Genomic DNA, 57,671 nt, shown 5'->3' on the forward strand with positions numbered 1-57,671 from the left:
TAGTGAAACGATGCATCGCCGATGGTAGTGTGGGGTTTCCCCATGTGAGAGTAGGTCATCGTCAAGATTAAATTCCGAAACCCCAATTGCGAAAGCAGTTGGGGTTTTGTTTTGGGCGGTTGAAAAGGTTTTGGCAGATCGCCATCGGTTGATGCCGACAAATTTGCACAGTTATTTCTGAACCAGAACACTAGAATAGACACCTGATCCTTTTAGACTTAGAGCCCTATATGTCCGACCCGGTTGATACCACCCAGGTGTCCGACCTACCGTTGGAGGACCTGGTTGCCTGCCATGAGTGCGACTTGCTGATGCGCAGGCCAGAGCTTGCCCACGGTGAAAAGGCCCTGTGCCCACGCTGTGGTTATGAGATGTACGCCCACCGCTACAATGTCGTCGAACGCAGCCTGGCCTTGGTGATCGCCGCGTTATTGTTGTACGTCCCGGCGAACTTTCTACCCATCATGCAGCTCAATCTACTCGGGCAGTCTTCTGAAGACACGGTCTGGAGCGGTGTAGTCGCCCTGTTCAATACCGGCATGCAAGGTGTCGCAGCGGTGGTGTTCCTGTGCAGCATGGGCATCCCGTTGCTCAAGCTGCTGTGCCAGCTGGCGGTGCTGCTCAGTATTCGCTGGAACATAGGCCGCAGCTACGGCCTGTTGCTATACCGCATTTATCACCATCTGCGCGATTGGGGGATGCTTGAGGTCTACCTGATGGGCGTGCTGGTGGCGATCGTCAAGTTGGCCGACATGGCCGCCCTCAGCGTAGGCCTGGGACTGGCCTGTTTTGTCAGCCTGCTAATGGTCCAGGTGCTGCTGGAGGTGGTCATGTCACCCCATCAGATCTGGCAAGCCTTGTCCGGGGAGGACGAACATGCGGGCGATTGATGCTGGCATTCTGATTTGTACCGAATGCCACGAACTGAACAGGCAGGCCCCGGACACCGACGAGCAAACCTGCACCCGTTGCGGTGCACTGGTCCACGCCCGCCGTCCGAACAGCCTGATGCGCACCTGGGCTTTGTTGATCACTGCGGCGATTTTGTATATCCCAGCTAACCTGTTGCCTATCATGACGGTCAACTCCCTGGGGCAGGGCGCTCCCAGCACCATCATGGCCGGCGTGATTGAACTGGTGCAGCACGGCATGTTCCCGATTGCCGCCGTGGTATTTGTCGCCAGTATCCTGGTGCCGACCTTCAAACTGGTGGGCATCGCCCTGTTGCTATTCTCGGTGCAACGTCACCAGCCACTTTCTGCCCGACAACGCATTATCATGTACCGCTTTATCGAGTTCATCGGTCGCTGGTCCATGCTGGATATCTTCGTGATCGCCATTCTAGTGGCGGTCGTAAACTTTGGGCGACTTGCCAGTATCGAGGCCAATCTCGGTGCCGTGGCGTTCGCCAGTGTGGTGATCTTGACGATGCTTGCTGCAGTAACTTTCGATCCCCGACTGATTTGGGATAACACGGAGTCGGACGACGACCATGACTGATTTGCCAAAGGCTAAAACCCGCCCTGCTTCAAACTGGTCGGCCATTTGGGTACTGCCGTTGATCGCCCTGGTGATCGGCGGCTGGCTCGGATGGCGCGCCTACACCCAGACGGGCATCGAGATCCAGGTTCGCTTTGAAAGTGGGGAAGGCATCCAGGTCAACAAGACTGAAGTGGTCTACAAAGGCATGCCGGTGGGCAAGGTCAAGACTCTGGCCCTGGATGACGAGGGCAGTAATCGCGGGGTGATTGCCACCATCGAGATGAACAAGGATGTCGAGCAATACCTCAAGGCCAATACACGCTTCTGGCTGGTCAAGCCAAGCGTCAGCCTGGCCGGGATTACCGGCCTGGAAACCCTGGTCTCGGGCAACTACATCGCGGCCAGCCCCGGCGACGGCGAGCCCACGCGCAAATTCAAGGCACTCTCCGAAGAACCGCCATTATCCGATATCAAGCCCGGCCTGCACCTGACCGTCAAGGCCGAGCGCCTCGGCTCGCTCGACCGTGGCAGCCCGGTGTTCTACAAGCAGATCCAGGTTGGCCAGGTCAAAAGCTACCTGCTGTCCGCCGATCAGAACACGGTCGAAATAAAAGTCTACATCGAGCCGACCTACGCCAACCTGGTGCGCAAACATACGCGTTTCTGGAATGCCAGCGGCATCAGCATCGATGCCAACCTGTCCGGGGTCAAAGTGCGCAGCGAATCCCTGGCCAGCATCGTCTCCGGTGGTATCGCCTTCGCCACGCCGGAAAATCGCAAGGACAGCCCGCCCACCGACCCAAGCCTGCCGTTTCGCCTATACGAAGACTTCGATGCCGCCGCCGCGGGTATCCGCATCAAGGTCAAGCTCAGTGACTTCGAGGGCCTGCAGGCCGGTCGTACGCCCGTGATGTACAAAGGCATCCAGGTCGGCAGCCTCAAGGCCCTCAAGGTGGACTCTGATCTGTCCAGCGCCAGCGCCGACTTGACCCTCGACCCATTGGCCGAAGATTACCTGGTGGAAGGCACGCAGTTCTGGGTGGTCAAGCCGTCCATTTCCCTGGCCGGCATCACCGGCCTGGAAGCCCTGGTCAAGGGCAACTACATTGCCATCCGCCCCGGCGACAAAGGCACCAGCCCCCAGCGTGAGTTTGTCGCCCGGCCCAAGGCGCCACCGCTGGACCTGCGCTCCCCGGGCCTGCACTTGGTCCTGCTCACAGAAAACCTCGGTTCCCTGGAAGTCGGCAGCCCGATCCTCTACAAACAGGTCAAGGTCGGCTCGGTGCAGAGCTACCAGTTCTCGCGCAAGCGCAAACAACTGGTGATTGGCGTGCATATCGAGAAGGAGTACGAAGGTCTGGTCAACGGTTCGACGCGCTTCTGGAATGCCAGTGGCATTACCCTGACCGGTGGGCTCACCGGCGGTATCCAGGTCAAAAGCGAATCTCTGCAAAGCCTGATGGCCGGGGGGATCGCCTTTGAAACCCCAGAGCCAAACGTGCCGCTGCGCAACCGCATCCCGCGTTTCCGCCTGTTTGCTGATCACGAAGCCTCCACCCAGCGCGGCACCGTGGTGACGATCAAGGTCGATCGTGCGGATGGCCTGAGTACCGGCACGCCGATTCGTTTCAAGGGCCTGGAGGTGGGCAAGATCGAAAGTGTCGACCTGAGCGCCGACATGCAATCGGTGATGCTCAGTGCACGCATCACCGAAGTCCCTGAGCGGATCGCCCGGACCGGCAGCCAGTTCTGGGTGGTCAAGCCAGAGCTGGGCTTGATGAAAACCGCTAACCTGGAAACCCTGGTCACCGGCCAGTACATCGAAGTCCTGCCGGCGGTGAAAAGCACCGGTGCGCAAAAGAACTTCGTGGCCCTGGCCCAACCGCCCGAGGCGAATGTGCAGGAGGCCGGCTTGAGCCTGGTACTCAGCGCCGCCCGCCGTGGTTCGTTGAAAGTCGGCGTACCGGTCACCTACCGTGAAGTCACGGTCGGCAAAGTCACCGGTTACGAGTTGGGCAAGACGGCCGACCGCGTGCTGATCCATGTGCTGATCGAGCCCAAGTACGCGCCGCTGGTTCGTGGTGGCAGCCGCTTCTGGAACAGCAGCGGCTTTGGCCTGGACTTTGGCCTGTTCAAGGGCGCGACAGTGCGCACCGAGTCCCTGGAGACCCTGGTCCAGGGCGGCATCGCTTTTGCGACACCGGAGGGCGAGCGTATGGGCAACCCGGCACTGCCCGAGCAGACCTTCCCGTTGTTCGACAAGTTTGAAGACGAATGGCTGATCTGGGCGCCTAAGATCCCACTGGGTAAATAGGCCCCGACCAACACCGCATAACCCCAGCCCACAAAAAAGGCCGCGGTCCATAGGATCGCGGCCTTTTTGTATTTCAACAGCGCAGGTCAGACCTCATCCAACTCCGGTTCATCCGCCTGCACATTGACCGTCGCCTTCACCGCATCATGCCGGCGAATGTACTTCCAGTCCGCCTCATCGATGTAGATCCCGTTCGGCCCGCTGCCGCCTTCCAGGTCGATCGCCACCTGGGCCGAGACCTGCGGCTTCACACTGGCCAGGATCGGCACAAAGCCCAGTTGCAGGCTGGTTTCCAGCAAGGCGGCCTGGTTCTTCTCATCGATGTCCGCCGCCTCGTCGAGGTAGTACGGCAGGCGCACGCGACCGGCCTGGTCGCGGTCCATCAAGTGCAGCAACAAGTACATGTTGGTCAGCGCCTTGATCGTCATGGTGGTGCCGTTGGACGCGGCGCCATCGATGTCGGTGTGAATGATTGGCTGGCCATTGACCTTGGTGATCTCGAACGCCAGTTCAAACAGGTCCTTGAGCCCCAACTGGTTATGGTTGGCGGCGACCAGGCGCGCCAGGTACTCCTTGGCCTCTTCGTTCTTGTTGTCCTGCTCGGCGCTCTGGCTGAGGTCGAACACCGAGAGGGTTTCGCCTTCCTCATACTGGCCGGCACTGTGAATGATCTGGTCGATATGCTTGAGCGCTTCCTTGTTCGGCGCCAACACGATACGAAAGCTCTGCAGGTTGGATACCTGGCGCTTGTTGATCTCGCGGTTGAACAGGGCCAACTGGTGCTCAAGGCTGTCGTAGTCGCTGCGGATATTGCGCAGGGTCCGCGCGATATCCGTCACCGCCGCACGGCGCGCCTTGCCCAGGGTCAGGGCTTCGTCGGTGCGGTGCGCATACGCGTTGATCAATAGGTGCAGGCGGCGCTCCATATCGTCTTCACTGTCGAACTTGGCCACGCCCTTGAGGCGCACCTGGGCGTACAGCGCGTCGATCTGCCCATCAGCGCGCTGCAAGCCCTGCCAGCTGTCCTGATAGTCATTGAGCAGCGGCAGCAGGTTGTCCATGGAATCGTCGACCGGGTCCATGAACGGCGTACCGAACGGCAAGTCGGCCGGCAACAGCTGGCGACGGCGCAGGGCGTCATCCAGGGTGCGCTGCTTGGCTTCCATATCGCCGATCTGCCGGCCGACCAGCTGCAGCTTGGCCGACAGTTGCTGCACGCGTTCGGTAAACGCATCGCTGGAGCGCTTCAACTCGTCCTGGGCCGCTTCCATCTGCGCCAGGTTTTCCAGCTTCTCGCCTTCCTCGGCACTCAGGGTCTGGGCGCGGCGGTAATCTTCCAGGGCTTTCTGTGCGTCCAGCACCTGCTGGTACAGCGCTTCGGTCTGGGTCTTGCTCGCCGCGCGGTCCGAGGCCACGGCCTGCTGGGTCTTGAGTTGCTTGAGTTCTTTTTCCAGGCGCTCCTTCTGGTCACGCAATGCCGCGCGGTCCGCCAGGGCCTGCAAGGCCGGCGGCTCGATGTGCGAGATGTCGATGGACAGCCCCGGCACTTCAAAGCGCTCGCCGGTGAAACCATCGAGGATCAGCTCCAGGGATTTGACCCACTGGCCGTCTTCATCCAGGGTGATGCCGTGCTCGCCCAGCGGCAGGCTGAACAGCGAACTGTTGAACAGACGCATCAGACGCTCGACGTCCTGCTGTGAGAATTCTTCCCGCAGTTTGGCGTAACTGTTGTTGTCGGCGTGATCGAGTTGCTGCTTGACCGACTTCAGGCGTTTTTCCAGGTCGCGCAAGCGCTCATCCAGATCCTCGGCGCTGAACTGCCGCGACTGCGCCAGGGCGCCGGCCAGTTCATCGTGGGCATCCTTGGCTGCCAGCAGTTGCTGCTCCAGAACCTTGACGTCATCGACCAGGGCAAAGCGATGCTTGAGCACCGACAGCTCGCCCAGCCAGCGCTGGATGCCGCTGATTTCCCGCTCCAGGCGCATCAGCTCCTGGGTGCCGCCGCGCTGATCGTTCTGCAGCGCGTCCTGCTCGTTGCGGTAGTGTTCGGCCTGGATGGTCAGCTCTTCCTTGCGCGCACTGGCGTAGTCCGACCAGGTGCCCAGCAGCGAATCGAGCAAGGGCGACAGGCGATGCAGCTTGCCGCGCAGGATTTCCCGCTGTTTCACGCCATTGGACAGCGCTTCCACCAGGGGGCCGGCGGCTACCAGGGAGTTGTAGTCCTGCTCCATGCGTCGTACATCGCGGAACGCTTCTTCACACGCCGCAATGTAATCCACACTGCCCGAGCGCAGGCTGTGCTCGAACGCATCGAGGAACAGCTGCTTGAGCTTGGCCGCAGTGATCTCGCGCATGTGCAGCAGGTTGATAAACAGGGCGCGGAAGGTCTTCAGACTCTGCTCGCTGGTGGAGCGCAGCGGAATCAGGGTCAGGTCCAGCGGGATCGAGGTATGGCCACCGACCAGCAAGCGTCGCAGCTCATCGGGCTTGAGTTCATAGGCTTTGAGGCCCTCGCGCTCAAGGTTGGTGAACAGCTCTTTCTGGCGCAGGCAGGTGTCGTTTTTCTGGTAGTGGGCCAGGTCCAGCTTGCCGGCGTAGGCAAAGAACTGGTGGCCGAAACCACCGCCCGGGCCGCGGCCGACCACGCCAATCACATGGGGGCCGTGGGGCAGCGAGACTTCGACGAGGATGTAGCTGGTGTCGGTGGCAAAGTAGAAACGCCGCGACTGTTCCAGGGTGTACTTGCCGAAACTCATGTCTGACATGCGCGCCAGGATCGGGAACTGCAAGGCGTTGATCGAAGCCGATTTACCGAGGTTGTTCGCGCCATACACCGACAGCGGTTCTTCCAGCGGGAACAGGCCCAGGCTGTAGCCCGCAGTGTTCAAAAGGGCGAAGCGGCGAATGCCGTAGCGTTCCTTGCTCATGCATCGGTCTCCTGTTCTTCGGCAATGGCACGGGCCAGAGCGTCTTCTTCGCTTTCGTCGGCAAAGTCACTAAGGTCCAGCGGGTCATCGGTCTGCAGCAGTTTTTCATCGCTGTCTTCGTCGATGATCACCGGCGCCGGCAACGGCAGCACACTGTGCACGCTGGCCGCCAGGTCGCGATCGGCCTGGACCGACAGGCACACGTCGAGGAAACGGTGCATCGGCGGCAGGAAGCGGTAAATACCGTTGTCTTCACCGGCAAAGCCAAGCTGGGTCATGCGGCGCATGATTTTCTCTTCCAGCTCCTCGACGGTCTGCACTTCGGCCTGGATAAACAGGTCACGGTACTTCTCCAGCAGGGAGGGCAGTTCATCGCGGCCCAGGCTGCCACCGTCGAGCACGGCAATCGGGTCGCGGCCCTGGTCGGCCAGGTGCTCGACGATGATGAAGGTGAACAGCGCCAGGCGCTGCGCGGTCTTGTTGACCTGCGCGGCGGCCACGGCGGTGTCCGGCACGAAGTAGTAGAAGCCACGGGTGTCGCACACCAGTTCAAAGCCCAGGGCCTTGAACAGCGTGCGGTACTGGTCCTGGAAGTTCGACAATTGCGCGTACAGCTCCGGGTCGCGGCGGCTGACGTGGTAGCCCTTGAACAGCTCGCGAAAGATCGGCGCCAGCTGGGACAGTTCGGATAGATCAAGATGCATAAGGGGTGCTCGCAGAATTCTCGGCCACGTCGGTGCTGGCCGGGAGCAGGGCGAATGAGCGCAGGCTGACCTGGTGCTCGTGAGTGTGGTAATCCCGGCGTTCCAGGCGCTCGCGCTTGAAACGCTTCTCCCGCGACAGGCGCGAGAACCAGTACAGCAACTCGTCGGTGGCCCCGTCCGGTTCCTGTTCCAGCAACCAGGTCATCAGGTCGGGCATCGGCAGTGCGTCTGCGCAGCGCTCCAGCATCTCCTTGACCGTACGCGGCGCACGCTGGGCTTGGCCCTTGTGGGATTTGTGGGCCTTGGGGAACCGCGCCGGCTTGGGCTCGAAGTTGGCCAGGGCATACACATAGGCTTCCACCTGGCTGGCACTGCCCAGGAAGGTACTTTGTGGCCGGGTGAACATCGGCATCGCCGCTTGCGGCACCGCGTCCAGGCCCTTGCGGCGGATCGCCGACAGGGCCAGCGCCGCGCCACGGGTCACGGCATTGTGCCGGCGCGCTTCTTCGCGCAGCGGTAGCAGCAGTTCCCGGGCATGGCGCAAGGTCAGTTGGGCGCTGGTCTGCATTTCGAGGATGCGCGCGTGGGTGCGCAGCAACATATCGTCGTCCACCAGGTGGCCCAGGCGCTGCTGCTCGGTGAGCATACGCAACAGCACGTTCTCTACCTTGCGCACGCCTTGCTCGAAGGCACCGTCGGCGTTCACCAGTTGGATCATCGGCTCGACATACTCGTCCCAGGTCGCCAGGACCTCGGCATAACGCTGGCGCAACGGGATCTGCCGGTCGCTGGTCTTGGCGCGGTCGGCCACGGCGGCGAGGGCTTGTTCATCATTGGCGAGTTTTTTCAGCACGTCGCGCACGCGCATGTCCAACAGCCGCAGTTGACGGGCCAGGTCATGGCCGTCGCGGATGTCGAAGGCGTCCTGGATATAACCGGCCAGGCGCTCGAGGTGGCGCAGGTAGGCTTCGATTTCCAGGCACAGGCCTAGCCGGTGCTCCTTGCGAAGATAGGCCAGGAAGTCATGGATCTGTGCATTGAGCTCGAAACGGTTCGGGCTCTTGGCCACAGGCACCAGGATATCCAGGCGAATCCACACGTCCAGCAGGCTGGTGATGTCCTGTGGTGTGCTGTCCAGTTGTTGGGCGGCCAGTTGCGCGCGCAACTCGCCAAGGCTCAGGGTGCCTTGGTCGAAGTGTTCGCACAGTGGCTCAAGCAGGGCCCAGTGTTCGGCGAGGGCGCGCAAGACGCGCTTGGGTTCGATCATCGGAATGGCCGGCTGGTTGGCGAATTAAAAGCAGCGATTGTACTGCATCAGGCGCGGGATTTATCCACAGCCGGTCAGGGCGCGTTCGCGATGGGCGGTCAGCAATGCAGAGAAAATCATCAACGGTGGGCGATCATCGTCGAAGGGCGGTAGAATCTGCGCTCTTTAGTTATCCACAAGTGGCCGAGCCTTGCTTATCGAGTCCCGACGTCGCGCTTACTTGACCGCCATGCAGGTGGTCAACTGGCTGCCGCGCACCGAATTGCCCTTTGCCGCCCCGTCGCGGCCCGAACTGCTGCAAGCGCTGGAGCCGTTCGAGCCGTTCGACGCCTCGGGCGAGGAAGCGGCGGTGCCGGTGGCGCTGGTCAAGCCCGTGGCCGAGGTGCCTGTGCGGCCGTCGGAGCGGGTCAAGATCGAAGTGCCACGCCCGTCGAGCACGCCCAAGCCCGTTGCCGTGGCCGACGATGCCCCGGCCCCGGTGGCCAAGGCCCCGGTCGTGCCGCCACCGCGTTTTGCCCTGCAGTTGTTGCGGGCCGGGCGTTGCCTGTTGCTGGTGGAGTTGCCCACCGGCGAGCGTTTCCAGGCGCGTGACCCGGCCTACCTGCTGCTCAAGGACATGCTGCGCGCCGCCGGCCTGCCCGACAGCCCGCAGATCGTTGGCGAGCCTGTGCGCTGGCCGCTGCTGGTGCGCGGCAATATGGACCAGGGCCCGGACGCCGCGCGTGACTTCGTGCAGGGCTTTGTCGCGGCCCGCCTGGAAGACGAGCCCTGCGTGTGCCTGTGGCTGATCGGCCTGCCGGCCGTGCGGTTTGCCGGCGAAGCCGACGCCCAGGCCTGGTACCGCGAACTGCAGGTCGAAGGCCTGGGCTCGGTCTGGGCCTTGCCGGGCCTGGAACTATTAATGGAAGAGCCACAGCGTAAGGCTGATGTCTGGCAAGCCATGCGCCGGCTGATGGCGCGCTGGAAAACAACCGATGAGTGAGGCTTTATCCTTCCGCCCGATGACCGAGGCTGACCTCGACGCCGTGCTGAAAATCGAATACGCGGCGTTCAGCCACCCCTGGACCCGTGGCATCTTTCTCGACGGGCTGGGCAAGTACCAGATCTGGTTGATGTTCGAGGGCGAGCAGCAGGTGGGCCACGGGGTGGTGCAGATCATCCTCGATGAAGCGCATTTGCTGAATATCACCGTCAAACCGGAAAACCAGGGGCGTGGCCTGGGCCTGGCCCTGCTGGAGCATCTGATGTCCCGGGCCTATGCTGCCAATGCGCGGGAATGTTTCCTGGAAGTGCGCGACAGCAATACCGGGGCATTTCGCCTGTATGAGCGCTACGGCTTCAATGAAATCGGCCGTCGCCGCGATTACTACCCTGCTGTCGGAGGTCGCGAAGATGCAGTGGTCATGGCCTGCACCCTGGTCGACTGAAACGGTATTCCCTGTAGAAAGGGCTTGTGTGGGAACGGGCTGTTAGCCTCTTTGGCGTCGTAATTGCTCATGCTGTCGGGGTTATAGTGTGTCTATCTACCCCCGAGCGTGACCTCGATGGGTGGTCGTCTGTCATACCTGCGCATGATTCCTGAGGCTGATCTGATGAACGAACTACAAGACCTGCTTGATAACAACGAACGCTGGGCGGATGCGATCAAACAGGAAGATCCCGAATTCTTCGCCAAGCTCGCCCGCCAGCAGACCCCGGAATACCTGTGGATCGGCTGTTCGGACGCCCGGGTGCCGGCCAACGAGATCGTCGGCATGTTGCCCGGCGACCTGTTTGTGCACCGCAATGTGGCCAATGTGGTGCTGCACACCGACCTCAACTGCCTGTCGGTGATCCAGTACGCGGTGGATGTGCTCAAGGTCAAGCATATCCTGGTCACCGGCCACTATGGCTGCGGCGGCGTGCGTGCCTCGATGCAGGACCGCCAGTTCGGCCTGATCGACGGTTGGCTGCGTTCGATCCGCGACCTGTACTACGAGAACCGCGAAGTGCTGGCCCAGTTGCCCACCGAAGAAGAACGCGTTGATCGCCTGTGTGAGCTCAATGTCATCCAGCAAGTGGCCAATGTTGGTCACACCAGCATTGTGCAGAACGCCTGGCACCGCGGGCAGAGCCTGTCGATCCATGGTTGCATCTACGGGATCAAGGACGGTCGCTGGAAAAGCCTCAACGCCACCATCACCGGGTTCGAGCAGTTGCCGCCGCAATACCGCCTGCGCCCGATAGAGGCCATTTAACAGCGTTTGCGCTGGCGCCACTGTTCCATAAACTGTTGGCCCTCGGCGTTCAACGGCTCTTTCATACCGGTGATCCAGCCCCGGCAGTTCCCGGCCCCGCAGCGGCACGGGAACTGCCTGAACAGCACATCCTCGGTGGTGGCGTAATCCATGGTCAGCAGTGTGCCGGGGCGGATAGCCTGGATTGACCACAGCTCCAGCTCGCTGATGTCGAGGAACACGTTCGGGTCGCACGAATGCAGGAGCAGACCGCTGAACCAGGGGTCGTACAAGTGGATGCGCGACGACATCTGCAGCGTGTGCAGGCGTCGCTCGCCCAGGGCGTACCCGGAAATCTTGGCGATGCGTATCCGGCTGTCGAAGGCGACTTTGGCTTTAATCCCGGTTCCGCGCCCGTTGCGGGTGCGCACCACCTCGAAGTGTCGGGACGAGGGGTAACCCTTTTTGGCCAGCAGTGCTGCGAAGGGATAAAGGCCGTTATTCGCAGCAGCAGGCACCTCTTCCATGAGCTGGGTTTTCATAGCGCTCCTTGTCGGGCTGCATCGACCTCCTGGTGTCGAGAGAACTGCCAGTCTTGCAGCAAATGGACAGGATCCAAGATTTACGCAAAAAAACGCCGATAGCTACTGTCAAATCTGACAGTCGATATCGGCGTTTTTTGGCGTAAGCCAATGCTGATAAGTGAGCGGGCTACAGTACGGGCGCTGCGACAGAGGCCTCTGGGGCGGGGCTTTTCAGGCGCTTGAGCTGGGCCTTGATCGAGGCGGTGGTGCATTTTTCCTTGGCCTGTTCGGCCGATAGCTCGCGCACCGAGGTGTAGAACAGTTCGCAGGTCTGCTCCTTGCGCGTTACCTGCCAGGTATTCATGCAGCCCTTGAGCAACACATTGGGGTCGCTGGCGGGCTTCTGGCCCATTCCCGCCTGCCAGCAGGCGGCGCTCAAGTCCTGGCCCATGACCTTCAAGCCGGCCTCGTCGGCCTTCTGTTCGTCGCCGTTGTAGCTGGCCGGGTCGGCGGCGTACCAGATGTAACTGGGGTGATTGGCCCCCAGTACCGCGACATTGCGGCCTTCGGCCGGGCTGATCTGCGCCAGGCCCAGTACCCCGAGGGTTTGCCCGTACTGTTGCTGGATCCAACTGCGCACCGGCGCGCCGAAGGCGACCATGGGCAATGAGCCCGTGGGGTGCCGGCTCAGTTCCCGGACAATCCGGGTCTGGTATTCGCTGAAGTAGCCGTAGACCCCTTCCAGGTCCTTGCCGGCCGAGGAGGGCGCGGCAATCGGTGCAATATCGATGATGGTCTGGTATTCCGGGGTCTGGGTTGCCGGTATCCCGTTGGCGGTCAATAGCGTGGCCCAACGGTCGGTGGTGGCCGACTCCAAGTAGTCCTGATAATGGGTCAGGGAGTAATCCGGTGGGAAATGCATCAACTCGATGCTCTTGCGGTTTTCCAGGGCCATGCCCAGCGGCAGGAACAGGTACCAGCTAAATTGCCACTTGCCATCGCGGTTGAGCCGGCTGGCGCCCTCGTAGGCCAGGTCGGCGGTGTCCAGCAACGCGGCCAGGGGCTGGCCATAACCGTCGGGCACGCCGGTAAAGTGGGCGCGGACCCGATCCTGCTGGGTCTTCACACTGACCCGGGCGCGGCTGTAGCCATCGCGCTGCAGGCTCTGAGTCAGATAATGCTCGACGGTTTGCTCCAGGGTCAGCGGCCGAAAGCAGATCACACTGCAATTGTTGGGGTAGGCGAACAGTTGCGTGACCCGTTGCGGGGTGCCCAGGTCGAGCTCGACGTCGGCGTGTACGACCGCGCTCAAAGTGAGTGCGACAAAGGTGAAGGACAGCCTGGTCAGTTTAAACATGTGTGTTTCCTTGTCAGCTAAAGCCCGTCTGCGCGGGATGAATGCCTACCCTCACACAGTAGCGGCTGACTGGGAAAATGCGTCGAGAAATGCGGTTTTTTTGTAGGGGGGCCGCCTCTCATATATCGTGAAATGCAACGCATTGCTTTGCGTTGTCCATGAGGTTGCAATTAGCCATGAGTTAGTTGCAAAACTTGTAAGTTTTAAATGTAGGCTGCGAAGCCAGAGTGCTTGATGACTTTCACAGCCTCTATAAAAAATTAATGTTTTTAGATTTATATAATAGAAATTAGCCTTTAAAATTTACAACAGGCTTGAAAAGATCTTTGTTAGGGTTTGACTCTGCAAAGACTATTCTTCCCGCCGGTTGGCCGAAAGCCGGTCTGAACTGTTTGAATTTTTTTAGCTGGGGATTTTGCTGTTGGCTGGCTTCTTGGGTGTTGCCCGTCTCAGCACTGTTTTGCGAGGCCGGCATAGTAGTTGTAGGCGTGATATTCATGGGGGCTCCAGTTATAGCTCTAAATAATTTAGTGGCGGTCTCTTAGTTAAGTTGAAGATTGTCCGGTGCTACTAAAAGACACCATATAGGTGGTTTTTCAGTCGTGTTGGGTTCCTTCCTTGAAATATTCAGAGGGAAAAAAGGCGCTCAATGTCGACCTGGCTGCACCCGCCACAACAACGGGTGCAACGTCCAAAGATTAAGGCATCACCGGCGGCATGTACTTCAGCGTCGTTCCCAGCGCCCAAAGCAGGAACAGCACCAGGGGCGTGTGCACCAGCAACTGCACAAACGAAAACCCGATCAAGTCCCGCGCCTTGAGCCCCAGCACGCCGAGTAACGGCAGCATGTAAAACGGGTTGATCAGGTTCGGCAGGGCCTCGGCGGCGTTGTAGATCTGCACGGCCCAGCCCAGGTGATATTGCAGGTCATTGGCCACCTGCATCACATAGGGCGCCTCGATGATCCACTTGCCACCGCCCGACGGGATAAAGAACCCCAGTACCGCCGAGTACACACCCATCAGCAGGGCGTAGGTGTCGTGGGAGGCGATGGAGGTGAAGAAGGTCGAGATATGGTGGGCCAGGGTCTGGCCGTCGCCGCCCTTGACCACAGTGATCAGCGCCGCGATGGAGCCGTACAGCGGGAACTGGATCAACACCCCGGTGGTGGTGGGCACCGCGCGCGCCACGGCGTCGAGGAAACTGCGCGGGCGCCAGTGCAGCAGGGCGCCGAGCATCAGGAACAAAAAGTTATAGGTGTTGAGCCCCGAGATCGCACTGATCGCCGGCTTGGTCGAAAACTCGTGGAACAGCCAACCGGCGGCCAACAGCGCGAGCAAGAGGGTCAGCAACGGGCTGTGCTCCAGCCATTCCCCCGGACGGCTGGGCGGTTGCAGCTTGGGCAGGTTGAACGCCGGGTCCACGCCACAGGCCTTGGCGTCACGGGCCGAGTTGGGGCCTGGTGCGGTGACGTAGGCGATGAGCAGCGACACCACGATCAACGCCAGCAACAGCACGCCCGATTGCCACAGAAAGATCGTGTCGGTGAAGGGAATAGTCCCGGTGATTGCCAGGATCGACGGCGGCAAGCTGGCCGGGTTGGCCTGCAATTGCGCGGCCGATGACGACAACCCCAGCGCCCACACGGCGCCCAGGCCCAGATAGGCCGCCGCGCCGGCGGCGCGATAATCCATGCGCAAATCCGTGCGCCGTGCCAGCGCCCGCACCAGCAACCCGCCGAACACCAGGGACAGGCCCCAGTTGAGCAGCGACGCGACCATCGAGATCAGCGCCACCCACGCCACGGCGGAGCGGCCGTTTTTTGGGATGCGCGCCAGGCGATCAATCAACTTCACGGCGGGCGGCGAACTGGCCACCACATAGCCGCCAATCACCACGAAGGCCATCTGCATGGTGAACGGGATCAGGCTCCAGAAGCCATCGCCAAAGGCCTTGGCCGCATCGGTGGGGGCGGCGCCCATACCCAGGGTCGCCACGCTGACAATGATCACGGCCAGGGCGGCAAACACCCAGGAGTCGGGAAACCAGCGCTCGGCAAAGTTCGAGCAACGCAGGGCAAAGCGGGCATAGCGGCTGTCTTCGATAGGATCGGCCACGTGGGAGTACCTCTTGTCGTTATTATGTAAGCGCCAGGGGCTGTGCAAGGTATCGCCGCATCTTGGCCCAAGGTTATTTATTTGGGAAGGTTGTTATTTTCATGGATCAATGAGTAAAACGAATATATCCACGGCATTGCCAGGATCCGGCCCAGCTCATAACCTGCACGCCATTTTGTCTGTCTGCCGAGCTTCTCCATGACTGCCACCGCTTATCCACAGGCGCAGCGTTTTTCCCGCTCCGACTACAAGACCCTGGGCCTGGCCGCCCTGGGCGGTGCCCTGGAAATCTACGATTTCATCATCTTTGTATTTTTTGCCCTGACCCTAAGCCAGCTGTTCTTCCCCCCGCAAATGCCCGAATGGCTGCGCCTGCTGCAAAGTTTCGGGATTTTCGTCACCGGCTACCTGGCGCGGCCACTGGGCGGGATCCTGATGGCGCACTTTGCCGATCACCTGGGGCGCAAGCGCGTGTTCAGCCTGAGCATCCTGATGATGGCCTTGCCCTGCCTGCTGATCGGGATCATGCCGACCTACGCGCAAATCGGCTATTTCGCACCCCTGATCCTGCTGGCGCTGCGCGTCCTGCAGGGCGCCGCGGTGGGTGGTGAAGTGCCCAGCGCCTGGGTCTTTGTCGCCGAGCACGCGCCGGCCAATCATCGCGGTTATGCCCTGGGGTTCCTGCAGGCCGGGCTGACCTTCGGTTACCTGCTGGGGGCCTTGACCGCGACCTTGCTGGCGCAGCTGTTCACCGCTGAACAAATCCTTGATTACGCCTGGCGCTTCCCGTTTCTGTTGGGCGGTGTATTTGGCGTGATTGGCGTGTGGCTGCGCCGTTGGCTGAGCGAAACCCCGGTGTTCCTGGCCATGCAGGCGCGCCGCCAGACTGATGCCGAACTGCCGCTGCGCACGGTGTTGCGCGACCACCGCCAAGCGTTGCTGCCGGCCATGTTGCTGACCTGTGTGCTCACCTCGGCAGTGGTGGTGCTGGTGGTGATCACGCCGACCATGATGCAGAAAACCTTTGGCATGAGCCCCAGCCACACCTTTGCCCTGAGCGCATTGGGCATCGTGTTCCTGAATATCGGTTGCGTACTCGCCGGCCTGTTGGTGGACCGCATCGGCGCCTGGCGCGCGGTGCTGGTCTACAGCCTGCTGTTACCCGTCGGCATCGCCGTGCTCTACGCCAGCCTGATCGCGGGTGGCGTGTGGCTGGGCGTGGCCTATGCTGTGGCGGGGTTGAGTTGCGGGGTGGTGGGCGCGGTGCCGTCGGTGATGGTCAGCCTGTTCCCGGCGCCGGTGCGTGTGTCGGGGATTTCTTTCACCTACAACATTGCCTACGCGCTGTGGGCCAGTACTACGCCGTTGATACTGATCGCGCTGATGCCCACCAGCCCATGGATCTGCGTGATGTATTGCGGGGTGATGGGGGCGGTGGGTGTGGCCAGTGCGTTGCGGTTTGGTCGGCGCCCTGTTTTTTGACGCCGCCGCATTCTCCTACAGGGGATGTGGTCGCCTTCTGCCATACGGCTTAATGGCAGTCACATGACAATTATGTAATTCATACCAAAAGTTTCCCTTTATCGCTCTATGATCAGCGCACATTCCCCCACGAGGACACTCTATGAGCGCAGGACACAGCCACGCCACCGTACGCGCCGGCCACGAGCGTAAATTATGGTTAGCCTTGGGGCTGACCGGCAGTTTCATGATTGCCGAAGTGATCGGCGCCTTTGTCACCGGCAGCCTGGCATTGCTGTCCGACGCCGCCCATATGATGACCGATACCCTGGCGCTGGCCATTTCCCTGGTGGCGATCCAGGTCGCCAAGCGCGCCGCCGACCGTAAACGCACATTTGGCTACGCCCGTTTCGAAATCCTCGCGGCCGCGTTCAATGCGTTGCTGCTGTTCGTGGTGGCGTTCTACATCCTCTATGAGGCTTACCAGCGTTTGCGGGCGCCGGCCGAAATCCAGTCCACCGGCATGCTGGTGATTGCCGTACTGGGCCTGATCGTCAACCTGATTTCCATGCGCCTGCTCAGCGCGGCCAGTGGCGAGAGCCTGAACGTCAAGGGCGCCTACCTGGAGGTCTGGAGCGACATGCTCGGTTCCGTCGGCGTGATCATTGCGGCAGTGGTGATCATGTTTACCGGCTGGGGCTGGGTCGACTCGGTGGTGGCGGCGGCGATTGGGTTTTGGGTGGTGCCCAGAACCTGGACACTGCTCAAGGCCAGCATGAACGTGCTGCTGCAAGGCGTGCCGGATGGCCTCGATATCGACGCGATAGAGCAGGGCATTTGCGCGGTGCCTGGGGTCAAGGAGGTGCATGACTTGCATATCTGGGCTCTGACCAGTGGCAAAAACGTGCTGAGCAGCCATCTGGTGGTGGACCTGGCACTGGGTACTGAACAACAGATCCTCGCCCAGGTGACCGAATTACTGCATGAACAATTCGATATTTCCCACGTCACTATCCAGATCGAGGGCGAGGGTTTTCATCAGGAGCCGATTGCGCACTGACCGCTATTCGCGGTCTTCCAACACGTAGCCCACCCCGCGCAAGGTGTGGATCAACTTGCGCTCGAACGGGTCGTCGATCTTCGCGCGCAGGCGGCGGATCGAGACCTCGACCACATTGGTGTCGCAATCGAAGTTCATGTCCCACACAAACGAGATGATTTGTGTGCGCGACAGCACCACACCGCTCTGGCGCATCAGCAGGTGCAGCAGGGCGAACTCCTTGGTGGTCAGGTCAATCCGCTGGCTGCCGCGAAAGGCCCGGTGGCGGCCCTGGTCCAGTTCCAGGTCGGCCACCCGCAACACATCCGGCACGGCGGTCTCGACGCTGCGCCGCATCAGGGTGCGGACCCTGGCCAGCAGTTCGGGAAACTCGAAAGGCTTGACCAGGTAGTCGTCGGCGCCCAGCTCCAGGCCTTTGATTTTATCGGCCAGGCGCCCCTGGGCGGTCAGCATCATGATGCGGGTGTTACTGGTCTGGCGGATCCTTTGCAGCACATCCCAACCGTCCATGATCGGCAGGTTCACATCCAGCAGCACCAGGTCGTAGGCGTGTTGCCGCGCCAGGTGCACACCGTCGGCGCCGCTGGCCGCGCAATCGACCACATAGCCGCTTTCGCTCAGGCCCTGCTGCAAGTAATCGGCCGTTTTCAGTTCATCTTCGATAACCAGGATTCGCATGTCGAGCGTGCCTCGGTGCCAGGGAAATTATCTGCATGTCGCCGCGAAGGTTAAAGCAAAACCCCGGACCAGAGCCTTTGCTAACGGATTTGTAATGTTCTGGCCACCCCTCTGATAAGTCGCGAAAGTTACATTGCCCCTGCTTGGATCTATCCGCCAACTCATGGGTGTGGAACGCTTGTTATGCCAACGTTTTTAAGAACAATTGTGTGCTCCGTTGTGGGGGTATTGGCGATAGCCCAAATGGCGAGCGCCCAGACCCTGACCCTCGAATCAGCCCTGCAAAGTGCGTTTGCCGGCAACCCGGACCTGGCCGCGGCGCAATGGGAAATCGACATCGCCCAGGGCGGTCGGCAGCAGGCCGGGCTGATTCCCAACCCGGTGGCGTCCTGGGATGCCGAAGACACCCGCCGCCGCACCCGCACCACGACGATCAAGTTGACCCAGACCCTGGAACTGGGCGGCAAGCGCGGGGCGCGGATCGATCTGGCCTCACGGGCACAGGATGCGGCAGCCCAGGAACTGGAGCAGCGCCGCAACCTGCTGCGCGCCGAGGTCATCGATGGCTTTTATGGTGCACTGCGGGCCCAGGAACGCCTGGAACTGGCCCAACGCTCGATGGCATTGGCCGAACGCGGCCTGGTGGTTGCCGATGGCCGGGTCAGGGCGGGTAAGTCGTCGCCGGTCGAAGCCACCCGCGCCCAGGTGCAAGTTTCGGAAATCCGCCTGGAGCGCAGCCGCGCCGAGATCGGAGTGACCGAGGCCTACCGCCGGCTGGCGGCGATCACCGGTAGCGCCAATATCGACTTCCAGCGCGTCGAGGCCGGTGCCGCCAGCATTCCGGCGCTGCCGTCCACCAACCAATTGCTGGCGCGCCTGGGAAATACTGCCGAATTGCGTCTGGCTGAACTGCAAATCCGGCAACGGGAAGCCGGCCTGGGCCTGGAAAAAGCCCAGCGCATTCCCGACCTCGACGTGTCCATCGGCAGCCAGTACGACGCCAGTGTCCGCGAACGGGTGAACCTGGTCGGTGTGTCGATGCCGATCCCGCTGTTCAACCGCAACCAGGGCAATGTCCTGGCCGCCAGCCGCCGCGCCGATCAGGCCCGGGACCTGCGCAACGCCACTGAACTGCGCCTGCGCACCGAAACCCGCCAGGCCCTGGACCTGTGGGCAACGGCCAACAGTGAAGTAAGCGCCTTCAACCAAGTGATCCTGCCTGCCGCCCAAAGTGCGGTGGACAGTGCCACCCGTGGCTTCGAGATGGGCAAGTTCAACTTCCTCGACGTACTCGACGCCCAGCGCACCTTGATCGCCGCCCGCACCCAATACCTCGCCGCACTCGCCCAGGCCACCGACGCCTGGGTGCGCATCGAACGGATTTACGGCGACCTCGCCCGCATTTGATCTATCAGGAGTGACCCATGAACAAAAAACAAGGCATGGCTCTGGCCGTTGCGGTAGCCGTGGCCCTCGGGGTGGTGGCGTTTTGGCCGGCCACCAGCGTCGCGCCCCAGCCCACCGTGGCCGCCGCCGAGGCGCCCAAAGAGGAAGGCGAAGAGGAAGAGGGCGCGCTGGTGCTTAACGACCAACAGATCCAGGCCGCTGGCATTCAACTGGCCCTGGCCCAACCCCGGCAAATCAGCACGTTGCTGTCACTGCCGGGCGAAGTGCGATTCGACGAAGACCGCACCTCCCATATCGTGCCCCGTGCTGCGGGCGTGGTGGAGTCGGTGAAGGTCAACCTGGGGCAGAAAGTGAAGCAGGGCGAGTTGCTGGCGGTGATCGCCAGCCAGCAGATCTCTGACCAGCGCAGCGAGTTGGCGGCCAGCGAACGCCGGGTCGAACTGGCGCGCACTACCTTCCAGCGCGAGCGTCAGTTATGGCAGGACAAAATCTCCGCTGAACAGGATTACCTGCTGGCCCGCCAGACCCTGCAAGAAGCCGAGATTGCCCTGAACAACGCGCGGCAAAAAATGAACGCCCTGAGTGGCAGCGCCGTGTTGGCTGGCGGCAATCGTTATGAGCTGCGTGCGCCGTTTGCCGGGGTGGTGGTGGAAAAACACCTGGGCGTCGGCGAGGTGGTGAGTGAGACCAGCGCCGCGTTCACCCTGTCGGACCTGTCCCAGGTGTGGGTCACCTTCGGCGTGTTCCCCAAGGATTTGAACAAGGTCCAGGTCGGCAAGCCGGTGAAGGTCAGCTCCACGGAAATGGGCACCGACGTGATGGGCACCGTGGCCTATGTCGGCAACTTGCTGGGTGAGCAGACGCGCACGGCCACGGTGCGCGTCACCGTGCCCAACCCTGACGATTCATGGCGCCCCGGCTTGTTCGTGGCGGTCCAGGTCTCGACGGACACCTATGCGGCGGCGGTCACCGTACCGGCGGCGGCGATCCAGACCGTGGAAGACAAGCCGTCGGTCTTTGTGCGCACCGCCGAAGGTTTCATGACCCGCCATGTGGAGCTTGGGGTGAGTGAAAACGGCTTTGTTGAAGTGCGCCAGGGCCTGGAGGCCGGGGCACAGGTGGCGACCGTCGGCAGTTTCGTCCTCAAGTCCGAGCTGGGCAAGGCTTCGGCCGAGCACGCCCATTGATCCTGCGAGTGATTTCCCATGTTTGAGCGTCTAATTCAATTTGCCATCGAGCAGCGCATCATCGTGCTGCTGGCGGTGCTGTTGATGGCCGGTGTCGGCATCGCCAGCTATCAGAAACTGCCCATCGACGCAGTGCCGGACATCACCAACGTCCAGGTGCAGATCAACTCGGCGGCGCCGGGTTTTTCCCCGCTGGAAACCGAGCAGCGCATCACCTTTCCCATCGAAACCGCGATGGCCGGCCTGCCGGGTCTCCAGCAGACCCGCTCGTTATCGCGTTCGGGATTGTCCCAGGTCACGGTGATCTTCAAGGACGGCACCGACCTGTTCTTCGCCCGGCAGCTGGTCAACGAACGCTTGCAGGTCGCCCGCGAGCAATTGCCTGACGGGATCGAGACGATGATGGGGCCGGTTTCCACCGGGCTGGGGGAAATTTTCCTGTGGACCGTGGAGGCCGAAGACGGTGCGCGCAAGGAGGACGGCTCGGCCTATACCCCCACCGACCTGCGGGTGATTCAGGACTGGATCATCAAGCCGCAACTGCGCAACGTGCCCGGCGTGGCCGAGATCAATACCATTGGCGGCTTTGCCAAGGAATACCAGATTGCCCCGGACCCCAAGCGCCTGGCCGCCTATAACCTGACGTTAACCGATCTGGTCACCGCGCTGGAGCGTAACAACGCCAACGTCGGCGCCGGTTATATCGAGCGCAGCGGCGAGCAGTTGCTGATCCGCGCGCCGGGGCAGGTGGCGTCCATCGACGACATCGCCAATATCGTGATCAACACGGTAGATGGCACGCCGATCCGCGTGCGCAATGTGGCCCAGGTCGATATCGGCCGCGAGTTGCGCACGGGCGCGGCCACCGAAAATGGTCGCGAAGTGGTACTCGGCACCGTCTTTATGTTGATCGGCGAAAACAGCCGCACCGTGTCCCAGGCGGTGGCGAAAAAACTCGAAGAGATCAACCGCTCACTGCCCGAAGGCGTGGTGGCGGTGACGGTCTACGACCGCACCAACCTGGTGGAAAAAGCCATTGCCACCGTGAAGAAAAACCTCTTTGAAGGTGCGCTGCTGGTCATCGTGATTCTGTTCCTGTTCCTGGGCAATATCCGCGCCGCGTTGATCACCGCGATGGTGATTCCGCTGGCCATGCTGTTCACCTTTACCGGGATGTTCACCAACAAAGTCAGTGCCAACCTGATGAGCCTGGGCGCGCTGGACTTCGGGATCATCGTCGATGGCGCGGTGGTGATCGTGGAGAACTCCATCCGCCGCCTGGCCCATGCGCAGCACCGCCACGGCCGCCTGCTGACCCGCAGCGAACGCCTGCACGAAGTGTTTGCCGCCGCCAAGGAGGCGCGCCGCGCGCTGATCTTCGGGCAGTTGATCATCATGGTGGTGTACCTGCCGATCTTCGCCCTTACCGGGGTGGCCGGGAAAATGTTCCACCCCATGGCCTTCACCGTGGTGGTGGCGTTGCTGGGCGCGATGATTCTGTCGGTGACCTTTGTGCCGGCGGCCATTGCGCTGTTCGTCACCGGCAAGGTCAAGGAAGAAGAAAACTGGGTGATGCGTACCGCACGCCGGGGCTATGCGCCGGTGCTGGATTGGGTGATGGCTCACCGTTCATTGGCCTTTGGCATGGCGCTGTTGACCATCGTGGTGTCTGGCGCAGTGGCCAGCCGCATGGGCAGTGAATTTATCCCCAGCCTCAGCGAAGGTGACTTTGCCCAGCAAGCCATGCGTGTACCGGGCACCAGCCTGACGCAGTCGGTGCAGATGCAGGAGCAGTTGGAAAAAACCTTGCTGGCCCAGGTGCCGGAAATCCAGCGCGTATTTGCCCGTACCGGTACGGCGGAAATCGCCTCCGACCCGATGCCGCCGAATATTTCCGACAGCTACCTGATGCTCAAGCCCAAGGACCAGTGGCCGGATCCGAAGAAATCCCGCGAACAATTGATCGCCGAGATCCAGCGGGCCAGTGCGATTGTGCCGGGGAGCCAGTACGAGTTGTCGCAGCCGATCCAACTGCGTTTCAACGAGTTGATTTCCGGGGTGCGCAGTGACGTGGCGGTGAAGGTGTTTGGCGATGATATGGCGGTGCTGAACAAAACCGCCGGGGAGATTGCCGAGACCTTGAAGAAGCTCAGCGGCGCCTCTGAAGTGAAGGTGGAACAGACCTCCGGCCTGCCGGTGCTGACCATCAATATCGACCGTGACAAAGCCGCGCGCTTTGGCCTGAATGTCGGCGATGTCCAAGACACCATTGCCGTGGCCGTGGGTGGGCGCCAGGCGGGCACGATGTACGAAGGTGACCGGCGCTTTGACATGGTGGTGCGTTTGTCCGACACGCTGCGTACCGATATCGAGGGGTTGTCGCGGCTATTGGTGCCGATCCCGGCGCTGGCCAACAACACCACGGGGCAACTGGGCTTTATTGCCTTGTCGGAAGTCGCAAGCCTGGACCTGGTGCTTGGGCCGAACCAGATCAGCCGCGAAAACGGCAAGCGCCTGGTGATTGTCAGCGCCAACGTGCGTGGGCGTGATATCGGCTCCTTTGTCGAGGAGGCGCAAACCGCGATCACCGCACAAGTGAAAGTGCCTGCCGGCTACTGGACCACCTGGGGCGGGCAGTTCGAGCAACTCAAGGAAGCGTCCGAGCGCTTGCGGGTGGTGGTGCCGGTGGCGTTGCTGCTGGTATTCGGCCTGCTGTTTATGATGTTCAACAACCTCAAGGACGGGTTGCTGGTGTTCACCGGGATTCCCTTCGCCCTGACCGGTGGGATCATGGCGCTGTGGCTGCGGGATATTCCGCTGTCGATTTCCGCTGGGGTGGGGTTTATTGCGCTGTCGGGGGTGGCCGTGCTCAACGGCCTGGTGATGATCGCGTTTATCCGCAACCTGCGTGAGGAAGGGCGTTCGTTGTCGGTGGCGATCAATGAAGGGGCGCTGACCCGCTTGCGTCCGGTGTTGATGACCGCGCTGGTGGCATCCCTCGGGTTTATCCCCATGGCCCTGGCCACTGGCACCGGTGCCGAAGTGCAACGGCCGCTGGCGACAGTGGTGATTGGCGGGATTATCTCTTCGACGTTGCTGACGCTGCTGGTACTGCCTGCGCTTTACCAGTGGGCCCATCGGCGCGATGAGGAGCCGGTAGCGTAGCTGCTGCCGAACTCCAGCGAGGCTGCGCCGCCGGGCGGCGCCTCGCTAACGTTCGGCAGTGACTACGGGGTTTGTGGGCAGGACGGGAAATACCAAGCGGAACACGGTAATGCCGTCCGGCACGCTACTGACCTCGGCCAGGCCCTGGTGCAGGCTCATGATCGAACGTACGATCGCCAGCCCCAGCCCGGTGCCGCCTTCGGTGCGGGCGCGGCTGTTGTCGGCGCGGTAGAAACGCTCGAACAGGTGGGGCAGGTGTTGCGCTTCAATCCCCGGGCCCGGGTTGTTCACGGTCAGCGAGACGCGCTGGTCGTGGCTCTGGACTTGTAAGGAAATGCCGGAACCCTGGGGGCTGTGGCGGATCGCGTTGGACAGCAGGTTGGAAATGGCCCGTTGAATCATCAGCCGATCCCCCTTGACCCAAGCGTCGCCGGTCAGGTTCAGGCTCAACCCTTTGTCTTCGGCGCTCAAGGCAAACAGCTCCATGACCCGCAGCGCTTCATCCCGCAGGTTCACGGTGGTAAACGACGCCCGCGCCGCGGGGTGGCTGACCTGAGCGAGAAACAGCATGTCGGCGACGATCCGCGTCAGGCGGTCCAGTTCTTCGGTACTGGATTCCAGTGCCAGTTTGTACTCGTGCGGCGCACGGGCGCGGGACAGGGTTACCTGGGCCTTGCCCATCAGGTTGGTCAGGGGAGCGCGCAGTTCGTGGGCCAGGTCATCGGAAAATTGCGACAACTGCTGCACGCCGGCATCCAGCCGGTCCAGCATCACGTTGATGCCCTGGGCCAGTTCGCTGAGTTCCCGAGGCAGGTTATCGACCTTCAGGCGATGGGTCAGGTCCTGGGTGGTGACTTTGCCGGCAACGCGGCTAAATTGCTGCAACGGGGCCAGCCCGCGCTGCACCAGCCACCAGGCGCCCATGCCAATAAGGATCAGCAGCAGCGGCAGGGCGATCACGGTGGAGCGCAGGTAGGCACTGAGCAGCGCCTGATCATCGGAGCGATTCAGGGACAACAACACCTGCACGTTTTCCCCGGTGCGCAGGCGCATCAGGCTCGACGCGCTGAGGATCTGGTTGCCGCGCCCATCGGTCCAGTTGAGAAAACCCAGGGTTTGCTTGGCGGCAAAGTCGAGCAGCAAGGGCTCCTGGGGCTTGGCGCCGACACTCAGCAGCACGGTGTTGGCGGGGGCGGCACTGATGATGGTCAGGTAAAAGTTATCGTGGCCCATCACCAGGTCCAGCAGCGAATGGGGCCGGGCGCTGATGTCGCGGGTGTTGAGGTCCTGCTGCAGGCTGTGCTCGATTTGTTCCATCTTGCTCTCCAGGCCTTTGCGCGCGAGGTTTTCCAGCTCATGGGTGAGGGCCAGGTACGCCAGGGTCGCCAGCAACAGCACCAGGCCTGCGCCCATCAGGCTGACGGTGAGCCCCAGGCGCATGGATAAACTGCCAGACCTCATTGGCGTGCTTCCAGTACATACCCCACGCCACGAATGGTATGGATCAACTTGACCTCGCTCTGGTCATCGACCTTGGCCCGCAGCCGGCTGATCGAGACTTCCACCACATTGGTGTCGCAGTCGAAGTTCATGTCCCAGACCAGGGAAATGATCTGCGTGCGTGTCAACACTTCACCACTCTGGCGCATCAGCACCTGCAACAGCGCGAACTCCTTGGTGGTCAGGTCAATGCGCCGTGTGCCCCGGTACGCACGATGGCGGCGCGGGTCCAGCTCCAGATCCGAAACCCGGAATATCTCCGGCAACGCGATCGGTTCGCTGCGCCGCATCAACGTGCGCACCCTGGCCAGCAGCTCGGGAAACTCGAAAGGTTTGACCAGGTAATCATCGGCGCCCATGTCCAGGCCCTTGATCTTGTCGGCCAGGCGGCCGCGGGCGGTGAGCATCATCACCCGCAAGGTGCTGTCCCGGCGCAGTTGCTCCAGCACTTGCCAGCCGTCCTTGCCCGGCAGGTTGACATCAAGGATCACCAATTCGTAATGGTGTTGCCCGGCCAGGTGCAGGCCATCAATGCCACTGGCGGCACGATCGACGACATAACCACTCTCACTCAAGCCTTGGTGTAAGTAGTCGGCAGTTTTTGGCTCGTCCTCAACCACAAGAATACGCATGCAGATAGACCTCTTACTGATAAGCGGATGGGTAACTGGAGCTACGCGGAATAAGGGCTGTAGTCCGGGATGTAGGAAAATTCTGAGCCTTGAAGCTACTTCAGGGTCAAGGTGCATCCCCGCACAATCGGGTTATCTGGGTACGGGTGCGACGATTGGTCGCGGGGGAGGGGGCGATTCCATCGAGCGGGCAAAAAAAAGCGCCCGTCAGGGGCGCTAAAAATTCATCTCTTTCCAAAGGAGCTCAACAAAAAAAGCTTCAAGAGATGAATGTTGCTCGGGGTGCGCCGCTCAGATGGCTTTTGGAGCCGGAGTGTCCGAGGGGGCTGGGGTTTGCTGGGCCACGGCCTCGGTGCTGTGGATCTGTTGCTGTTGCTGGCGGAATTCAGCCAGCCACTGACGGGAGCGCTCGCCGCCGTCGTCAGCCAGTGCAACGCTGGATGCTCCACTGAGCAGACCGATCAATAAAATGTGCATGGGCTTCATGAACTTTCTCCAGAAAAGACCTGTGCCGTTAGTTGGGGAAATCTCTTCGGCCAGTCAATGCAGGCAGTATATGAAGTGCAACTTAACGAGAACGTGAGGGGTATATTACAGTTCTGACAGGTTGCCAATTGTGAAGAAGTGCTGGTTAACGGCAAGTGAATGTAATCACTTGCCGTTGTGGTTTATCAGAGAATGGCCAACGGATATTCCATGATCAGCCGGAACTCTTCAAGGTCCGACTCAAAGGCACTTGAGCGCACCGTTGCCTGGCGAATCCGCAGGGACAGGTCTTTCAAGGTGCCGCCCTGAAACACATATTTGGCCTCGATATCGCGCTCCCAGCGCCGCTGGTCAGTGAGTGGATCGCCAGCGGCATCACGGCGCATATACACCGCGTTCGCGTTGCTGTAGTCGGCATTGGTGCCTTTGCCGTAACGGGTCATGAACGACAGGCCGGGAATGCCGAAGGGTTGCATGTCCAGGTCATAGCGCAGTGCCCACGAGCGCTCCTTCGGCGAGTTGAAGTCGCTGTACTGGATCGAGTTGTCGAGGAAGATCGAGTCCGACTGGCGCAGGTAGTCGAAGTCATTGTCGCCGTTGTTGCGCTGGTGCGACAGGGCCAGGCGGTGGGCGCCGACCTTCACCCCGAGTTTGGCGCTCCAGATGTTGTTATTGAGCTCACCCAGCAGCTTTTTGCCCTCGTCCTGGGCGTTGTAGTAATTGAAGCCGCCAAACACCGACACCTCTTCGGTCAGCGGATAATTGACGGCCGTACCGAAGTAATACTGGTCCCAGGCGTCCTTCAAGCGGCTGCTGTAGAGGCTGAGGCTTACGTGCGGGTTGAGTTGATAGTCGCCGCCGAAGTAACCGATCCAGGGCGAGTTCACATTACCGGCATAAAATGTCGCGAAGCCCTCACGCATGCCGCTTTCGGTTGGCTGGCTCATGGAGTGCAAGCGTCCGCCTTGCAGGCTCAGGCCTTGCACGCTGGTGTTTTCCACGGTAACGCCACGGAAACTTTCCGGCAGCAGGCGTGAGTCACCGTAGTACACCACCGGGGTTTGCGGGAAGACATCGCCGACCCTGACGACGGTATCCATCAGGCGCATTTTCACTGCGCCGCCGAGTTTGCTGTAGTTGTCTTCGGGGCGATTGTCGCTGTCCACCGGCAACATGCCGAACGAGCCCTTGCCGCCGCTGCGCCCGGTGCCGGAGTCGAGCTTGAGGCCGTACATCGCAAAGGCATCCAGGCCAAACCCCACCGTGCCCTGGGTGAAACCAGACTCGAACTTGCCGATCAGGCCCTGGGCCCACGCCTCTGAGTAGCCATTGCCGGTCGGGCTGGACTGGCCTTTGCGGTCATCGCGGTTGAAGTAAAAATTGCGCGCCAGTACGTTCAACGTACTGCCTTCGATAAAACCTTCAGGCTTATCTTCAGCGGCCGTGCTGGCCAGCGGTGTTGCGCCGATCAGTGCCGCCATGATGGAAAGGGAAAGTGTACGGTTAGTGCGCATGTATCGCTCCTCGGTGTTGGCAGCTATGAGCTTTTTAGTCGCCTGTGGCGTTCTTATTGGAGGGCTGCCCCCGGATGCCGGGCGCCCGCGTCATAGTTGCAAACGCAAGATAACGGAGAGGTGTCGCAAACATTACAATTTTGCCAGTTAGATGGAATATTACGGATACGTAATTTGTACGTGAACCTTCTGACAGGGTGCGTTAGTTACTCTCGCTCTGAACTTCCAGCGATTTGAAATCAGACGAGGAGACTTTATGAAACGTTTAGCACTGGCCTTGGGCGCGGTGGTTTTTTCTCTTTCCCTGGGGGCGATGGCTGAAGCCGGAGGGGATCGCGAGATTGCTCAATTGATGCAACAGAACCAGCAAGCCATGAGCCGCTACGCCGCCAAGCAGGGCAAACCGGCACCGCAAGTGCAGGCCTACCGGTATGGCATGAAACTGGATATCGCCAAGGTGGTCAGCGTCACGCCGCCGATCCGGGCCTGTAAGGTGGTGCCTTCGCGCATGACCTATGAAGATTCCAGTGGCCTGATCAAGACCCTTGAGTACCAGGTTATGGGGCTGTGCCGTAACAACGGGAGCTGAGGCGGGGGCAAAATATAGTTGAGTTGTGGGCTCAAGCACTCTTTAGAAAACGCTAAGGGCGCCGATGGCTACACTAACACTCACTATTCTCTGCCCTCTGGTGTTCCTATGTTCAATACCCGCATGAAGCAGGAGCTGGCCGCTCTCCGTGAAGAACTGTCGAGCATGCAGCAGGTCAGAGAGAGCCTGGAACGGGAGATGCTGGCCTTGAGCCTGGATCCCGAGGGCCGGGTTGAGTGGGTCAACCAGCCCTTCCTGGATGAAATGGTCTACAAATCCAGTGACTTAGTGGGGCATATCATTCATGGTTTTGTACCGGAGCATGTCAAGCGCGACACGTTCCAGCTCCGCTTTAACAATGCCCTGAGCCGTGGCGAGCATTTTGCTGGCACTGTGCGCCTGCTGCGTGGCAACGGCAAGGAGGCGTGGTTGCGCTCCATCGTGCAGCCCGTGCGTGGCGCGGATGGGCGTATCAAGCGGTTTTCGGTGTACTCCAGCGACCTGACCCGCACCATCGAGGCTTCCCGCGAGCATGAAAACCTGATTGCGGCCCTGGTGCGCTCTACGGCGGTGATCGAGTTTGACCTCAATGGCAACGTCCTGGCGGCCAACGACCGCTTCCTGCAAAGCATGGGCTACAGCCTGGCGCAGATCCAGGGCAAGCACCACCGTATCTTCTGCGATCCGCACGAATCCAACAGCCCCGAGTACCAGGACTTCTGGAAACGCTTGAACAGTGGTGAATATGTGGCCGGGCGCTTCAAGCGCATCGACGCCCATGGGCATGAGGTCTGGCTGGAGGCGTCCTATAACCCGGTGATGGACGCCAACGAGCGGCTGTACAAAGTGGTCAAGTTCGCCACGGTGATCACCGATCAGGTCAACCGGGAGCGCGCCGTGGCCGATGCCGCCAATATTGCCTACAGCACCTCATTGCACACCGACAACAGCGCCCAGCGCGGCACCGCCGTGGTGACCCAGGCGGTGGAGGTCATGCGCGAGTTGGCCAGGCACATGGAGCAGGCCGGCGAGGGCATCGAGGCCCTTAATGCCCAGTCCCAGGTGATTGGCAGTATCGTCAAGACCATCAGCGGGATTGCCGAACAGACCAACCTGCTGGCGCTCAACGCCGCCATTGAAGCGGCCCGTGCCGGTGAACAAGGCCGGGGGTTTGCCGTCGTAGCCGATGAAGTGCGGCAGTTGGCGTCGCGTACCAGCAAAGCCACTGAAGAAATCGTTGGCGTGGTGCGCCAGAACCAGGACATGGCCCGCGATGCCGTGGCGCTGATGAGCGACGGCCGGCTGCAGGCCGAGCAGGGTTTGTCCCTGGCGGCAGAGGCGGGCACGGTGATCGTCGAGATCCAGGACGGCGCGCAAAAAGTGGTCAGCGCGGTCGGGCAGTTTGCCAACCAACTGTCGACGTAAGCCTCAGGGGGCATGCACCTCGAACAGCAACAGGTCGAACCACTGCCCATCCAGCAGGAATGCCTTGCGTGAATGCCCATATTGGGTGAACCCGCTGCGCTGCAAGACCCGCAGCGAGCCCGGGTTTTCCGGGCGTACGGTGGCCTCGATGCGCTTGAGGGCGTGTTCGCCAAAGGCTTTCTCCAGCCCCAGTGCCACTGCTTGTCGGGCCAGGCCGCGCCCGGTGAACTGGGCCCCCATGCGATAGCCCAGGGATGCCGAGTGATAGTAGCGGCGGCGCACCTGAGTAAAGTTGATGCGCCCCACCAACACACCGTTTTCACGAATCAGGTACTGATAGGCGCGGTCTGCACTGGCGTCCAGCAGTGCGCTGTCGATGGCGCGCTGTACCCCGGCGACGCTGTAGTACGCCTCGGGCCGGGCATTGACCCAGCGTTCAAAAAAGGCCCGATTGGCCAGCTCGAATGCCAGCAGCTCGTTCACGTCATCCCACTGGGGAGGCGTCAATGTCAGGTTCATCCCTGGAAATCTCCAGTTTTTATTGGCTATCGGCCGAGCATCTTCACCCACCGCGACGGCGGGATGCCGAAGGTGCTGCGAAACTGCCGGGTCATGTGGCTCTGGTCGGTAAAGCCGGCGATCAGCGCCGCGTCCACCAGTGACTGGCCCTGGCCCAGCAGGTTGCGTACCAGGTCCAGGCGGCGCATGGTCAGATAGCGATAGGGGCTGGTGCCGAACAGCAGGCGAAAGTCCCGGGACAAGGCCCAGCGATCCCGCCCACAGTGCGCGGCCATTTCGTCCAGGGTGATGCTGCGCCCCAAGGCGCTGTGGATAAATTCCCGGGCGCGCTCGGCGGCCTGGTAATCGAAGGTCTTGCGGCTGACGCTGATGCCCGACGCATTGTTCAGGGCATGGGCCAGGTCGAACAACGCATCCTGTTCCTGCATTGGGTCCAGCGGGCAATCGAGCTGCTGCACAAAGGCCTGGCAGGCCCGGTGCAGCCACGGGTCGTTGGACAGCCCGTTGTGGATAAAAGGCAAGGGCTTGCCGCCGAGAATCTGCTGGATCAGCGCCGGCTCCACATAAATCATCCGGTACTTGAAACCCTCGTCGCTACCGGCCCAGCCATCGTGCACTTCGTCGGGGTGGATCACCATGGTGGTGCCCGGCAGGCTGTGGGTCTGGCTGCCGCGATAATGAAAACTCTGCACGCCGAGCAGGGTGTGGCCGATGGCGTAGGTATCGTGGCGATGAGGGTCGAAGCCGAACCCGGAAAAATACGCCTCGATCCGCTCCAGGCCACTGGCATGGGGTGCCCGGTGCAGCCAGTCGATGTTTGCAGTGGGTTTGCCCATGGGATGTTTTTCAAAAAAGGTCGGATGGAGTTACGTTAACTGAGTCTGGGGCGGCTGTCTGCCAGGGTCTTGTACGATTGTGCGCGGCTGCAACGGTGGCAAATTGCTGAGCGCTCGTGGTAATAAGCCCTACATTTCCAATGTGAGGCAGGTTATGAGCAAGTTGCGGGTAGGTATTATTTTTGGTGGGCGTTCGGCCGAGCATGAAGTGTCTTTGCAGTCGGCGCGCAACATCGTCGACGCCCTCGACCGCACGCGCTTCGAGCCGGTGCTGATCGGCATCGACAAGGCCGGCCACTGGCACCTCAATGACACCTCCAACTTCCTGCTCAACCAGGAAAACCCGGCGCTGATCGCCCTCAACCAATCCAACCGCGAGCTGGCGGTGGTGCCGGGCAAGGCCAGCCAGCAACTGGTGGAAACTTCGGGCCAGGGCCTGCTGGAACACGTTGATGTGATCTTCCCCATTGTCCACGGCACCCTGGGTGAAGACGGTTGCCTGCAAGGGTTGCTGCGCATGGCCGATCTGCCGTTTGTGGGGGCCGACGTGCTGGGTTCGGCGGTGTGCATGGACAAGGACATCAGCAAGCGCCTGCTGCGCGATGCCGGTATCGCCGTGGCGCCCTTTATCACCCTTAATCGCGGCAACGCGGCACGCACAACCTTCGACCAGGCCCGGCAAAAGCTCGGTTTACCACTGTTCGTCAAGCCGGCCAACCAAGGCTCCTCAGTGGGCGTGAGCAAAGTGGCTGACGCAGCCCAGTACCTGGCCGCCATTGAACTGGCCCTGGGTTTCGATGAAAAAGTGCTGGTGGAATCGGCCGTCAAAGGCCGCGAAATCGAATGTGCGGTGCTGGGCAACGAACGCCCCATTGCCAGCGGTTGTGGCGAGATCGTGGTACGTGACGGCTTCTATTCCTACGACAGCAAGTACATCGACGACCAGGCCGCGCAAGTGCTGGTGCCGGCCGATATCAGCGTCGAGGCCAGCGAACGCATCCGTGCCCTGGCCGTGCAGGCCTTTGAAGTGCTGGGCTGCGCCGGGTTGGCACGGGTCGATGTGTTTCTGTGCGAGGACGGTGAAGTGCTGATCAACGAGGTCAACTCACTGCCCGGTTTCACCCGCATCAGCATGTACCCCAAGTTGTGGCAGGCGGCGGGGATGAGCTACAGCGAACTGGTCAGCCGCCTGATCGAACTGGCGCTGGAGCGCCATACGGCGCGCAAGGGTTTGAAGATCAGCCGCTAACCTTCAACCGCCATCGCCGGCTGGCCGGCGATGAGGCCTGTAAAGGCGATACAACCCTGGGTCAATCCCCCAACGCTTCCCCCTCACGCCGTGGATCCGCGCCGCCACTCCATGTCGCCTTGCCCTGGGCATCGCGCACTCGCACGATGGCCTGGGTGCCACTGGTCATGTCGATCTCGCTCAAGGTATGCCCTCGCGCCTTGAGCGCTGCCTTCAACGGCTCGCTGAACAGCCCTTGCTCCAGCTCGGTCGCGCCATTGCGGCTGCCGAAGTTGGGCAGGCTGATGGCGGCCTGCGGGTCGAGGTTCCAGTCGAGCATGCCCACCAGGGATTTGCTCACGTATTCGATGATCTGCGAGCCGCCGGGAGAGCCGATCGTGGCCAGTAGCTCGCCACTTTGGCGGTCGAAGACCAGGGTCGGCGCCATGGACGAGCGCGGGCGTTTGCCCGGCTCGATGCGGTTGGCCACCGGCTGGCCGTTTTCCTCGGGGATAAAGGAAAAGTCAGTCATCTGGTTGTTCAACAGGAAACCCTGGACCATCACGTGGGAACCGAACGCGGCTTCGATGGTGGTGGTCATCGACACCGCGCCGCCCTGGTCATCCACGGCCACCACTTGCGAGGTGGAAATACGCAGTGGCGAGCGATCCGGCGCGTAGGCCACCTGAACGCCCGCCGGTTGGCCGGGCCTGGCCACACCCATGCTGCGTTCGCCAATCAATGCTGCACGGCTGGCCAGGTAGCCAGGGGCGACCAGGCCCGCGAGCGGCACCGGTACGAAGTCCGTGTCGGCGAGGTATTGCGCACGGTCGGCGTAGGCCAGGCGGTCGGCCTCGGCAATCATATGCACCGCTTCGGGGGCCGGTTCCAGGCCGGCGGCTGTTGTCGTCTTCACGGGCTTGAGCGGCGCCAGGGCCCAGCGTGGGTCACGGGCTTCGAGGGCCTGCAAGGTGCCGAGGATCTGCGCAATGGCCACCCCGCCCGAAGAGGGGGGCGGCATGCCGCACACTTGCCAGCGCTTGTAGTCGGTACACAGCGGCGTGCGCTCCTTGGCGCGGTAGCCCTTGAGGTCGTTCAGCGCAAGGCGGCCCGTGTTGTGATGGCCCTGGACCTTGCGGGCAATCTCCTCGGCGATCGGGCCGTGGTACAGCGCATCGGGCCCTTCTTTGGCGATACGTTTGAACACCGTGGCCAGCGCCGGGTTTTTCAACAGGGTGCCGGTGGCTTTCGGGCTGCCGTCGGCGTTGAGGAAGTACGCCGCCATGTCCGGTGACTGGCTGATGTAGCGGTCGGCGGCGATCAGGCTGTGCAGGCGTGCCGAAATCGCAAAGCCTTGCTCGGACAGCTGGATCGCCGGTGCAAACAATTGCGCCCAGGGCAGGCGGCCGCTGTGTTCGTGGGCCATCTTCAGCGCGCGCAATACACCGGGGGTGGCGACCGAACGACCACCAATCTGCGCCTGGGCAAACGCCATCGGCGTGCCGTCGGCATTGAGCAGCATATCGGCCGTGGCGCCGGCCGGTGCGGTTTCACGGCCGTCATAGGCCCGTACCTGCTTGCCATCCCACAGCATGATAAAGGCGCCACCGCCGATCCCCGAGGACTGCGGCTCCACCAGCGTCAGCACCGCTTGCATGGCGATGGCCGCATCGATCGCCGAGCCGCCCTGGCGCAATATCTCCCTCCCGGCGGCGGCTGCCAGCGGGTTGGCCGCTGCCGCCATATGGCGTTCGGCGTGGCGTACGCTCATGTCCGTGCGATAGCCCGAACCCAGCTCCGGGGCGGGCGGCAAGTCGGGGGTGTTGGTGCTGTGGCAGGCGCCGAGGCCGAGGGTGGCGACGATCAGCGAAAGGCTGGTAAGGCGCTGGAGGCGGGGGATTAAAAGCACGCGCTGAACTCCGTTCATTTTGAGAATGATCTGTTGTCCCTGGGGGTATTGTTTTGCGGGTAGGTCGCACCTGGCAGATAGCTGCGGGGGAGAGGGCGGACACTAACAGCGGGGAGGCCGGAGCGTCAAAATCCCTCTCCCGACCTTGGCCATCGTGACCGATGCCCAACCGTGTGGGCAGAAATAAATCTATGTCAGATGTGTAGGTTTGTTGCGAGGTTTTTCATAAGTCTCTTTCTAAATGATAAGGATTCGTATTACAGTTTGTAGCCTTTAGTGCTCCATCATGGTGCGCATTGGCTCGACAAGGACTGTTTGCAATGAATAACCCCCCCTACCTTTTCAGCTCTCTTTTCCTAGCCGTTGGCATGCTGATCGCCGCCCCGGCGTTGCAGGCAGAAGAGATTGGCGAGGTCGATAAACATGCCGTTACCGAACTCGATACCTCGTTTGTCACCGCCACCGGTGGCGGTACGGACCTGCGTGATGCGCCGGCCAGTGTCAGCGTGATTACCCGCGAAGAAATCGAGCGCCAGCCGGTGTATGACCTCAATACCCTGCTGCGGCGTGTGCCCGGGGTTACCGGTGGCTTCGGCCCGGTGGGCGAGCAATCGAAAATCAAGCTGCGTGGCCTGGACGACAAGTACACCTTGATCCTAGTGGATGGCAAACGCCTCGGCGGTTCCGGAGACTTGAGCTATCGCCGCGACCTGGCACGCCAGGACCTGAACTGGATCACCCCGAACATGATCGAGCGCATCGAGATTGTGCGCGGCCCCATGTCTTCGTTGTACGGCTCGGATGCCATGGGCGGGGTGATCAACATCATCACGCGCAAGGTGTCGAGCACCTGGAGCGGTTCGGCCAACGTCAACACCACGATTCCCGAAGATTCCGACCGTGGCCAGACCACCCAGACCAGCCTCAACCTGTCCGGGCCATTGACCGAATCCGTCGGCCTGCGCCTGGGTGCCAACCTGACCCGACGGGCTGCCGATGAGGTCACGGCACGCCTGGATAAGGAGGGCGAGTTCATGTACGGCGACGGCGCGGGCGGCGCCAAGGACCACAGCGTCAACGCGTTGCTCGACTGGAAAATCAATGATGAGCAGAGCCTGTCGTTCGAGGCCGTGCATGGCGTCGAGCGCTCCTGGTCGAGCAAAAAGACCTTTGGCGATTGGGGCGAAACCGTCGGTGCCGGCTTCGGGCCTGGCCGTTTGATTCGTGACAGCTACTCGGTGTCCCACAGCGGGGACTGGGGTTTCGGCACCTCGAAAGTCGACCTGTATCTCAACAAGTTCAAGAACGACATCGACTGGGGCAAGTCCAGCGCCGAAGAAAAAATCGCTGAAGGCAGCCTGAACATTCCATTTGAATTCCTGCTCAGCCAGCGCATGACTGTGGGCGGGCAGTGGAAGCGTGAAGAACTGACCAACAGTGACACCCTGGGCACGGTGCCCGTGGACTACCAAGGCGCCGCGGTTTCCGGTGCGTCGCTCAAGGGGGACTACTCGGCCGCGTTTATCGAAGATGAGGTGTACCTGCTCGACAACCTGGCCCTGACCCTGGGCAACCGTTTCGACCACAGTGCGGACTATGGCAACCACAACAGCCCACGGGCGTACCTGGTCTACCATCCGCACCCGGACTGGACCGTGCGCGGTGGTGTGTCCAAGGGCTTCCGTGCACCGAGCCTGAAAGAGGGGAGCGCCGGTGCCGCCACCGAGTCCGCTGGTCGCGGTTGTGGCTCGTTGAAACCCCTGGGGTATGTCAGTGGCAGTTGCTGGATGGCCGGCAACCCGAACTTGTCGCCAGAGACCAGCGTCAACAAGGAAATCGGCGCGTCCTTCGACCGTGACGGTTGGGAGGCCAGCCTGACCTACTTCCACACCGACTTTGAAGACAAGATCGAATACGCCCCCCTGGGCCAATTCCAGGGCCGTTGGTGGACCATGCTGGAAAACGTCGAAAAAGCGCGGACCCGCGGCTGGGAAGGCTCGGTTCGCGTACCGCTGACTGACTCCCTGGACTGGCGCACCAACGCCACCTATATGCTGGAGAGCAAAAACCTGTCCACCGGCGAAGACCTGATCAGCGCGCCCAAGTTGTCTGCTTTCAGTGCGATCAACTGGCAAGCCACCGACACGCTCAACACCGAGCTTTCGGCGCAGCATGTCGGTAAACAGCGTGGGGTGGGCAATGACTTCGTCAAGTCATACACCACCTACGACCTGACGGCGAACCTGGCCGTAACCAAGTGGTTGACCTTGAATGGCGGCGTGCAGAATTTGCTGGATGAAGATGCGCGGGATGGTTCGACGACGTTCTATGTGCCGGGGCGTGCGTTTTTTGCCGGGGCTACGACCTACTTTTGAGGTGTCGCCATGCCCTGCGCGCACCGGCCTCCCACTGACTGAGCAGTCGCCAGGCACAAGAAAGCCCGCGCGAGGCGGGCTTTTTGAGGTGGTTGCGGGTGCTCGCCGGAAACCTCAAGGGTGGGTGGAGGGCCCGCGCCGCAGATGCCGGCGCCGCAGCAGGCGATAGGCCGCCGGGATCACAAACAGCGACAGTAACGGTGCGGTGATCATGCCGCCGACCATGGGGGCGGCAATGCGGCTCATCACTTCGCTGCCCGTACCGCTGCCCAACAGGATGGGTAACAGGCTGGCAATGATGACGGCAACGGTCATGGCCTTGGGGCGGACGCGTTGCACGGCGCCTTCACGAATCGCCGCAACCAGCCCGTGCTCAGTGCTGTCGCCGAGGCCTTCACGTTCGGCCCAGGCGTTTTTCAGGTACAGCAGCATAATCACGCCAAACTCAGCAGACACCCCGGCCAGGGCAATAAAACCGACGCCGGTGGCGACCGACAGGTTGAACCCCAACAGATAGAGGAACCAGGCACCGCCCGTCAGGGCAAATGGCAGGGTGGCCATGATCAACAAGGCCTCATCGAATCGGGAGAACGTCAGGTAGAGCAACACGAAGATGATCAGCAGCGTGGCCGGCACCAGCAGTTTGAGTCGGGCGTTGGCCCGTTCGAGAAATTCAAACTGCCCCGAGTAACTCAAGCTCATGCCCGGTTGCAACTTGACCTGCTCATTGACGGTGCGGCGTAGATCGGCGACCACCGAAGCAATGTCCCGGTCACGCACATCGATATACACCCAGCCTGAAAGCCTCGCGTTTTCACTTTTGAGCATGGACGGGCCGTCGCTGACCTTGATCGTTGCCACGGTCCCCAGGGTGATCTGGCTGCCTGATGGGGTGTAGATCGGTAATTGCTCCAGGGCACCGAGCGAGTCGCGCCACTCCCGTGGGTAACGCACGTTGATCGGGAAACGTGCGAGACCTTCAATCGTCTCTCCGATATTCTCACCGCCAATCGCCCCGGCCACGATGGACTGTACATCGGCGATATTAAGCCCATAGCGGGCGGCGGCCGGGCGGTCGATGTCCACGTCGATATAGCGGCCACCCGTCAGCCGCTCGGCCAACGCGGAACTGACCCCCGGCACCTCTTTGGCCACCCGTTCCACAGCCTGGGTCACAGCATCAATCTGTGCCAGGTTGCTGCCGGCCACTTTCACGCCGATTGGGCTTTTGATCCCGGTGGCAAGCATATCGATGCGATTGCGGATCGGCGGTATCCAGATATTGGTCAGCCCGGGGACGCGCACCACTCGATCCAGTTCTTGAACCAGTTTTTCCGGGGTCATACCCGCACGCCATTGTTCGTGCGGCTTGAACTGGATCGTGGTCTCGAACATCTCCAGCGGCGCCGGGTCAGTGGCGGTTTCCGCGCGACCGGCTTTACCAAAGACATGTTCGACCTCTGGTACCGTTTTGATCAGGCGGTCGGTCTGTTGCAGGAGCTGCGCCGCTTTCTGCGCCGATAACCCTGGCAGGGCCGATGGCATATAGAGGAGGTCGCCCTCATCCAGCGGCGGAAGAAACTCGCCCCCCAAGCGCGATATCGGCCATAGCGCACTGACAAAAACCAAGAGCGCCACGAGTAGGGTGGCTTTGGGACGGCGCAGTACCGCATCCAGGGCCGGTTGGTAGAGCCTGATCAGCCAGCGGTTCAGCGGGTTCTGCTGTTCCGTGGGGATGGCGCCTCGAATCCAGTAGCCCATCAGCACCGGCACCAGGGTCACCGAAAGTCCGGCCGCCGCGGCCATGGCGTATGTCTTGGTGAAGGCCAGTGGGCCGAACAACCGACCTTCCTGCGCCTGCAGGGTGAAAACCGGAATGAATGACAGGGTGATGATCATCAGGCTGAAGAACAGCGCTGGGCCTACCTCGGCGGCGGCCTGTGTCATTACCTGCCAATGGCGTTCGCCCTTCAGTTCCTCTCCCGGGTTGGCGGCGTGCCAGGCCTCCATTTTCTTGTGGGCGTTCTCGATCATCACCACGGCGGCATCGACCATGGCACCGATGGCAATGGCAAGCCCGCCCAAGGACATGATGTTGGCGTTGATCCCTTGGTGACGCATGATGATGAAGGCAATCAACACACCGACGGGAAGCGAGACGATCGCCACCAGGGATGAGCGCAAGTGCCAGAGGAAGAGCCCGCAAACCAGGGCAATGACGATGAACTCTTCGAGCAGTTTGTAGCTGAGGTTTTCCACCGCACGATCGATCAGCTTACTGCGGTCGTAGGTAGTGACGATTTCTACCCCCGCAGGCAGGCTGTTTTTCAGTTCGGCAAGCTTGGTCTTGACGGCCTCAATGGTCTGGCGAGCGTTCTTGCCGCTGCGCAGAATCACCACGCCGCCGACGGTCTCGCCTTCGCCGTCGAGTTCAGTGATGCCACGCCGCATTTCCGGCCCCAACTGGATCGTGGCGACATCGCCCAGGGTGACCGGCACGCCACCGGCTCCCAGCTTGAGTGGGATTGCACGGAAGTCATTCAGGGTTTTCAGGTAGCCGGAAGCGCGCACCATGAACTCGGTCTCGGCCATCTCCAGTACCGCCCCGCCGGTTTCCTGGTTGGCCTTGCCGATCGCTGCGCTTACCTGCGCCTGGGTGATACCGAAGCTGGCCAGTTTCAACGGATCAAGCTGCACCTGGTACTGCTTGACCATGCCTCCCACCGTGGCCACTTCCGCAACGTTCGCCAGGGTTTTGAGCTCAAACTTCAGGAACCAGTCCTGCAAGGCGCGCAATTGCGCCAGGTCATGCTTACCACTGCGGTCGACCAGGGCGTATTGGTAAATCCAGCCGACGCCGGTGGCATCCGGCCCCAACGCGGGCCTGGCATTGGCCGGCAAGCGGCTTTGAATCTGGCTCAGGTATTCCAGCACCCGCGAGCGGGCCCAGTACAGGTCAGTGCCGTCTTCAAACAGCACATAGACAAAACTGTCGCCGAAGAAGGAATAACCGCGCACGGTCTTGGCGCCCGGCACGGAGAGCATGGTGGTGGCCAGTGGGTAGGTCACCTGGTTTTCGACGATCTGCGGCGCTTGCCCTGGATAAGGGGTGCGGATGATTACCTGCACATCCGACAGGTCCGGCAAGGCATCGATCGGCGTGTTTTGCACCGACCAGATCCCCCAGGCCGTGACAAAGAGTGTCGCAAGCAAGACCAGAAAACGGTGGGCGACGGACCAGCGAATCAGGGCGGCAATCATGGCTGGCTCCCCGCTTTATCCAGGCGCTCGACCCGTAGACCGTCATCGCTCTGGCCCAGCGCAATGCGCACCGGATCACCGGCTTTCAGGCCCTGCATCAGGGCCGGGCTGGCCAGTGGGAATGTCATAGTCATGCCGGGCATGCCCAGGGTCTTGAAGGGGCCGTGGGCGAGGGTGACTTCTGTGTCGTTGAAGCCAACGATCTGCCCATCCGCTTCATGCAAGCTGGGGGATGACTCTGCCTCCATGCGGGCCACAATGCCCTTGAGACTGGCTTCCGAGTCGAGCAGGAACTGGCCAGACGTCACCACTTTCTGGCCCTCTTCCAGGCCTTTCAAGATCACGGTCTTGCCATCGCTTTCCTGCCCCAGTTGCACCACCACAGGACGGTAGCGCCCTGCGTCTTCGGCGAGCATCACCAGGGCGCGTTGGCCCGTGCGAATGACGGCCTCGCTCGGCACCCACAACACACTGCGCCCGGTCGAGTGGTTCAGGCGCACCTGTGCCGTCAAGCCCGGCCTGAGGCGCCCGTGCGCATTGGGCAGTTCCACCCGGACATTCAGGGTGCGGCTGTCGGCATTGGTCTCGGGCAAAATCGCGCTGACCTTGCCGTTGAGCGTGGTTCCAGGGAAGGCCGGCAGGCGCGCCTGCACCGCCTGCCCGACGCTGATGGACCCGGCTTGGGCTTCTGGAACCGCCACCGCCAACCAGACACTGTCCAAACCATTGACGCGTGCCAGGGTCTCGCCGGTCGCCAGGGTCATACCCGCACGGACATTCAGCGTTTGCAGCACACCCCCCATCGGGCTGGTGACCGTCAGGTAGGGCTGAACCTTGCCGCCACGCTCTACCTGCGCAATCAGTGCTGCCGGCATCCCGGTGAGTTGCAGGCGCTGACGGGCCGCCGCCAACAGGTCGGCATCCCCATTACGCTTCAGTGCCAGGAACTCTGTCTGGGCCGCTGCCCACTCGGGCACCAGGATATCCGCCAAGGGGGCGTTGGCTTTGAGCACATCGCCTGGAGCATGGGCGTAGACCCGTTCCACAAAGCCGGCGGTGCGCGCCTGAATCACCGCGACATCGCGTTCGTTGAACGCCAAGACACCGGTTACATCGAGGCTGGAGTCAAAGGCCCCACGGGTGACGGTTGCAAAACGCAGGCCCAGGTTCTGGGTCAGGCTCGGGTCGATACTGATGCTCGCGCGATCCGCCGCGCCGCTGGCGTACTGAGGGACCAGTTGCATGTCCATGAAGGGGGACTTGCCCGGCTTATCGAATTTTTGCTGCGGGTACATAGGGTCGTACCAATACAGGGCCTGGCGTTCATCCGGTGAAGTGAGGCGCTGTGTTGGCGCTGTGTCCATGCGCTGCTGAGCGAACCAGTAGCCCCCCGCAACCCCGAATGCCATCGAGATACCGACCAGCCAGGCTGCGTGCGATTTTTTAAGGTTCATTGGCTGGGCTCCCCATAAGCAAAATACAGACGGGCACTGGTCAGTGCGCGCTGCTCTTCCACGTCGATCTGTTTCAGGCGGGCGGTGATGAGTTCACGCCGGGCGGCCACCACGGCGTTTAAATCGCCGGTGCCGGCGCGATAACTGGCCATGCTCAGTTCGACCTTTTCCTGGGCCAGCGGCAACAGGCTTTCCTGGTTTCGGCGCACGGCACGACTCAGGCGCTCATAGTCAGCCAGTTCGTTCTCCAGTTGCTGGATATGCTCGCGTGACTGGGCTTCGCGCTCGGCCTCAAGCTGGTTGAGTTCAGCCTGTTTGGCCGCGATCTTGGGGTTTTGGCGCGAGTCTGGAAACAGCGGCAGGTCCCATGAAAACTGCACGTTGACCATGTCGCCGAACTGCCGGTCACGATGTTGATAATCCAGTTCCCAGCTCCAGTCCGCTTGCTTTTGCGCCTGGGCCTCGCTGATCTTGGCCTGCGCTTCACGGGTCATCGGTGCAAACGCGGCCAGCCGGGGGTGGTGTTGCAGCTTATGGGGGTAGCCGGAGGTATCGATGGGCCATTCAGGCAAGCGGCCCACCGGCGTGTCGTTGGCGGCGGCACCAATCCAGCGTTTGAGGGCCGCTCGGGCCTGCGCTCTCTGGAGCAGCAGATCGTCTTGCTGCTCAGCCAACAGAGCCGCTTCCTGTTTGGGGGTTACCGCGTCGGCGGGCTGGGCGCGGCCACCGGCAATCTGGGCGCGGACGGCCTCGCTCAGCAGGCGGTTTTCGGTGTAGAAGTCTTGGAAGAGCGCATTTTTACGTTCAACCGAGTAGCTGCTGATCCAGGCCAATGCCGTGGATTGCCGAACGTTCAGGCGCTCGATCTGCCGCTCGGCCGCGGCTCTTTCAACGGCGGCATCGGCGACCTCGATGCGGGCTTTGCGCTTGGCAAGGTTGGGCATTTCTTGCCGGATCCCGACCATTTGCGAGGTCATGAAGTCCTGGTCAAGGCTCCAGCGATTCGGCCCGCCAATGGGGTAGTTCTGTACACCCAGCAGGAGCTTGGGGTCAGGCAGTTCACCTGCCGGGATGGCTGCGCTAGTGGCAGCCTGGATTCTGGCGTCTTGTGCGGTCAGTGACGGCGCAGTGTTTTCAGCCAGGCGCAGCGCTTCATCGAGTGTCAATTGGGCAGCGAGGCTTGGCCAAGACAGTACGCTTGCGACCAGGCCGGCCACGAGCGACCAACCTATGCAATAGCACTTGGAGTTCATGTCTATGATTCCTGTGATCATCCACTGCGCGCGTCAAAAGACATGCACGCAGCTAGTCCACCCCGCTAATGCGGGATGAGGCTCAAGGTGGGGCAGGAATCAAGCGCGAGGCGGTCGCCATACCCCGGATGGGGTCTGCATGGGGAGGGAATCGCTGAAGAAGGACAATACTACGGGGTTGAACAGGGGCACAGGAGGCGTGAAGAGCAAGACTTGCAGCATGCTCCCCGCCTTGCATTCCTGGCCGGGCTTACAAGGTTTGCCGTGCTCGATGAAGCTTTTTGCATCGTTGCAGCAGTCTAGCCCCATGTCGTTCATCATCGTCATGCCCATGGTTTTCATGGGGCACGGTTCTGTTGATGCCGCAACGCCCGCCATCCCGCTCAGAGGAAGCGTCAAGCTGAGCATGAAGATGAGACACAACCGCAGATAGCGTTTCATGGGCTGGAGTGTAGTCGCTGAAAAGGGGGCTTGCGGGATGCATGTTCTCGGCAGCCTGCCGAGTGTCCTGATGCAGACGATATCACCGCATCTGAATTAAGCCAGCATTATCACGACAGCGGGCAGGCTTTTCGACGCGCACGGTTTTGCCTTAAACGGGCTGCCCTCTGCTAAACCGAGGTCAACGTTCCTCGCTGTAACTCCTGGGTCGTCTCCAGGATGAAATTGCGCAACCAGCGATTGTGCAGGTCGTCGTTGCGCTCTACGTCCCAGATCATGAACACGCGAAAAGCCGGTACGAAGATCGGCACCGGACTGACGGTCAGGCGCGCGATCCTGGCGTAGGACAGTGCCGCAAACGTTGGCAGGGTGGCGATTACGTCGCTGTGAACCAGGGTGGCCAGCGCTCCTGAAAAGTGGGTAAAGGACGCCGAAACCCGGCGTGAGATCCCTTCGCTTTCCAGCAGATCATCCACAAAACCGCGCCGGCCATCAAAGGACACCCGTACATGCTCGTGCTTCAAGTATTCCTCACGGGTGAGCGGGCTTTGAATGTTCAGGCGCGGGCCGTCGTACAGGCATGAATAGGACGATGAGAACAAGACCTGGGAGGAGTAGTGAGAGGTGAACTCCTTGGGTTCGGAGCACAGCACCATATCGATATCCGGGTCGGCCAGGGCGGTTTTCCAGAGGGAGCTGTTGGTCTGGTGGAAGGCAAAGTTCACAGAAAGCCCCTTGGCGCGAGCTTCGTTGACCAGCCTGGGCGAGAGGTAGCTTTCAATGTCATCCGACAATGCAATGTTGAAGGTTCGGCTTGATGACTCGGCGGCAAACAGGGGTTGCCGGTCGATGATGGCGCTGACCGCCGTCAGCGCTTGCACGACCTTCGGCGCGATCTCCAAGGCGCGGCGCGTCGGGACCATGCCCGCGCCGGTACGGATAAACAAATCATCATGAAACTGCTCGCGCAACCGTTTGAGCGACGAGCTGACGGCACCCTGCGTCACGTGCAGCACCGCCGCCGTCCGGGTCACACTCCGCTCACTCATCAGGCACTGAAAGATGACCAGGAGGTTAAGGTCGATCCGGCTAATATTAGTAACTCTAATCATGGGCATCTTTCGTATTCGTTTGATTAATTTGCCTTGGGATTCTTAAGCTCAACTCAAGCCAATACAACAAAAATAGGATGCTCTGTATGGAAAAGATGATAGTGCAGCCACAAAGCGCTGATCAGACCGTTGCCTCCGGCGAGGGTGCTGAACTGCGCAAACGGGCGATTGCCGTGGGTATCGGTAATTTCATGGAGTGGTTCGACTTTGCCATTTATGGCTATTTCGCGGCCGTGATCGGACAAATTTTTTTCCCCTCCACAGCGCCAGGCGTTTCGCTGTTGTCGTCGCTGGCGGTGTTCGCCGTGGGGTTTCTTTCTCGGCCACTGGGGGCCGTCGTACTGGGGCCGATCGGTGACAAACTTGGCCGGCGTGCGGTATTGATCATCACGGTGTTCGGGATGGGGCTGACGACCACCTTGATTGGCTTGTTGCCAGGCTACGCCTCTATCGGTATCGCCGCTCCGGTCCTGCTCGTGGCGCTGCGCTTCTTGCAAGGGATGATGGTGGGGGGCGAGTGGTCAAGCGCGGGCATCTACATCGTCGAAAGTGCGCCGGCCAATCGTCGGGCCTCGGCGGCCAGCGTGATTACCGCGACCGCGGGCGCGGCATTTCTCTTCGGCACCGCGATTGCGGCCGTCATCAACAGTTCGTTATCTAGCGAAGAAGTGATGCAGTGGGGTTGGCGCATTCCTTTCGTCGCTTCCATCCTGATGGCCGGCGTGGCCATGTATATCCGCCGCAAGCTAGGCGATACGCCGGTCTACGCCGAACTCGAACGCAAGCGTGCCAATAACACCCTGGAAACGGTATCTGCCCAGGTGAAGTGGCGGGCATTTGTGATTTCGTTTGCCTTCGCCGCCCTGTTCGGGGTTTCGCTGTACTACTTCATCACCTACGCCAATACCCACCTGACACAAACCGTTGGCCTTGGCAAACCGACGGCCCTGTGGCTGTGTAGCGCGGCGCTGGTGGTCTACACGCTGATCAACCCGATTGTTGGGCGCCTAAGCGATCGTTTCGGTCGCCGTCCCTTTGTGCTGACGGCGGCACTGGGGCTGACCGTGCTGGCTTATCCGGTGTTTTTGCTGATGAACACCGGCAATTACATCGCGATTCTGGCGGGGTTGTTGATCATGGCGGTGCTGGTGGCAATTACTGCCGTGATGGATGTGGTGTTGCTGGTCGAGGTGTTTCCTGCGTCCATCCGCTCCACCGGCGCGGCGGTTGGGCACAACGTGGCATTGGCGTTGCTGGCAGGCCCCGGTCCGTTTATTGCGGTGGCGTTGATCCAGGCCACCCACAACCCAAATATTCCGGCGATGTACCTGGCGGGTGTCTCGCTGGTCTGCTTCATCGTTCTGTGGTTCCTGCTGCCTGAGACCAAAGATCGGGACATCACTCGTGGCTAACCCCGCCACGTTCTATTGATACGAGGGAAACTCATGTTCAAAGCAGCCGTTGTTCAAGCATCGTCTATTCCGTTTGAGCCCTATTTGAGCGCCGAGAAAGCCGCCGGGCTCATTCGAGAGGCCGCCGAAAAGGGTGCCGCGTTGGTGGTGTTTCCCGAGGCGTTCTTGGGGGGATACCCTAAGGGCGCTGCCTTCGGCACCGTCGTCGGCAGTCGCAACGACACCGGTCGTGCGCACTTTCAGCGCTACATGGACGGCTCGATCACCCAGGACGGCCCGGAGTTGGCGCGCCTTGGCGAGGTGGTGAATGAAACCGGGGTGCATGTGGTGATGGGCATTATTGAGCGTGTAGGGCGAACGCTGTACTGCTCATCCGTGACATTGGCGCCCGGCAAAGGTATTGCCGGCTATCACCGCAAGCTCATGCCGACCGGGCAGGAGCGGATCATCTGGGGGTTTGGCGATGGCTCCAGCATTGCCCCGGTGGACACGCCGCTCGGTCGAATCGGGACTGTGATTTGTTGGGAAAACTACATGCCCGCCTTGCGCCAGGCCATGTATGCACAAGGCACCGAGATCTACTGCACGCCCACTGCCGATGACCGCCCAACCTGGGCCTCCTCCATGGTACATATTGCCGTGGAAGGGCGGGTGCATGTGCTCTCGGCCTGCCAGGCAATCACCCTGGCCGAGTACCCGGCACACTACCGTGACGACTTTGCCCTGGAGGCTCAAGACAGCGACTACATCATGCACGGCGGCAGCATGATCGTAAGCCCGGCGGGTCAAGTGCTGGCGGGGCCGGTATTTGACCAGGAAACCATTCTCTACGCCGATATCGACCTGTCCGCGGGACTGGCCAGTAACCTCGACTTCGACGTGTGCGGCCACTATTCCCGCCCCGAAGTGTTTCAGCTCAAGGTCAACACTGCACCGATGCAGCCTGTGGTGTTTGACGCAAGCTAAGACGCAAGGCTGCGTATAGGGAGACAAGAAAGCCCGCACTAAGCGGGCTTCTTGAGGTGATTCATAGACGGCTGTAGGCCTCTTTAAACCGATGCTTATGGATTTTCCAGCGGCCCAGGTATGAACCCTTCGCCCCTGAGGGACTTAATGACACCTCGAATCAGATAGTTATTAGAAAAACCGATTGTGTACTGCCTCGCGCCTGCGTTTAGCGGTAAAAGCATCCCTTGGTCTACCAGTTTTTTGATCAGGTAAGTCCGTTGATTGCTCGACTGCCGAGGGAGTACGGAGGCTATATCTGCAGATTTTACGACCTTCAATTTTATTGCGGCCGACAGCACTGCCTCTTCCGTCCCCGTGATCCATTCTCTTTCCCTTGCGAAGGCCACAGCAGGGACAAGTATGCATTGGGTCAGATATGCGTAGTCGGTGAGGCGATCGACTTTCTCCAGCTCATCACGAATGCCTTCCAGCACGTATGTACACCACTCCTCTAGCCCTTCCTTTGTGCCTTTGTCGGCGGTGGCAAGCATTGCGTAATAGCGCTCACGGTCATTGCAGAAGACGGCCGTAGGATTGAGGACGCGGCCGCCTGCGTTGACGTTGAAACCATACTTTATCAGGAGAGCATAGGTCAGCAGTCTTACCACGCGGCCATTGCCATTGCCGAATGGATGTATCCATCCAAACCTATGGTGAGCGAGCGCAACCTTCATGAGGCCGTATTTCGGAGAGTCTTCGTGATTCACGAATTCGACAAGTTCCTGCATGTAGGCTTGAACCTGGATGAAATCGGGAGGCAGATGATCAGACTGGGATATTCTGACATTCCCGCTGCGATAGGCGCCGGGCGTTTTGTCGCCTTCACGAACCAGATCGTTTACGGTCATCGCGTGAAGCTCTCGAATCATCTGCTCTGTCAGCGCAGCGCCGGGCGTCATGATCTGCTCGATGTAATCCATTGCCTTTTCAATATTGGCAACCTCGCGCAGTTGGTCCGTGTCCTGAGCCTTACCTTCTACCTTGCTATCGATGTAGTCCGCCAAAGTAGTGTGATTGCCTTCTATACGTGCAGAACCGAGGCTTTCCAGCGCATGGAAAAGCGATTTGAGCTGGTAGAACACCGGTAGTGGCGTATCGCCTTCAAGCCTTAGGCGACGTAGGTGCTCCAGTTCACTCAGTACATCGACTAGGTCCGAGTCAAAGGAAGGATTGAGAAGCTCAAGATCGTGATGGGTAAACGTAGGCATATAGAAAAGTATCTCAAGCCAGCCAAAAGATTATCTTGAAAAAAGCCAGGGAAGCCACCGTAATTAAAGGTGTTTGCTTAGCAAGCGCTAAAAATTATCTTGAATTCAGTCTTGAGGCAACTCAAAAGTGAGTAATGAATAAGTGACAAATCTCGGTAGTTAGCGGGGTTTCCATGGCGAGGACGCGCTATCGGCAGGCCCGCCAATGCGGTATTGGAAAGGGGGCGGCGTTTTATCTCGGATCGCTTCATTTGGGCTTGTGTCCCCTCGGATCAATTATTTTTCGAGGAGACACAGAGAGAGGGTATAGGGGGATACAAGCAGAGACAGCCAGAAACAAGAAAGCCCGCACGAGGCGGGCTTCTTGAGGTGATTCATAGACTGCTGTAGACATCTATGGATCGGTACTTGGTGTACACAGTCATTTGAACCAAATTCATAACCTACTGTATTTATTATTATTTTTAGCTGTTAAGTCAGGTTGGCATACATATAGGCATACATGCCGCCGGGATCTCAACGAATGCACCTCTCATACCTGATCTTGGCATAATGTCGTGCGTCTCGACAAAACGACGGACCTCGGACTGATCTACCAAAACATGGCGTCCATTGCCTCCGAGTGGCATTACTAGCCAAATAGGCTGGAAAAACTGGATTTGCGGGTGATGTTGGATTAGATGGTTAGCCGCTAATCGTTATTTTGATGTGAGCCCCTGAACATAGGAATGCGGAGCCTTCCTATGTTCAGGGGCTTGGTCTGAAAGTCTTAATGACTTTGGTGTTGGCGACAGTCGTCAAACAAGCTATCTCCGCAGATGGGATGTCGTTTGCGGCTTCGGCGCTAACCAGTTAGTGCTAAGCGTATTGGTACGAGCTTCCGATGCTTGGTTTTATTGGACGCCGCCACACCGTTGAAACCGGCCTGGACGACAACAAGTGTTTCGTAGTGCTTGCCTGTTGCTGATGTAACGGTTACCCCCATACCCGCTGGCGTTTGAGGAAACTCTCGATGGTGTGTGCGGCCTGCTCGATTGAGGAGGTTGTGCTGTCAATGACAATTTCGGGGGCCTCCGGGCGTTCATAGGGCGAGTCAATGCCGGTGAAATTCTTGATCAGGCCTTTGCGTGCCTTGGCGTAGAGGCCCTTGGGGTCGCGCAGCTCCAGGACATGCAGAGGCGCATCGATAAATATTTCAATAAAGTCGCCGGGGACGAACAGCGCCCTGGCCATGCGGCGTTCCTGTTCGAAGGGCGAGATCAGGCAGACCAGGGTGATGACCCCAGCATCTACCATCAGCCTGCCGACCTCGGCCGTGCGCCGAATGTTTTCCTTGCGGTCGTTATCGGCAAAGCCCAGGTCGGCGGTTAAGCCCTGGCGTAGCCGGTCGCCGTCAAGCAGGCAGGTGTGCAGCCGCTTACCGTGCAGGCCGGCCTGCACGCGGTTGGCAATGCACGACTTGCCGGCCCCCGACATACCGGTGAACCACAAGAGCAATGAGCGATGCCCTTTGAGGGTGGACTGGGCCTGGCGTTCGATCTCAAACGGGTGGGGCACCAGGTCCGGGGTACGCAGGGGATGTGACGGTAGTACCAGTGACGGGGGCATGAAAGACATCTCCATGGGGGCGGATGACAGTCAGAATTCAATTACCGCTCGGTAGCGCACTGTGTTGTTGCGCAGGGCGTCCAAGGCCTGGTTGATCTGCTCTGTCGGGAAAATCTCCACCATCGGCCAGACATGGTGTTCGCTGGCAAATTCCAGCATTTTCAGCATGTCGTGACGCCCGCCGACGTTGGCGGTACTGACGGTCAAGGTCTTGTAGGTCATGGCAGGAATGTCCAGCGTGACCGGGCCGGGCATCCCGGCAAAACACAGGGTGCCATGGGGGCGCAGCAGGGCGATGGCCCGTTCCCAGTCCTGGTCGTTGGAAGCGGTGATTAGCAAGAAGTCCAGGGTATTTTCCTGTGCCTGCAACGTGGCCAAGTCCAGGGTGTAGAAATGGCGCGCACCCAGCTGTAATGCCTGGGCTTTCTTGTTATCGGAGCTCGATAACGCGGTGACCGTGCAGCCGAACTTGGCTGCAAACTGGATGGCCAGGTGGCCGAGCCCACCGATGCCCAACACGCCCACGCGCATGCCTGGCCGGGTGCCCCGTAGCAACGCGGTGAACACCGTCTGCCCGGCGCAGAACAGCGGCGCGGCCACATGAGAGGGCAGGTTGTCGGGGAGCAAGAACACGAAGCGGCTGTCGCAGGTCAGGAAGTCGGCAAACCCGCCTTTTTGCCCGTTACTGCAGGTTGGCAGCACGGCCGCACAGTGTTGCTCTTCACCCTTGAGGCACCACTCGCACGCCAGGCAGGCGCCCTTGTACCAGCCGACGCCGACGCGCTGGTCGGGGCTAAGGTGGGTAACTGCCGACCCGGTGCGCACCACGCGCCCCACAACTTCATGGCCACACACCTGTGGGTATTGGGAAGCTTCACCCCAATCGCCTTCAATCAAATGCAGATCGCTGGTGCAGGCTCCGCAATGGGTCACCTGGATCTCCACTTCGTTGGCCCCGGGATCCGGGCGCAGGTAGGTGAACGGTTCCAGTGGAGAGCCCGGCCCATAGGCGGCCCAGCCGTTAGTAGTGCGTGTCATGGGTTCACTCCTGGGTTAGGTTCAGTGCCGTGAGGTACTGTTGGGTCCATTCAGCGTCGATCACCGGGCACTCCAAATGATCAAGTAGCAGCGGCGGTGGAGGGTTGAAGTAGCTGAAGTCATCAATGATCATCGGCAGGATTAACAGCGTGCGCTGCAACACGGCCTTGCCAGGGGCCTGTTCCTTGAGTCTGGCCTGCCATTGTTCCAGGGGCAGTGGTGCATACTGGGTTGGTCCCAGAAGCGTCTGTATCCAGGCGCATAACTGGGTCCATTTGAGGTTCGCCGCAGGGTTATACAGGTGCTGTACGGGCGGTGAACCCAAGGCCTGGCCGTGGATCGCTGTGTGGGTAAATACCTGCGCGACATAGTCCACGGGGGTCAGGTTCATTGACCAGCTCGCTTCGTCTGGCCAGGCATTGAGGGCCAAGCAGCTGCGAATCAGTAGCCCGACATAGTCCTCCTGGTTTATCGACGCGCCACTGTCGGGATGTGCGGGGGCGCTGATGTCGCCACAGCGCAGAATGTTCAGGGACAGCCCGCGGCTTTCGCAAAACGCAATGGCCAAGTGTTCGGCCACCAGCTTGGCGCGGTTATAGCCGGTCGATGGCACCGGCTCCGGTAGGGTCGAGGCAAACACCACGCCGGCCCCGTTTGCGGCTGCCAGGCCGAGCACCTCGACCACACCGCCGACGTTGGTCTGGGCCAGGCGTTCATAGCGCTTGAGCCAGTTGACGTCGGCGGCGCAATGAATGATGCAGTCCACGTCTTGGCACAGCCGCTGATAGGCCGCGCTCGCTAGGCCGAATTGTGGTTGCGCCAGATCCCCGGCCATGCCCTCGACCCGAGCCGTGCGGGGCGACAATCCCAATTTGGCTACCCGACGTTGAGCCTGGGCCGCATCATCCGCACGGACCAGGCACAAGATCGTCTCCACACCGGCTGTTTGTTGCAGTTCGGCAACCACCCTGCGCCCTAGATACCCAGTCGCTCCGGTGACCATGATTGTGCGTCGGGCCAGGCGTCGCGGCGCCTGCTGCAGGCTCGCCACAGCCGTGGTCAACCGGGCCAAATAACGCTCGGCTTCTGCCGTGACCGAAAAGGCCACTTCCAACAGCGGCGTACCTTGCAGCCGATGGGCCAGCAGCCTGCTGATCCCTGCCACCGTCGAGTCGCGGGTGATATCGGCAATCGTAAGGTTCGTCTCGAATGCGCGATTGATGCGCGTCATCAAATCCAGCAGCAACAAGCTGCCGCCAATATCGATAAAGTCGCTATCGGGCCCCAGGGTGACCCCTTGCAGGTTCATGCAGCGCGCCCACAGCCTTGCCACTCGTACTTGCAGCGGCGTCAGCGGCGGTAGGTCATCCGACAGCGGTGCTAAAGGCTGCAGCAACAGGGCTTGGGCACCCAGACGCTTCTGGCTCGCTCCCGCCGGAATCGACGCGGCAAGAAAGTACCCCAGTGGCACGCTGAATGCGGGCAGGTGCTGGCCTGCCCACTGGCGCAGGGCGCCAGCAGCTGGAGGGTTGTCGGGGTCTCGGGCGCTGATAAAGGCCACCAGTTGCATATCCTGGCCCTCGCCACGGGTAGTGACCAGCGCGCTGCGTACCTCGGAGTGAGTCATCAATACCCGCTCGACGTCTGCGCTGAAGATCTTGAAACCGCGCACCTTCAAATGGGTCGTCGCACGCCCTATCAGATAAACCTCTCCGGTCTCGCTCAGCCGCACCATATCGCCGGTGCGCAGCAGCCGGTGTGCCAGCGTCGGGCAGTCGGTGGCCATTGGATTTTCCACGAAGGCACTGCGGTTTGCCGCGTCGTCATTGAGGTAGCCCATGCTGAGGCCTGGGGTATGGACGTACAGTTCACCGTGGCCACCCAGCGGCGTGCAATCGAGGGCCGGGTCTAGCACGTAGGCCTGGGTTCCGGCGGTAAATTGCAGATGTCCGTCCGGGGCGGATAACGCGACATCTCCGGCTTCATTCGAGCCATACAGGTCGATCACCCGGCAATGCGGCAGGCAGCGCACGAGATTCTGGCGCGTGGTCGCTGGCAGTTGTTCGCCGCTCAGCCACAGGCAATGCACTGCGGCAAAGGCTTGTTTGAACGCCGGCTCATCCTGCATCAGGCCTGCCGCCAGGCTGGGGGTGATCATCAATTGGCTGAGCTGGCCCCACTGGACGAATGCCCGTAGAGCCTGAGGATCCAACACCATGGCATCCGGAATCAGGCAGGCGGTGGCACCGCTGAAAATAGGGTAGTAGACATATCCAGCCATCCAAGCATTGAGGCCCACTCGGTCGCCCGGGCGGATGTGCTGTTGCCAAAGCGCCAGGGAATCAAGGCGACCGTGTTCGGCGATGGTGACAATCTTCGCCGTGCCGGTAGTGCCGGAGGTAAGCAGGCCGTAAGCTAGGTCATTGACGACAGCTGCACGTCGGGTTACGGCAGCGGGCGCGGGGTCCAGTTCGTCGAACACCAGGGTGCGATAACCGGGCGGCAAGTCGTTGAGACTGGTGGTGTCACCTACCACCACCACCGGCTGGAGGTTGGTCAGGGCCTTGGCGGTAGCCTCCAGGCCATACCAGTGAGGAATATCGAGGTAGGGCCAGCCCAGCAGGCTGCAGGCGGTCATGGTGATCAGGCTTGGAAGGTCCTTGTCCAGGCGGATAGCCACCCAGCCGCTATGGGTGCAAACTTTCGACAGGCGTTCGGCCAGCGTGGTGGCATGGGCATGCAGTTGCCTGGCATTCAGTTGCCTATGCGGTGTCATCGCGACCAACCTCTCAGGGGCTTGGTCCAGTAAGCGAAAGAAGTGTTGCTGCCATGATAGGCCCGGCGCGCTGGCAGTGCTGGCGTGGCGGTTGCTGGCGATTTGATGCGTGCGGCTACGTAGGCTCGCATTTAGCGCAAGGGTTGCCAGTTGCGCACTGATTCGCGGGGCCTGAGCGCCAGGGTTGGACGGATCGATGGCTATCAGGGGCAAGTCAAGGGCCCTGGCCGATGGCGTGTCAGGTGCCATCAGGCACAGGAACCGCTGACGCGCCTGCGCGGGAGAGCAATAGGCTATATTTTCGTCGGTCGTCAGCAGCACCAGAGGCCCGTCCTGCAACATGGCCAGTTCACGCATGGTTTCCTCGTTCAGCATCTGGCCGCTGCTGTCCAACAGCCAAAGGGCATAGTCTTCGGGGAGATGGGCCGCCAGTTGCAGGGCGCTACTGCGATGCTCGTCGGATGGGGCCAGTAACAGGACTTGGAGTCGCGTCGTGATCGGTTCATGCAGGCACTTAAGGTGATCCGCTGCATCAGCCAGCCGTTGCCAGGTGGCGGATAGCTGGAAAAACCGATAAATCACCTGCTTGTTCCGCGCCGTTTGTTCCACTATCTCAGGGAATTCCATGGCCGAGTGTGTCACCGGGGCGAACCCGGATGAGCGCTCGGCCTCATCATGCCAACCCTTGAAAAACTGCCATTGCGCAATCTGTTCCGGCTCCCATGACAACAGTCGTGGGGAATAGTCGATACCGGCAAAATCGCAGAAACGCATCAGGGTGCCTTGGGTCTCCCCCATCAAGTCGGCGTCACTGTCCAGGTACAGCACTTGGTCGCTGGGGCAATGCTCCAGTACTAGATTATGAATGCTCGCCAGCTCATCGAAACCCGACTCGGCGGCATCGAAATAAGTGGTACCGCCGCCCTGGCTGACGCGATAAAGCGATTGCATGACATCCAGTGGCTGGCGTACCAGGAAGACATGCTTGAAACCCGTCAACCAGGCGCCATCAATGGCCTGGAAGTCAAAAAAATAGGCGATCTCTTTAGCAAATTGCAGTCGCAGGGGCAAAGCGGGGCGTTGGCACAGCAGGTCCATCGCTTGGCTGTAGCGGGTGATGCCCACGGGGCCTTGTTCGGCCTGCCGGGTGCGCTCGATCAGCGCATGCTTGGCGGGAAAGTGCTGCAACAGGAAGGGTTCCGACAGCTGCTCATGCAGCACCCTCACGTCTGGATGTTGCATCACGGCCCGCTCGAAGGCGGTCGAGCGGCTCCGGGAGACGGCCCAGAGAATTACGTTGGGCAGATGAGATGACGTCAGCATAAACAGCTCCTGGGCAGGGCCTGTACACGTGAGGTGTCTAGCGCTCGCCTGCGGGTTTTTTCAGCACAATGAAACCCGACAGCAGAATAAGGACCAGGCCGGTAGCGGTTCGGCCGTTCAGCATTTCGTTGAACAACAGGGCGCCCCAGGCGATGGCAAAAATCAGGTAGGTGTAGTCAAACGCACCAATGACCGAGGTCTCACCAACTTGGTAGGCTTTGGCGAGCCCGATGCTGACGACTACCATCAGGACCGCCAATACGATCATGATCCACCAGTCGCCCTGGCCCATGGCCGACCAGCCTCCAATCAGGAATCGTAAACCGTCATCCACCGGAAAATGCGGGCCGGTCTGCAGCACCACCAAGCTGCCCACCACCCCAATGATCAGCAACGCGACATTCATGGCCAACGCCAAGAGTACGGGGTCCTCATCGGCACATTTGCCCTTGGTCACCACCACGGCAAGGGCGTATAAAATAGCGGCGAGTACAGGCAGTAGCGCATAGGTATTGAAGTCTTCGGTGCTCGGCGCCAGGGTAATCACGACCCCGACAAAACCCAGGCAGATCGCCAGCCATTTGCGTGTGGTCACGTTCTCCTTCAAGGAGAGGGCCGAGAACAAAGCGATGAACAGAGGTGTGGTATAGATAGCCAAGGCGGCGACGGTCAGGCTGATGAAGGGCAGTGCGCCGTAAAAGGCGATCCACATCAACGACAGCAGCAGGCTTCTTATCACCACCCACAGGGGAGACAGCGGCCACAAATTCGTGGCGCCGCGCAGGTGAACCACCAGCGCCATCAGAATGCCCGAGGCCAGCACAGAACGGATTACATACAGTTGCCACATTGAAGTCTCGGCACTGGTTGCCTTTATGATGGCGTCTGACACCGAGAGCAAAAATACCGAACCTACAACGATAAGAATGCTTTGTCGGTTATCAGTGGCGGTTATCGTAGTGCTTCCAGACATGAGTTTTCCTTGATTAACGGCTTTAAGGATTCTGAGTGCGCACTGGCTGTATTTAAAGTGACTTATGGTTACGCAGAAGGACTGAAAATTATGGATAATTTCAAACGCTCACTGCCCCCACTGTCCAGCCTTGTGCCTTTTGAAGCGGCGGCGCGACTTGAGAGCTTTTCCAAAGCCTCTGAAGAGTTGAACTTGACCCAGGCCGCAATTAGCAAACAGGTGCGTTCTCTCGAAGAATTCCTGGGTGTTGCGTTATTTACCCGCAGAAATCGGGCGGTATTCCTGACGGCGGCGGGTGTCGAATTTCGCGATGCCGTTCGGACGGCATTCCTGGGTATTGCGTCGCAAGCCGAAGATCTGAAAAAAGGCCGGGAAAGCAGCGAAGTAGTCCTAGTGGCACAGTTGTGCGAAGCTTTCTATTGGCTGACGCCCAATATTCCCGCGCTGCATAGGAAGTACCCGGATCTGGAGGTGCGCCTTAACGCATCGACCCAGCCCATCACCGCAACCGCTGAAAAATTTGATATCGCCATCCAGACCTCAGGCCGGGCTTCTGGCGATCACACGCGGCTGTTTACCTTGAGCGATGACATCTATCCGGTATGTAGCCCACGCTACCTCGCTTCTTTTGGCAGCACGCCGCTGGTCTTGGCGGACTTGGCCAACCTGCCGCTGCTGCACCACGTTGCAGTACCGCAAGACTGGAGCACCTGGAACGATTGGTTGCTGGAATTCGGCATCAAGGCGGGTGGCTCCAAGGACAAATTCTTCGACAGCTATCCAGTGATGATGCAGGCTTGTGTCGAGGGGTTCGGTTTTGCATTGGGGTGGCGTCGGACCACCGAAAAAATGCTCGCCAGCGGCGACCTGGTACGGCCCTTTGCCGAATCCACCCATCTGCCGGAAGCTCTGAGCGTCTACAAATGGCGAGACGCCAACCTGCGTCCGGCAGCCCGGCAGTTGCTGGATTGGTTGAAGTCATCCTTTGGTGACTGAGGCGCAATGCCTGCGTTCGGTCCTTCGCTGATAAGGCAGGGCAGATTAACAGCGAAAGCTAGAGCGCAGGACCGTTCGCTGAGGAGCTCGCTTGCGATAGCGGCAGTTGGAACACCGCAGGGTGTCAGATATTCAACGTCATCATTAACGACCACCTCAGGCAAGCCAGCTCCGACAAGGAGACGCGCACGGCTCAACGGCCAGATTACTATTAGGTGGCGACGGTAGCACTGCCGGTACTTATGGCATCTGATACACCACTATCGCAGCCTCGCTCTCGACATAAACCCCAAGGGGGCGTTTTCAAAGACCCTAAGAGGGTGTCAGCAGGCCAAGGGCCGCCAGGGTTTTTTTCTGGATGTCATGCACGGCATGTTCGCTATTAGCACCCAGGCCCGGGTCAACGACAAAACGTCCCTGCTGGTAGCCATCACTGCTCAAGCCCCGCTGGACGCTAGCGCACAGGGGCACATCTTCTTCGCGAATAACCGCTACAAAATCGATGACTTCCTGCTCTTCCCGAGTGGGTGTGGCGGCATCGCAAAACCATTCGACCACTTGCAAGGTGTGATCCACTGCGATGGGGATGTGGTGCAGGACATTCATATAGCCCCCTGGGTACACCTCCAGGCAAAAGTTTGGCCATAAGTACCATGCACCAAACTGACGGGACTGTGGTGAGGTTTCCTTCATCGTATACCCTTGATTTGTTCCACTGTCGTGGCTGACATGGGCGTGGTAATGCTCATGGATCGCCAAGTGGTAGCTCTTGAGATCAAGGGTGGCCATGGACAATGTCGGATGGCACATCGGGCAGTGATAACACTCCGAATAGTTTTCCACCGAAACTTTCCAGTTGGACTGCACGCTGTAGTTCTTGGAATACGCATGGGACAATTTTTCCGGCGCCGGAGCAAAGGATCTTATGG

General features: G+C 60.5%; 43 protein-coding genes and 2 pseudogenes (1 of these 45 running past the window's edge). 19 read left to right on the forward strand and 26 right to left on the reverse strand.

Going from position 1 to position 57,671, the window contains the following annotated elements; translation table 11 throughout:
- Nucleotides 1–230 precede the first annotated feature (230 nt).
- Genes BLL38_RS20060 through BLL38_RS20070 form a run of 3 tightly spaced genes read left to right on the forward strand, consistent with a single transcriptional unit; the run spans nt 231 to nt 3,796 of the window.
- On the forward strand, nt 231–890 hold the full coding sequence (locus tag BLL38_RS20060; protein ID WP_076964057.1) for a paraquat-inducible protein A: 660 nt from the start codon (nt 231–233) through the stop codon (nt 888–890).
- Nucleotides 877–1,500 (forward strand): paraquat-inducible protein A, encoded by a 624-nt coding sequence (locus tag BLL38_RS20065; protein WP_076964058.1) that lies wholly within the window; start codon nt 877–879, stop codon nt 1,498–1,500. Before BLL38_RS20060 ends, BLL38_RS20065 begins: the two co-directional genes overlap by 14 nt.
- Complete coding sequence (locus BLL38_RS20070) at nt 1,493–3,796, forward strand: PqiB family protein (protein ID WP_076964059.1); 2,304 nt, start codon at nt 1,493–1,495, stop codon at nt 3,794–3,796. The genes BLL38_RS20065 and BLL38_RS20070 overlap by 8 nt, the downstream gene beginning before the upstream one ends.
- A gap of 86 nt (nt 3,797–3,882) precedes the next feature.
- Here the strand turns inward: BLL38_RS20070 and mksF are convergent, their stop codons facing one another.
- From mksF to mksB, 3 genes are read right to left on the reverse strand one after another with little or no spacing between them, the layout of a single operon-like run.
- Complete coding sequence (gene mksF / locus BLL38_RS20075) at nt 3,883–6,723, reverse strand: Mks condensin complex protein MksF (RefSeq protein ID WP_076964060.1); 2,841 nt, start codon at nt 6,721–6,723, stop codon at nt 3,883–3,885.
- Nucleotides 6,720–7,427: an Mks condensin complex protein MksE gene (mksE, locus tag BLL38_RS20080; protein WP_076964061.1), complete on the reverse strand. Its 708-nt coding sequence runs from the start codon at nt 7,425–7,427 to the stop codon at nt 6,720–6,722. The genes mksF and mksE overlap by 4 nt, the downstream gene beginning before the upstream one ends.
- On the reverse strand, nt 7,417–8,694 hold the full coding sequence (gene mksB, locus BLL38_RS20085; RefSeq protein ID WP_076964062.1) for an Mks condensin complex protein MksB: 1,278 nt from the start codon (nt 8,692–8,694) through the stop codon (nt 7,417–7,419). The genes mksE and mksB overlap by 11 nt, the downstream gene beginning before the upstream one ends.
- Nucleotides 8,695–8,923: 229 nt before the next feature.
- On the opposite strand from mksB, the gene BLL38_RS20090 reads away from it, so the two are divergent.
- The 3 genes from BLL38_RS20090 (at nt 8,924) to can (ending at nt 10,931) form a co-directional block, all read left to right on the forward strand.
- Nucleotides 8,924–9,676: an energy transducer TonB gene (locus BLL38_RS20090; protein ID WP_076964063.1), complete on the forward strand. Its 753-nt coding sequence runs from the start codon at nt 8,924–8,926 to the stop codon at nt 9,674–9,676.
- Nucleotides 9,669–10,121 (forward strand): ribosomal protein S18-alanine N-acetyltransferase, encoded by a 453-nt coding sequence (rimI, locus tag BLL38_RS20095; RefSeq protein ID WP_003188286.1) that lies wholly within the window; start codon nt 9,669–9,671, stop codon nt 10,119–10,121. The genes BLL38_RS20090 and rimI overlap by 8 nt, the downstream gene beginning before the upstream one ends.
- Before the next feature lie 165 nt (nt 10,122–10,286).
- Nucleotides 10,287–10,931, forward strand: coding sequence for a carbonate dehydratase (gene can / locus BLL38_RS20100; protein ID WP_029295821.1), 645 nt, complete (start codon nt 10,287–10,289; stop codon nt 10,929–10,931).
- On the opposite strand, the gene BLL38_RS20105 is transcribed toward can, so the two are convergent.
- The 4 genes from BLL38_RS20105 to BLL38_RS20120 form a co-directional block, all read right to left on the reverse strand.
- On the reverse strand, nt 10,928–11,452 hold the full coding sequence (locus tag BLL38_RS20105; RefSeq protein ID WP_076964064.1) for an SET domain-containing protein: 525 nt from the start codon (nt 11,450–11,452) through the stop codon (nt 10,928–10,930). The two genes, can and BLL38_RS20105, sit on opposite strands and share 4 nt — an antisense overlap.
- Before the next feature lie 169 nt (nt 11,453–11,621).
- Nucleotides 11,622–12,791: a hypothetical protein gene (locus tag BLL38_RS20110; RefSeq protein WP_076964065.1), complete on the reverse strand. Its 1,170-nt coding sequence runs from the start codon at nt 12,789–12,791 to the stop codon at nt 11,622–11,624.
- 289 nt (nt 12,792–13,080) lie between these two features.
- Nucleotides 13,081–13,290 carry a hypothetical protein gene (locus tag BLL38_RS20115; protein WP_076964066.1) on the reverse strand — a complete coding sequence of 70 codons (210 nt, stop codon included), beginning with the start codon at nt 13,288–13,290 and terminating at the stop codon, nt 13,081–13,083.
- A 199-nt stretch (nt 13,291–13,489) separates the two neighbouring features.
- Nucleotides 13,490–14,908, reverse strand: a complete 1,419-nt coding sequence (locus tag BLL38_RS20120) for a short-chain fatty acid transporter (protein ID WP_076964067.1) — start codon at nt 14,906–14,908, stop codon at nt 13,490–13,492.
- 198 nt (nt 14,909–15,106) lie between these two features.
- Between BLL38_RS20120 and BLL38_RS20125 the strand changes: the two genes are divergently transcribed.
- Nucleotides 15,107–16,390 carry an MFS transporter gene (locus BLL38_RS20125; RefSeq protein WP_076964068.1) on the forward strand — a complete coding sequence of 428 codons (1,284 nt, stop codon included), beginning with the start codon at nt 15,107–15,109 and terminating at the stop codon, nt 16,388–16,390.
- A 142-nt stretch (nt 16,391–16,532) separates the two neighbouring features.
- A complete protein-coding gene (locus BLL38_RS20130; protein WP_076964069.1) occupies nt 16,533–17,429 on the forward strand; it encodes a cation diffusion facilitator family transporter in 897 nt (298 codons plus the stop codon).
- 3 nt (nt 17,430–17,432) lie between these two features.
- Here BLL38_RS20130 and BLL38_RS20135 read toward each other — a convergent pair whose 3' ends face one another.
- Entirely contained in the window at nt 17,433–18,107 is a 675-nt protein-coding gene (locus tag BLL38_RS20135) for a heavy metal response regulator transcription factor (protein ID WP_076964070.1), read from the reverse strand.
- A gap of 183 nt (nt 18,108–18,290) precedes the next feature.
- On the opposite strand from BLL38_RS20135, the gene BLL38_RS20140 reads away from it, so the two are divergent.
- The 3 genes from BLL38_RS20140 to BLL38_RS20150 are packed head-to-tail and all read left to right on the forward strand — an operon-like array spanning nt 18,291 to nt 23,866.
- On the forward strand, nt 18,291–19,514 hold the full coding sequence (locus BLL38_RS20140) for a TolC family protein (RefSeq protein ID WP_076964071.1): 1,224 nt from the start codon (nt 18,291–18,293) through the stop codon (nt 19,512–19,514).
- Nucleotides 19,515–19,531: 17 nt separating this feature from the next.
- On the forward strand, nt 19,532–20,701 hold the full coding sequence (locus tag BLL38_RS20145) for an efflux RND transporter periplasmic adaptor subunit (protein WP_076964072.1): 1,170 nt from the start codon (nt 19,532–19,534) through the stop codon (nt 20,699–20,701).
- Between the two features lie 18 nt (nt 20,702–20,719).
- Nucleotides 20,720–23,866 (forward strand): CusA/CzcA family heavy metal efflux RND transporter, encoded by a 3,147-nt coding sequence (locus tag BLL38_RS20150; RefSeq protein ID WP_076964073.1) that lies wholly within the window; start codon nt 20,720–20,722, stop codon nt 23,864–23,866.
- A 45-nt stretch (nt 23,867–23,911) separates the two neighbouring features.
- On the opposite strand, the gene BLL38_RS20155 is transcribed toward BLL38_RS20150, so the two are convergent.
- From BLL38_RS20155 to BLL38_RS20170, 4 genes are all read right to left on the reverse strand, one after another.
- A complete protein-coding gene (locus BLL38_RS20155) occupies nt 23,912–25,327 on the reverse strand; it encodes a heavy metal sensor histidine kinase (RefSeq protein WP_076964074.1) in 1,416 nt (471 codons plus the stop codon).
- Complete coding sequence (locus BLL38_RS20160; protein ID WP_076964075.1) at nt 25,324–25,998, reverse strand: heavy metal response regulator transcription factor; 675 nt, start codon at nt 25,996–25,998, stop codon at nt 25,324–25,326. The genes BLL38_RS20155 and BLL38_RS20160 overlap by 4 nt, the downstream gene beginning before the upstream one ends.
- 291 nt (nt 25,999–26,289) lie before the next feature.
- Entirely contained in the window at nt 26,290–26,484 is a 195-nt protein-coding gene (locus BLL38_RS20165; protein WP_076964076.1) for a hypothetical protein, read from the reverse strand.
- Between the two features lie 185 nt (nt 26,485–26,669).
- The gene (locus BLL38_RS20170; protein WP_076964077.1) at nt 26,670–27,998 is read right to left on the reverse strand and encodes an OprD family porin; all 1,329 of its coding nucleotides are present in this window, start codon (nt 27,996–27,998) and stop codon (nt 26,670–26,672) included.
- 256 nt (nt 27,999–28,254) lie between these two features.
- Here BLL38_RS20170 and BLL38_RS20175 point away from each other — a divergent pair, with 256 nt between their 5' ends.
- The 3 genes and pseudogenes from BLL38_RS20175 to BLL38_RS31975 form a co-directional block, all read left to right on the forward strand.
- Nucleotides 28,255–28,587: a DUF2790 domain-containing protein gene (locus BLL38_RS20175; protein WP_076964078.1), complete on the forward strand. Its 333-nt coding sequence runs from the start codon at nt 28,255–28,257 to the stop codon at nt 28,585–28,587.
- 198 nt (nt 28,588–28,785) lie between these two features.
- Nucleotides 28,786–29,472 (forward strand): annotated as a pseudogene (locus tag BLL38_RS31970) (PAS domain-containing protein); the annotation flags it as partial.
- 111 nt (nt 29,473–29,583) lie between these two features.
- Nucleotides 29,584–30,012, forward strand: a pseudogene (locus BLL38_RS31975) (methyl-accepting chemotaxis protein); the annotation flags it as partial.
- A 3-nt stretch (nt 30,013–30,015) separates the two neighbouring features.
- Here the strand turns inward: BLL38_RS31975 and BLL38_RS20185 are convergent.
- Nucleotides 30,016–30,531, reverse strand: a complete 516-nt coding sequence (locus tag BLL38_RS20185) for a GNAT family N-acetyltransferase (protein ID WP_076964080.1) — start codon at nt 30,529–30,531, stop codon at nt 30,016–30,018.
- Between the two features lie 26 nt (nt 30,532–30,557).
- On the reverse strand, nt 30,558–31,367 hold the full coding sequence (locus BLL38_RS20190; protein WP_076964081.1) for an AraC family transcriptional regulator: 810 nt from the start codon (nt 31,365–31,367) through the stop codon (nt 30,558–30,560).
- Nucleotides 31,368–31,521: 154 nt separating this feature from the next.
- On the opposite strand from BLL38_RS20190, the gene ddlA reads away from it, so the two are divergent.
- Nucleotides 31,522–32,616 carry a D-alanine--D-alanine ligase gene (gene ddlA, locus BLL38_RS20195; protein ID WP_076964082.1) on the forward strand — a complete coding sequence of 365 codons (1,095 nt, stop codon included), beginning with the start codon at nt 31,522–31,524 and terminating at the stop codon, nt 32,614–32,616.
- A gap of 61 nt (nt 32,617–32,677) precedes the next feature.
- On the opposite strand, the gene ggt is transcribed toward ddlA, so the two are convergent.
- On the reverse strand, nt 32,678–34,522 hold the full coding sequence (gene ggt / locus BLL38_RS20200) for a gamma-glutamyltransferase (protein ID WP_076964083.1): 1,845 nt from the start codon (nt 34,520–34,522) through the stop codon (nt 32,678–32,680).
- Between the two features lie 302 nt (nt 34,523–34,824).
- Between ggt and BLL38_RS20205 the strand changes: the two genes are divergently transcribed.
- On the forward strand, nt 34,825–36,879 hold the full coding sequence (locus BLL38_RS20205; protein WP_076964084.1) for a TonB-dependent receptor domain-containing protein: 2,055 nt from the start codon (nt 34,825–34,827) through the stop codon (nt 36,877–36,879).
- A 114-nt stretch (nt 36,880–36,993) separates the two neighbouring features.
- On the opposite strand, the gene BLL38_RS20210 is transcribed toward BLL38_RS20205, so the two are convergent.
- The 5 genes from BLL38_RS20210 to BLL38_RS20230 all read right to left on the reverse strand — a co-directional run bounded on the left by BLL38_RS20210 (nt 36,994) and on the right by BLL38_RS20230 (nt 44,406).
- Nucleotides 36,994–40,140: an efflux RND transporter permease subunit gene (locus BLL38_RS20210; RefSeq protein ID WP_076964085.1), complete on the reverse strand. Its 3,147-nt coding sequence runs from the start codon at nt 40,138–40,140 to the stop codon at nt 36,994–36,996.
- Entirely contained in the window at nt 40,137–41,594 is a 1,458-nt protein-coding gene (locus BLL38_RS20215) for an efflux RND transporter periplasmic adaptor subunit (protein ID WP_076964086.1), read from the reverse strand. The genes BLL38_RS20210 and BLL38_RS20215 overlap by 4 nt, the downstream gene beginning before the upstream one ends.
- Complete coding sequence (locus BLL38_RS20220; protein WP_076964087.1) at nt 41,591–42,847, reverse strand: TolC family protein; 1,257 nt, start codon at nt 42,845–42,847, stop codon at nt 41,591–41,593. The genes BLL38_RS20215 and BLL38_RS20220 overlap by 4 nt, the downstream gene beginning before the upstream one ends.
- A gap of 99 nt (nt 42,848–42,946) precedes the next feature.
- Nucleotides 42,947–43,288 carry a hypothetical protein gene (locus BLL38_RS31480; RefSeq protein ID WP_076964088.1) on the reverse strand — a complete coding sequence of 114 codons (342 nt, stop codon included), beginning with the start codon at nt 43,286–43,288 and terminating at the stop codon, nt 42,947–42,949.
- Between the two features lie 170 nt (nt 43,289–43,458).
- A complete protein-coding gene (locus BLL38_RS20230; protein WP_076964089.1) occupies nt 43,459–44,406 on the reverse strand; it encodes a LysR family transcriptional regulator in 948 nt (315 codons plus the stop codon).
- Nucleotides 44,407–44,486: 80 nt separating this feature from the next.
- Here BLL38_RS20230 and BLL38_RS20235 point away from each other — a divergent pair, with 80 nt between their 5' ends.
- Nucleotides 44,487–45,812 (forward strand): MFS transporter, encoded by a 1,326-nt coding sequence (locus BLL38_RS20235; RefSeq protein WP_076964090.1) that lies wholly within the window; start codon nt 44,487–44,489, stop codon nt 45,810–45,812.
- 33 nt (nt 45,813–45,845) lie between these two features.
- The gene (locus BLL38_RS20240; RefSeq protein WP_076964091.1) at nt 45,846–46,778 is read left to right on the forward strand and encodes a carbon-nitrogen hydrolase family protein; all 933 of its coding nucleotides are present in this window, start codon (nt 45,846–45,848) and stop codon (nt 46,776–46,778) included.
- 95 nt (nt 46,779–46,873) lie between these two features.
- On the opposite strand, the gene BLL38_RS20245 is transcribed toward BLL38_RS20240, so the two are convergent.
- From BLL38_RS20245 to BLL38_RS20265, 5 genes are all read right to left on the reverse strand, one after another.
- Nucleotides 46,874–48,028: a Fic family protein gene (locus BLL38_RS20245; protein ID WP_076964092.1), complete on the reverse strand. Its 1,155-nt coding sequence runs from the start codon at nt 48,026–48,028 to the stop codon at nt 46,874–46,876.
- Between the two features lie 975 nt (nt 48,029–49,003).
- Nucleotides 49,004–49,636: an adenylyl-sulfate kinase gene (gene cysC, locus BLL38_RS20250; RefSeq protein WP_050587212.1), complete on the reverse strand. Its 633-nt coding sequence runs from the start codon at nt 49,634–49,636 to the stop codon at nt 49,004–49,006.
- A 30-nt stretch (nt 49,637–49,666) separates the two neighbouring features.
- Nucleotides 49,667–50,674 (reverse strand): NAD(P)-dependent alcohol dehydrogenase, encoded by a 1,008-nt coding sequence (locus tag BLL38_RS20255; protein ID WP_032902215.1) that lies wholly within the window; start codon nt 50,672–50,674, stop codon nt 49,667–49,669.
- Between the two features lie 4 nt (nt 50,675–50,678).
- Complete coding sequence (locus BLL38_RS20260) at nt 50,679–54,773, reverse strand: SDR family oxidoreductase (RefSeq protein WP_032902216.1); 4,095 nt, start codon at nt 54,771–54,773, stop codon at nt 50,679–50,681.
- 37 nt (nt 54,774–54,810) lie between these two features.
- A complete protein-coding gene (locus BLL38_RS20265) occupies nt 54,811–55,746 on the reverse strand; it encodes a DMT family transporter (RefSeq protein ID WP_032902217.1) in 936 nt (311 codons plus the stop codon).
- A gap of 90 nt (nt 55,747–55,836) precedes the next feature.
- On the opposite strand from BLL38_RS20265, the gene BLL38_RS20270 reads away from it, so the two are divergent.
- The gene (locus tag BLL38_RS20270; RefSeq protein ID WP_032902218.1) at nt 55,837–56,742 is read left to right on the forward strand and encodes a LysR substrate-binding domain-containing protein; all 906 of its coding nucleotides are present in this window, start codon (nt 55,837–55,839) and stop codon (nt 56,740–56,742) included.
- Nucleotides 56,743–57,054: 312 nt separating this feature from the next.
- On the opposite strand, the gene BLL38_RS20275 is transcribed toward BLL38_RS20270, so the two are convergent.
- Nucleotides 57,055–57,671 carry the 3' portion of an aromatic ring-hydroxylating oxygenase subunit alpha gene (locus BLL38_RS20275; RefSeq protein ID WP_032902219.1) on the reverse strand. 520 nt of this gene lie beyond the right edge of the window, so 617 of the gene's 1,137 nt are visible here — the last part of the coding sequence; its start codon lies beyond the right edge, outside the window; the stop codon is at nt 57,055–57,057.

The sequence above is a fragment of the Pseudomonas gessardii genome (assembly GCF_001983165.1).
Taxonomy (GTDB): Bacteria; Pseudomonadota; Gammaproteobacteria; order Pseudomonadales; family Pseudomonadaceae; genus Aquipseudomonas; species Aquipseudomonas gessardii.

Bases quoted from the DNA above. Each gene is read 5' to 3' on its own strand.
- BLL38_RS20060 (WP_076964057.1), top strand. From the start codon at position 231: ATGTCCGACCCGGTTGATACCACCCAGGTGTCCGACCTACCGTTGGAG.
- BLL38_RS20065 (WP_076964058.1), top strand. From the start codon at position 877: ATGCGGGCGATTGATGCTGGCATTCTGATTTGTACCGAATGCCACGAA.
- BLL38_RS20070 (WP_076964059.1), top strand. From the start codon at position 1,493: ATGACTGATTTGCCAAAGGCTAAAACCCGCCCTGCTTCAAACTGGTCG.
- mksF (WP_076964060.1), bottom strand. From the start codon at position 6,723: ATGAGCAAGGAACGCTACGGCATTCGCCGCTTCGCCCTTTTGAACACT.
- mksE (WP_076964061.1), bottom strand. From the start codon at position 7,427: ATGCATCTTGATCTATCCGAACTGTCCCAGCTGGCGCCGATCTTTCGC.
- mksB (WP_076964062.1), bottom strand. From the start codon at position 8,694: ATGATCGAACCCAAGCGCGTCTTGCGCGCCCTCGCCGAACACTGGGCC.
- BLL38_RS20090 (WP_076964063.1), top strand. From the start codon at position 8,924: ATGCAGGTGGTCAACTGGCTGCCGCGCACCGAATTGCCCTTTGCCGCC.
- rimI (WP_003188286.1), top strand. From the start codon at position 9,669: ATGAGTGAGGCTTTATCCTTCCGCCCGATGACCGAGGCTGACCTCGAC.
- can (WP_029295821.1), top strand. From the start codon at position 10,287: ATGAACGAACTACAAGACCTGCTTGATAACAACGAACGCTGGGCGGAT.
- BLL38_RS20105 (WP_076964064.1), bottom strand. From the start codon at position 11,452: ATGAAAACCCAGCTCATGGAAGAGGTGCCTGCTGCTGCGAATAACGGC.
- BLL38_RS20110 (WP_076964065.1), bottom strand. From the start codon at position 12,791: ATGTTTAAACTGACCAGGCTGTCCTTCACCTTTGTCGCACTCACTTTG.
- BLL38_RS20115 (WP_076964066.1), bottom strand. From the start codon at position 13,290: ATGAATATCACGCCTACAACTACTATGCCGGCCTCGCAAAACAGTGCT.
- BLL38_RS20125 (WP_076964068.1), top strand. From the start codon at position 15,107: ATGACTGCCACCGCTTATCCACAGGCGCAGCGTTTTTCCCGCTCCGAC.
- BLL38_RS20130 (WP_076964069.1), top strand. From the start codon at position 16,533: ATGAGCGCAGGACACAGCCACGCCACCGTACGCGCCGGCCACGAGCGT.
- BLL38_RS20135 (WP_076964070.1), bottom strand. From the start codon at position 18,107: ATGCGAATCCTGGTTATCGAAGATGAACTGAAAACGGCCGATTACTTG.
- BLL38_RS20140 (WP_076964071.1), top strand. From the start codon at position 18,291: ATGCCAACGTTTTTAAGAACAATTGTGTGCTCCGTTGTGGGGGTATTG.
- BLL38_RS20145 (WP_076964072.1), top strand. From the start codon at position 19,532: ATGAACAAAAAACAAGGCATGGCTCTGGCCGTTGCGGTAGCCGTGGCC.
- BLL38_RS20150 (WP_076964073.1), top strand. From the start codon at position 20,720: ATGTTTGAGCGTCTAATTCAATTTGCCATCGAGCAGCGCATCATCGTG.
- BLL38_RS20155 (WP_076964074.1), bottom strand. From the start codon at position 25,327: ATGAGGTCTGGCAGTTTATCCATGCGCCTGGGGCTCACCGTCAGCCTG.
- BLL38_RS20160 (WP_076964075.1), bottom strand. From the start codon at position 25,998: ATGCGTATTCTTGTGGTTGAGGACGAGCCAAAAACTGCCGACTACTTA.
- BLL38_RS20165 (WP_076964076.1), bottom strand. From the start codon at position 26,484: ATGAAGCCCATGCACATTTTATTGATCGGTCTGCTCAGTGGAGCATCC.
- BLL38_RS20170 (WP_076964077.1), bottom strand. From the start codon at position 27,998: ATGCGCACTAACCGTACACTTTCCCTTTCCATCATGGCGGCACTGATC.
- BLL38_RS20175 (WP_076964078.1), top strand. From the start codon at position 28,255: ATGAAACGTTTAGCACTGGCCTTGGGCGCGGTGGTTTTTTCTCTTTCC.
- BLL38_RS20185 (WP_076964080.1), bottom strand. From the start codon at position 30,531: ATGAACCTGACATTGACGCCTCCCCAGTGGGATGACGTGAACGAGCTG.
- BLL38_RS20190 (WP_076964081.1), bottom strand. From the start codon at position 31,367: ATGGGCAAACCCACTGCAAACATCGACTGGCTGCACCGGGCACCCCAT.
- ddlA (WP_076964082.1), top strand. From the start codon at position 31,522: ATGAGCAAGTTGCGGGTAGGTATTATTTTTGGTGGGCGTTCGGCCGAG.
- ggt (WP_076964083.1), bottom strand. From the start codon at position 34,522: ATGAACGGAGTTCAGCGCGTGCTTTTAATCCCCCGCCTCCAGCGCCTT.
- BLL38_RS20205 (WP_076964084.1), top strand. From the start codon at position 34,825: ATGAATAACCCCCCCTACCTTTTCAGCTCTCTTTTCCTAGCCGTTGGC.
- BLL38_RS20210 (WP_076964085.1), bottom strand. From the start codon at position 40,140: ATGATTGCCGCCCTGATTCGCTGGTCCGTCGCCCACCGTTTTCTGGTC.
- BLL38_RS20215 (WP_076964086.1), bottom strand. From the start codon at position 41,594: ATGAACCTTAAAAAATCGCACGCAGCCTGGCTGGTCGGTATCTCGATG.
- BLL38_RS20220 (WP_076964087.1), bottom strand. From the start codon at position 42,847: ATGAACTCCAAGTGCTATTGCATAGGTTGGTCGCTCGTGGCCGGCCTG.
- BLL38_RS31480 (WP_076964088.1), bottom strand. From the start codon at position 43,288: ATGAAACGCTATCTGCGGTTGTGTCTCATCTTCATGCTCAGCTTGACG.
- BLL38_RS20230 (WP_076964089.1), bottom strand. From the start codon at position 44,406: ATGCCCATGATTAGAGTTACTAATATTAGCCGGATCGACCTTAACCTC.
- BLL38_RS20235 (WP_076964090.1), top strand. From the start codon at position 44,487: ATGGAAAAGATGATAGTGCAGCCACAAAGCGCTGATCAGACCGTTGCC.
- BLL38_RS20240 (WP_076964091.1), top strand. From the start codon at position 45,846: ATGTTCAAAGCAGCCGTTGTTCAAGCATCGTCTATTCCGTTTGAGCCC.
- BLL38_RS20245 (WP_076964092.1), bottom strand. From the start codon at position 48,028: ATGCCTACGTTTACCCATCACGATCTTGAGCTTCTCAATCCTTCCTTT.
- cysC (WP_050587212.1), bottom strand. From the start codon at position 49,636: ATGCCCCCGTCACTGGTACTACCGTCACATCCCCTGCGTACCCCGGAC.
- BLL38_RS20255 (WP_032902215.1), bottom strand. From the start codon at position 50,674: ATGACACGCACTACTAACGGCTGGGCCGCCTATGGGCCGGGCTCTCCA.
- BLL38_RS20260 (WP_032902216.1), bottom strand. From the start codon at position 54,773: ATGCTGACGTCATCTCATCTGCCCAACGTAATTCTCTGGGCCGTCTCC.
- BLL38_RS20265 (WP_032902217.1), bottom strand. From the start codon at position 55,746: ATGTCTGGAAGCACTACGATAACCGCCACTGATAACCGACAAAGCATT.
- BLL38_RS20270 (WP_032902218.1), top strand. From the start codon at position 55,837: ATGGATAATTTCAAACGCTCACTGCCCCCACTGTCCAGCCTTGTGCCT.